The sequence below is a fragment of the Streptomyces odontomachicola genome (assembly GCF_039605595.1).
In the GTDB taxonomy this organism is placed as follows: Bacteria; Actinomycetota; Actinomycetes; order Streptomycetales; family Streptomycetaceae; genus Streptomyces.
In genome coordinates, this window is the sequence record NZ_JBCFOK010000013.1 from 114,099 (window position 1) to 170,600 (window position 56,502).

The window sequence follows — 56,502 nt, forward strand, 5'->3', positions numbered from 1 at the left end:
GAAGGCGGGCCAAAGCGCCGAGCAGGCCTTCTACGTCAGCAACGCCACCAAGATCAGCGGTGCCGGGAAGATCTGCGGCAACGGGGACACCCCCGAGGACTGCACCATAGAGCAGCTGGAGGCCGCCGCCAAGAAGGGCGTCACCGCCGAGGTCGAGCTCAAGGACGGCTCCGCCACCGCGGTCACCGAATCCCACCGCTGACCCCAGCGGCCACCCCGCGATAAACGAACGCCGCCCGCCCCGGGATTCAACTCCCGGGAACGGGCGGCGCGTTTATGCGGAGAGCGGGGCGGCGAATTCCGCGAATTCGGACAATGCCTGAGAGAAACCCTCAGAGCATCCCTCACACGTTGAAGCGGAACTCCACGACATCCCCGTCCCGCATCACGTAATCCTTGCCCTCCATGCGGGCCTTGCCCGCGGAGCGGGCGTCGGCCACCGAGCCCTGTTCCATGAGGTCGTCGTAGGAGATGACCTCGGCCTTGATGAAGCCCTTCTGGAAGTCGGTGTGGATGACGCCGGCCGCCTCGGGGGCCGTCGCGCCCTTCTTGATCGTCCAGGCGCGGGCCTCCTTGGGCCCGGCGGTCAGATACGTCTGGAGGCCGAGCGTGTGGAAGCCGGCGCGGGCCAGGGTGGCGAGGCCCGGCTCCTCCTGGCCGACGGTCTCCAGGAGCTCGAGCGCCTCCTGCTCGTCGAGCTCGACCAGGTCGGACTCCAGCTTGGCGTTGAGGAACACCGCGTCGGCCGGGGCGACCAGCGCGCGCTGCTCCGCCTTGAAGTCCTCGTCGGTGAGCTCGTCCTCGTCCACGTTGAAGACGTAGAGGAAGGGCTTGGTGGTGAGCAGGTGCAGCTCGTACAGCGGCGCTGCGGCCTCGGTACCCTGGGCGATGCCCGCGGAGAAGAGGGTGCGGCCGTCCTCCAGGATGGCCTGCGCCTCCTTGACCGCCTTCAGCTCCGGCTGCTTGTCCTTCTTGACCCGGGCCTCCTTCTCCAGGCGGGGCAGCACCCGCTCGATGGTCTGGAGGTCGGCGAGGATCAGCTCGGTGTCGATCGTCGCGATGTCGTCGCGGGGCGAGATCTTGCCGTCCACGTGGACGACGTTGTCGTCCTTGAAGGCGCGGATGACCTGGCAGATGGCGTCCGACTCGCGGATGTTGGCGAGGAACTTGTTGCCCAGGCCCTCGCCCTCGCTGGCGCCCCGCACGATGCCCGCGATGTCCACGAAGTCGACGGTGGCCGGGATGACCCGCTCCGACTTGAAGACCTCGGCCAGCCTGCCGAGCCGCTCGTCGGGGACGCCGACGACGCCGACGTTGGGCTCGATGGTGGCGAACGGATAGTTGGCCGCCAGCACGTCGTTCTTGGTCAGGGCGTTGAACAGGGTCGACTTGCCGACGTTCGGCAGGCCGACGATTCCGATCGTGAGCGACACGTGGCGACTTCCCGTTGCGAGTGGGCGTGAATCTGGGCGTGATTCCTGGACTGCTGTGGCGGGTGCCGGGCGGCGCGTACGCACGGGCTCCCGGGCCGATCCATCAGTCTACGGGCTCGCTCACCGAGCCCGTCGGACAGCCCGCGACGGGACGACGACGGGACGGAACGAGGGCAGGTACGGGGACAGAACGAGGGGCAGGTACGGGCCCGGAGCCGACCCCCGCGACCCACCGGCGAGCACCCCGTACACCCCCCGCCACCGCCGCGTAACCGACCGTCCGGAAAACTGAACTTCATCACAAGGTGTGGCGATGGTGGGGCCGGGCCCCTTGCGCGGCCTACTTTGGAGCGGTGGAGCAGCGGGATGCGCGAGTGAGCGGCAGCGCGGCGGGCCGTCGGGGACAGCAGGAGCGACGGGGGCAGGCGGGCCCGGCACCGCTGCCGCGCCCGGCGCGCGGCGCGGGCGGGGAGCGCCCGCCGCGCAGGGAGAGCGGCCCCGTGCACCGGGGCGAACGGGACGAGCGACGCATGGCCGACGGGCGTGACGAGGGCGCGGCCGGGGCCTTCTCCTCGCTCGCCGAGCTGCGGGCACGGGTGCCGCGCCCGCGGCTGACCGGCCTGGGCGCCGGACTGCTGACGACGCTGGCCGCCGTGGTGCTGGGCGTGCTGGACACGCTGCTGCTGAGCGGTTCGCCCGGGGTGTACGGCTTCTTCTTCCTGCTCGCGGGCGCGGCCTGCGCGGGCTGGGTGCGCCAGGCCGACCTGGTCGTGGGGCCCGTCGCGGTGCCGATCGCCTTCGCCGCGGGGATCTTCTGCATCAGCGACCACTCGCTGATGGGCTTCTTCTCGACGCTGTCGCTGGAGGCGCCCTGGCTCTACGCCGCGACGCTGCTCGCGGTCCTGATCGCCCTCGTACGCCGGATCGTGTACATGACACAGCGCCGCCGCTGAGCGGACCGCCCCGGACCGAAGCAGACCGACGCCGTACGGCGGCCGAGGCCCCCGCACACGACGGTGCCCCCGCCCCGCGAAGGGGAGGGGGCACCGGCGCGTTCGTACGGAGGATGCGGCGGGAGCCGGATCAGCTCCCGGAGCCGGAGTCCGCCGTCTCCTGGGCCGCCGTCTTCCCGGCCGCCTCGGAGCGCAGGTCACGGCGCAGCTCCTTGGGGAGGGAGAACTGCATGTGCTCCTCCACCGGCTGCACGATGTCGACGTGGCCGAAGCCGCGCTCGTCCAGCCAGTCCAGCACGCCCTCGACCAGCACGTCGGGGACCGAGGCGCCGGAGGAGAGTCCGACCGTGGTCACGCCCTCCAGCCAGGACTCGTCGATCTCCTCGGCGCCGTCGACCAGATGGCCGGCCTTCGCGCCGTGCTGGAGCGCGGTCTCCACCAGGCGCACGGAGTTGGAGGAGTTCTTGGAGCCGACGACCAGCACCAGGTCGGAGTTCTTGGCGACCTCCTTGATGGCGGTCTGCCGATTCTGCGTGGCGTAGCAGATGTCGTCGCTGGGCGGGGAGAGGAGGTTGGGGTACTTGCCCTGGATGGCGTCGACGGTCTCCATGGTCTCGTCGACGGACAGCGTGGTCTGGGAGAGCCAGACGACCTTCTCCGGGTCCCGGACCTCGATGTTCTGCACGTCATCCGGGCCGTCGACCAGGGTGATGTGCTCGGGGGCCTCGCCGGAGGTGCCGATGACCTCCTCGTGGCCCTCGTGACCGATCAGGAGGATGTCGTAGTCCTCCTTGGCGTACCGCTGGGCCTCCTTGTGGACCTTGGTGACCAGCGGGCAGGTGGCGTCGATGGTGGCGAGCTTGCCGCGCTCGGCCTCGTTGTGGACCTCCGGCGCGACTCCGTGTGCGGAGAAGATGACGATCTCGCCCTCGGGGACCTCCTCGGTCTCCTCGACGAAGATGGCGCCCTTCTTCTCCAGGGTCTTCACCACGTATTTGTTGTGCACGATCTCGTGGCGTACGTAGATCGGAGCGCCGTACTGCTCCAGGGCCTTCTCGACCGCGATGACCGCGCGGTCGACACCCGCGCAGTACCCGCGAGGAGCGGCGAGCAGGACGCGGCGGCCGTCGGAAGCGTCGGTCCCCTTGGCCGGGTCGGGCGTTGCAGACATGCGTCCATCGTACGGGCGCGAGTGGCGTACTCCGGCCGGTGATCCCGATGCGTCAAGCTGTTGTCATGTCTGCTGCCTGGTCCGGAACACCCGCGAAAACGGAACAACCGGAACGCTCCGGATACGACGGACTGCGTCGCTCCCTCGGGCTGCGCGATCTGGTCGTCTACGGGCTGCTGTTCATCGCCCCGATGGCGCCGGTGGGGGTGTTCGGGGCGCTGGACGCGCAGAGCGGCGGGGCCGTCCCTCTGGTGTACCTGATCGCGACGGTGGCCATGGGCTTCACTGCGTACTCCTACATCCGGATGGTGCGGGCCGTACCGCAGGCCGGTTCGGTGTACGCGTACGCGGGGGCCGGGCTCGGCAGGGGTGCGGGCTTCGTCGCGGGGTGGATGGCGATGCTCGACTACCTGCTCATCCCGGCCGTGGGCTACCTCTTCTCCGGCATCGCGATGAACCAGCTCGTGCCCTCGGTGGACCAGTGGATCTGGACGGCGGTCGCGGTCGTGGTGACCACCGCGCTGAACCTCTCCGGGGTGCGCAGGGCGGCCGTCGTGGGCTTCGCGGTGCTGGTGATGGAGATCGTGGTGCTGCTGGTCTTCGTGGCGGCCGCACTGGTGGTGCTCGCGCGGCACGGGGCCGAGCGCGACTGGCTGTCGCCGCTGACCGGGGACGGGAGCGGGTTCGGGCTCGCGGCGGTGATGGGCGCGGTGTCGGTCGCGGTGCTCTCCTTCCTCGGCTTCGACGCGATCGCGAACTTCGCCGAGGAGGCGGTGGGCGGCCGCGAGGGCGGATCCTCGCTGGTGGCGAAGGCGCTGCTGGGCTGCCTCGTACTGGCCGGCGTGCTGTTCATCGCGCAGACCTACCTCGCCGCCCTGCTCTCCCAGCTCTCCTCGGCCGACCTGGCGGCGGACCCGGGCTCGCAGGGTGACGCGTTCTACACGGCGGTGCAGGCGTCGGTCGGCGGCTGGCTGCAGACGGTGGTCGCGGTGAGCAAGGCGATCGGCGCCGCGTTCGCCGCGCTGGCAGGGCAGGCCGCTGCCGGCCGGCTGCTGTACGCGATGGCCAGGGACCGGCGCCTCCCCGGCGCGCTGGCGAAGGTGAACGGGCCCAGCGGCGTGCCCCGGCGCACCGTGCTGCTCTCCGCGGTGATCACGATGTGCGCGGCGGTGTGGGCGGCCCGCGCGGACTCGGGGCTCGACCGGCTGGTGTCCGTGGTGGACATCGGCGCCCTGACGGCCTTCGCGCTGCTGCACCTGTCGGTGATCGGCTATTACGGGGTGCGGAGGCGTACGGCGGTGGACGGCGGGTCCGGGGGCGCGGGCGGATCCGGTGGTTCCGGCGGGGTGTTCGGGAACTGGGCCGTGCCGCTCGTCGGGCTCGCCATCACCATCGCGGTGATCGTGACCGCGCACCGCGAGGCGCACATCGTGGGCGTCGTGTGGCTGGCGGCGGGCCTGCTGGCGCTGCTCGCGCTGCGGCTGCGCGGGCGGGACGACGGGGCGGCGGACTCCGGGCTCGGCTCCGGCCCCGAGCCCCGGTCCGGCTCCGGCTCCGGCTCCGGCTCCGATCGCACGAGCGGTACGGGGCCCGGCGGGGACTCCGGCGGGAGCCACCGCGGTGTCAGTGGCGGCGACTAGCCTCTCCGTATGGCATTGCAGACGACGGCCGAGGCACCGATCCCGGTCAGCGAGGTCTCCCGGCTGATCGGCGGCTGGATCGACCGGCTCGGCGCGGTGTGGGTCGAGGGGCAGATCATCCAGCTCTCGCCGCGGCCGGGCGCGGGCGTGGCGTTCCTCACGCTGCGCGACCCCTCGCGGGACGTGTCGGTCACGGTGACCTGCTTCCGGCAGGTCTTCGACCGGGTCAAGGACGTCATCGGCGAGGGCTCGCGGGTCGTGGTGCACGCCAAGCCGGTGTGGTTCGAGCGGAACGGCTCGCTGTCCCTGCGCGCCGCCGACATCCGCCCTGTCGGCATCGGCGAACTGCTCGCGCGCCTGGAGCAGTTGAAGAAGAAGCTGACGGCCGAGGGCCTCTTCGACGCCCATCGCAAGCGGCCGCTGCCCTTCCTGCCAGGACGCATCGGGCTGGTCACCGGCCGCGCCTCGGACGCCGAGCGGGACGTGCTGCACACCGCGCGCGAGCGCTGGCCCGCCGTCCGCTTCGAGGTGCGCAACACCGCGGTCCAGGGCGTCAACGCCGTACCCCAGGTGATCGAGGCCGTGCGGGAGCTGGACGCCGACCCGGGCGTCGACGTGATCATCGTGACCCGGGGCGGCGGCAGCATGGAGGACCTGCTGCCGTTCTCCGACGAGCAGTTGGTGCGCACGGTCGCGGCCTGCCGCACCCCGGTGGTCTCCGCGATCGGGCACGAGGCGGACGCGCCGCTGCTCGACCTGGTCGCCGACAAGCGCTCGCGCACGCCCACGCACGCGGCCAAGGACACCGTCCCGGACGTCGGCGAGGAGCACGAGCGCATCCGCGAGCTGCGCTATCGCTCCTGGCGCGTGATCAGCGGCTTCCTGGACCGCGAGGAGCGCGGCCTGGAGCAGATGCGCAGCCGCCCGGCCCTCGCCGATCCGTACGCGGTGGTGACCGACCGCGAGGAGGACGTGGACTTCCTGGTCCAGCGCGCCCGCCGCACCCTGGGCCACCGGCTCGACCGCGCCGAGGACGAGCTGCGGCACACCCACGCCCGCATAGTGGCCCTCTCCCCCGCGGCCACGCTGCGCCGCGGCTATGCGGTGCTGCGCCGCGAGGACGGCACGGTGATCAGGGACGCCGAGGAGGTAGCCGAGGGCGACAAGCTGCAGGCCAGGGTCGCCGAGGGCGAGTTCGGCGTGACTGTCACACCTCCCGCTTAGGCTGGTGCGCATGACGTCCGAGGCGAAGACGGAGAGCGCCGCGAGCGCGCGCGGCGGCAAGGGCACGGCGGGCAAGGGCGCCGCGGCGGAGGGCGTGACGTCCTCGCTCAGCTATGAGCAGGCCAGGGGCGAGCTGGTCCAGGTCGTGCAGCGCCTGGAGCAGGGCGGCTCGACCCTGGAGGAGTCGCTGGAGCTGTGGGAGCGCGGCGAGGAGCTCTCCCGGGTGTGCCGCGAGTGGCTGGAGGGCGCCAGGGCGCGGCTCGACGCGGTGCTGGAGTCCGAGGAGGACGACGAGGAAGAGGCGCCGGAGGAGGACGACTTCGAGGACCCCGACCCGGACGCGGACGAGGTCGACGACTCCGAGGACGACGAGGACTACGTCGATGACGACGAGGAGGACGCCGGCGCCGAGGACGCCGGGACCTCCGCGAATTCGGGGGCCACGCGCCGCGGCCGAACGTGATGAATGAGACATCGTCGACAGATCATCTTTGGTTGAACGCTTAAGTAAGGCGGGTTTACGATGGCCGTGTCCCTGTGAACCCGCGAACAAGGCAAGGCTTCCCCGTATGGCTCTCGCTCTCGACTCCGCCGCCCAGGATCTGCTGTTCCGCCAGGCCCAGACCGCCAACACCTTCACCGACGAGCCGGTGACGGACGAGCAGATGCAGGCCGTCTACGACCTGGTGAAGTTCGGCCCCACCGCCTTCAACCAGTCGCCGCTGCGGGTGACCCTGGTCCGCTCGGAGGACGCCAGGAAGCGGCTGGTCAAGCACGCCGCGGGCTCCAACGCCGACAAGACCCTCAGCGCCCCGCTGACCGCGGTGCTCTCCTTCGACGTGGACTTCCACGAGCGGCTGCCCGAGCTGTTCCCGGCCGCCCCCGGCATCAAGGACACCTTCTTCGCGGAGCTCCCCGCGCGTGAGGCCGCCGGCGCCCAGAACGCCACGCTCCAGGCCGGCTACTTCATCGTCGGCGTCCGCGCCGCCGGGCTCGCCGCGGGCCCGATGACCGGCTTCGACTTCGACGGCATCAACGCCGAGTTCTTCGAGGACGGCAAGCAGCGCGCCTTCATGGTGGTCAACATAGGCAAGCCCGGCGAGGACGCCTTCCGCCCCCGCGCCCCCCGGCTGTCCTTCGACGACGCCGTCACCACGGTCTGAGACGGAACCCGTCACGACCGAGTACGCGAAAGAGCCGCGCACCCCGGGGTGCGCGGCTCTCGTCGTACGTGCCGAGCGGTCGTACGTGGTACGTGCCGAGCGGTCGTACGTGCTGGTCGGCCGCCCTAGCCGGTGGAGGCGGGCCCGCCCGCGGGCGCCTGCTGCGTGCCGCGCTCCGCCTCGCTCCGCCCGCCGTCCCCGGTGAGCGCCCCGGCGAGCTGCGCGAGCCGGTCGTACGAGGCGGTGCCGGTGACCACGGTGGTGTACGGCCCCTTGTGCTTGCCGTCCTTGCCGCCGCCCTTGCCGCTGCTCTTGCCGCTCCCGGTCCCCTCGCCCTTGGGCTCCTCGCGGACCAGCGCGTTGTACTTGGAACCCTTCCAGAGGGTCCACTCCTTGTCCCCGATGACCTTCGTGCGCGAGGTCTTCGCGGCGTTCTGCGTGACGTCCTCGACGAACTTGTCCGGGCGCTTCACACTGCTCTGCTCCACCGCCGCGTACTGGTCGTCCGGCGCCATGAAGCCCAAGTGCCAGGCGGCCTGGTGCTCGCCGTCGGGCTCGTACTTCACCGAGGTGGCGCGCCAGTCCTTGCCCAGCCCCTCGGGGGCCGCGACCGGATACGGGGCCGCGCGGCGGGCCGAGTCCAGCTCCACGCGGTAGGAGACCTGCTTCACCACGGGCTTCTTGCTCTCCTCGTGCGGCACGAAGAGGTAGATCACCCAGGCGGCCAGGAGAATCACCACCAGCGAGAGCACCATGTCCCGCACCGTCTGCCTGCCGCGCTGCTTGTCTGCTGCCACCCGACCATCGTCCCTCATGACCTGGGCCACACCGCCCGCGGGTGCGCGCCGGGCACAACCCCCGTACGGCGGTGCGCAGTTGGCGCGAGGGGGCCGGACGGCGGCGCTCATCCGTGGGGCGGTCTGCTCAGTATTGCGAAGGCTGGGTAGAGTTCGAAGCACCCTGAGTAGCCCGGCCGCCACCGAGCACACAGCCGAGCCAGCAGAAAGGTTCCCCGATGCCCGAACAACACCACTCCCCGATCGAGGTCGCCCCCCAGGCACCGGACCGCAACCTGGCCCTCGAATTGGTCCGCGTCACCGAGGCCGGGGCGCTGGCCTCCGGGCGCTGGGTGGGGCGCGGCGACAAGAACGGCGCGGACGGCGCCGCCGTGAAGGCGATGCGCACGCTCGTCTCGACCGTCGACATGAACGGCGTGGTCGTCATCGGCGAAGGCGAGAAGGACGAGGCGCCGATGCTCTACAACGGCGAGCGGGTCGGCGACGGCGGCGGCGCGGAGTGCGACGTGGCCGTGGACCCGATCGACGGCACCACGCTGACCGCGAAGGGCATGTCCAACGCGGTCTCGGTGCTGGCGGTCGCCGAGCGCGGGGCGATGTTCGACCCGAGCGCCGTCTTCTACATGGAGAAGCTGGTCACCGGTCCCGAGGCCGCGGAGTTCGTGGACATCACCGCGCCGCCGGCCGTGAACGTGCGGCGCATCGCCAAGGCCAAGGGGTGCGCGCCCGAGGACGTGACCGTGGTGGTGCTGGACCGGCCGCGGCACGAGGGCATCGTGAAGGAGCTGCGCGAGGCGGGCGCCCGCATCAAGTTCATCGCGGACGGCGACGTCGCGGGCGCGATCATGGCGGTGCGCGAGGGCACCGGCGTGGACATGCTGCTCGGCATCGGCGGCACCCCCGAGGGCATCATCACCGCCTGCGCCATAAAGTGCCTCGGCGGCACGATCCAGGGGAAGCTGTGGCCGAAGGACGAGGAGGAGCGGCAGCAGGCCCTGGACGCCGGGCACGACCTGGACCGGGTGCTGCAGACCGACGACCTGGTGGGCGGCGAGAACGTCTTCTTCGTCGCGACCGGCATCACCGACGGCGACCTGCTGCGCGGCGTGCACTACCGCGGTGAGCGCGCCTACACCGAGTCCCTGGTGATGCGCTCCAGGTCGGGCACCATCCGCAAGATCGAGTCGACCCACAAGCTGTCCAAGCTGCGGGCCTACAGCGCGATCGACTTCGACAAGGCCAACTGACCCGAAGGCCGGCCGGCCTGAAGGCCGACCGGTCTGAAGGCCGACCGGTCTGAAGGTCGACCGGTCTGAAGGCCGTCTGACCTGCGGCCGATGCCGAGGACCCGGCAGGCACGGGCGGGCCGGGTCCCCGGCACCGGAGGCGTCCCGCACCGGGACGCCTCGGCGGTGCGTCTTCAGGCCGTACGACTCGGACGGCGCGTCTCAGTCCGTACGGCTCAGGCGATGCGGGATTCCGTACGGGGCGCGAGCTCGGTGGCCGCTGCCGCCTCCCTGCGCCTGCGCCGCGCGGAGACCACTCTGCGCTCGGCGGCGGTGAGCCCGCCCCACACCCCGTAGGGCTCGGGCATCACCAGTGCGTGCTCGCGGCACTCGGCCATCACGGGGCAGCGGGCGCACACCCGCTTCGCGGCCTGCTCGCGGGAGAGCCGGTCGGCCGTCGGCTCCTTGGAGGGCGCGAAGAAGAGCCCCGCCTCGTCCCGGCGGCACACCGCCTCGGAGTGCCAGGGACCGGGCTGTTCGCCGCGTGGTGGCCTGCGCTGCGCGGGGACGGCAGCGGCGGCCGGCAGGGTCTGATGCGGCGGTTGCAGCACGGTCCACTCCTACGAGACGACGGTGATTCACCTGTTCAACCGTCTCGCTGTGTACGGCAGTTCGCAGCGTGCCGCCTTACGGGAGACGATGACCGAGCCCTACCCGCTGTGCGCGCCGGTATGCATACCGTGGCGCGCGCGGCCGTTACTTCCCGGTCTCCCGCACTCCGCATTCCGGGATCCCGCGCTCCGCTTACCGGGCGCTCAGCCCTCCCTGCGGCCCCTTCAGAACTCCCCGCGGGGCCGTTCAGAACTCCCCGCCGCCCCTTCAGAGCTCCTTGCGGTCCCTGCGGTGGAGCGTGCGGTGCAGGTCGCGCAGTCGCTTGCCGCGCTTCGGCTTGGCCTCCACGCCGCCGAACACCGCGGCGCCCTGGACCAGCACGACCGGTGCCCCGGGCTCGTCCGCCTCCTGGACCCGCACGTCGAAGCCGCCGAACACGCCGGCGCCCTTGTGCTGGAGCGTGACGTTCTCCGGGACCTTGATCTCCACCCCGCCGAACACGGCGACCGCGGTGATCACCACCTGCTGGTGCTCGAACACCGCCTCGGTGAGGTCGATCTCGACGCCGCCGAACACCGCGACCGCGTTGATCCTCGGCGGCACGCGGTACCGCCCCTTGCGCACCGAACCGGCGAAGATCCCGATCAGGTTGTCCTGGCGGCTCCCGCCCACCGCGGCCGGGGGCGCCGCCTGCGGGGCCGGGCGCACGTCGGCCTCGTGGCCGGGCTGCGCGGGCAAGTCGCGGACCAGCGGGCGGAGTTCGCCGACGGTCTTGGCCGCGTACACCGCGTCGAGGCGCTGGGAGTGCTCCTCGGCGTCGAGCCTGCCCTCGGCCAGTGCCTCGCGGAGGATGTCCGCGACGCGGTCGCGGTCGGCGTCGGAGGCGCGGACCTCGGGAGCGTCGGCGGCGCGCTCGGCGACCTCGGCGCGGGGCGCGGCCGCCTCGGGCCGCCGCTTCTCCAGGTTCGCCGGCTGCTGCGGCTGCCCCGGTTGCTCAGGCTTCTCCGGCGGAGCGGCCGGGCGCTCCGCTCCCTGGTGTTCCCCCTGTGATTCCGTCACGACGGTCAGCGTACCCAGACGCGATAGATCGCGACCAGGGGTCGCGAAGGGCCGGTACGGGACGACTGAGCCTTACCTCACAGAAGCGGCGGGAGCGGCGCGTCATACAGTGAGGCATGCGCCAGTGCGCGAGCCGTACGCGAGAGGAAGAGACCCGTACATGTCTGCCGGCAGCCGCCCGTCCCACCCGGAGTTCGACTACACCGAACTGCTCCCGGTGGGCGAGGACCCCACCCCGTACCGCCTCGTCACGAGCGAGGGCGTGAGCACCTTCGAGGCGGACGGCCGCACCTTCCTCAAGGTCGAGCCCGAGGCGCTGCGGAAGCTGGCTGCCGAGGCCATGCACGACATCTCGCACTACCTGCGGCCCGAGCACCTGCAGCAGCTCCGGCGCATCCTGGACGACCCCGAGGCGAGCGCGAACGACCGCTTCGTGGCGCTCGACCTGCTCAAGAACGCCAACATCGCGGCGGCCGGCGTGCTGCCCATGTGCCAGGACACCGGTACCGCGATCGTCATGGGCAAGCGCGGGCAGAACGTGCTGACCGCCGGCGGTGACGAGGAGTCCCTGTCGCGCGGCATCTACGACGCGTACACGCAGCTCAATCTCCGCTACTCGCAGATGGCCCCGCTGACCATGTGGGACGAGAAGAACACCGGCACCAACCTTCCGGCGCAGGTGGAGCTGTACGCGACGGACGGCGACGCGTACAAGTTCCTCTTCATGGCGAAGGGCGGCGGCAGCGCGAACAAGTCCTTCCTCTTCCAGGAGACGAAGGCGGTCCTCAACGAGGGCTCGATGATGAAGTTCCTGGAGGAGAAGATCCGTTCGCTGGGTACGGCCGCCTGCCCGCCGTACCACCTGGCGATCGTCGTCGGCGGTACGAGTGCCGAGTACGCGCTCAAGACGGCGAAGTACGCGTCGGCTCACTACCTCGACGAGCTGCCCGAGGAGGGGTCCCCGTCCGGGCACGGCTTCCGGGACACCGAGCTGGAGCAGCAGGTCTTCGAGCTGACCCAGAAGATCGGGATCGGGGCGCAGTTCGGCGGCAAGTACTTCTGCCACGACGTACGCGTGGTGCGGCTGCCGCGGCACGGCGCGTCCTGCCCGGTGGCGATCGCGGTGTCCTGCTCGGCCGACCGGCAGGCCAAGGCGAAGATCACGGCCGAGGGCGTGTTCCTGGAGCAGCTGGAGAAGGACCCGGCGCGGTTCATGCCGGAGACCACGGACTCGCAGCTCACCGAGGGCGCGGGCGCGGACCTGGACGCCGTGAAGATCGACCTCACCCGCCCCATGCCGGAGATCCTCGCCGAGCTCTCGCAGCACCCGGTCAAGACCCGGCTCTCGCTCACGGGAACGCTGGTGGTCGCCCGCGACATCGCGCACGCGAAGATCAAGGAACGCCTCGACGCGGGCGAGGAGATGCCGCAGTACCTCAAGGACCACCCGGTCTACTACGCGGGCCCCGCGAAGACCCCCGAGGGCTACGCCTCGGGCTCCTTCGGTCCGACGACGGCCGGCCGGATGGACGCGTACGTGGAGCAGTTCCAGGCAGCGGGCGGCTCCATGGTGATGCTCGCGAAGGGCAACCGCAGCAAGCAGGTCGTGGACGCGTGCGCCGCGCACGGCGGCTTCTACCTCGGCTCCATCGGCGGTCCGGCCGCGCGCCTGGCCCAGGACTGCATCAAGAAGGTCGAGGTCCTGGAGTACCCGGAGCTCGGCATGGAGGCGGTCTGGAAGATCGAGGTCGAGGACTTCCCCGCGTTCATCGTGATGGACGACAAGGGCAACGACTTCTTCGCTGACCCGGCACCGGAGCAGACGTTCGTGACGTCGATTCCGGTGCGGCAGGGCAGCTGACGCTCCTGCCGGTCGCCGTACGCCTCCGCGCTGTCGGAGGCGTACGGCATGCTGGTATCCAGGCAGTCCAGCGGGGGCTGCGCACGCGAGGGGACCGGCTGATGACAGAGAACTCGATCTATCACCAGCTCCGCGAGTTTCGTGAGCACATGGAGCTGCCGCCGCACATGACGTGGCCGGAGATCAGTGGGGCTCACCTGGTGATGATGATGAGCCCGCGTCCGCGGCACCAGCTCACGGCGAAGGCCATCGCTCGGGAACTCGACGCTCAGCTCCCCGAGGGGCTGTGGACATTCGAGGCCACGGATATCGAGGACAGCGCCCTGGCGGAGCTGCGCGTGCCGGATCTGCTGATCGTCCCACCCGCTGCGATGGAAACCGACGACCCGCTCGACCCCCGCGAAATCGAGCTGGCCATCGAGATCGTCTCCCCCACCAACCCGGAGAACGACTACAAGAAGAAGGTCCGGGTCTACCCCGCCATGGGCATCCCGGTCTATCTGATCGTCGACCCCCGGGACGGCACATGGACCCTGTACGACGTCATCGGCACCGAGGACGGGCGGCCCGCGTACGAGAACCGGCTGCACCGGTCGTACGGCGTCCCCGTCCAGATCGGGGACTGGAAGATCGAGACCGCCGATCTGCCCCGGTACAGCGACAAGGACATGCGGTCCTGACGCTGCGGGGCAGACCGGCAGCAAGGTCGATCGGCGCTCAGCTGTTGCTCGGGAAGGACAGGTTCACGCTGCTCGGGGATGCCGAGCGGGGCCAGCGGGTCGTGACCGCCTTCGTCCTGGTGAAGAAGTGGATGCCCTCGGGGCCGTAGGCGTGGGTGTCGCCGAAGAGGGAGTCCTTCCAGCCGCCGAAGGAGTAGTACGAGACCGGGACCGGGATGGGCACGTTGACGCCCACCATGCCGACCTCGACCTCCTCGGTGTAGGTGCGGGCCGCGCCGCCGTCGCGGGTGAAGACGGCGGTGCCGTTGCCGTACGGGTTGGCGTTGACCAGGTCGATCGCGGACTGCGCGTCGGGGACCCGGAGGACCGAGAGGACCGGGCCGAAGATCTCGTCGGTGTAGATCGACATGTCGGTGGTGACCCGGTCGAAGAGGGTCGGGCCCAGCCAGAAGCCGTTCTCGCCGCCGTCGCCGACGGTCAGCTCGCGGCCGTCCACGGCGAGTTCGGCGCCGGAGGCCACGCCCGCGTCCACGTACGAGGCGACCTTGCCCCGGTGCGCGGCCGTCACCAGCGGACCCATCTCGCTGTCCGGGCGCGAGCCGTCACCCACCTTGAGCGAGGCCATCCGCTCGCGGATCTTGGCGACCAGCTCGTCCGCCACGGGCTCGACGGCGACCAGCGCGGAGACCGCCATGCAGCGCTCGCCCGCCGAGCCGAAGCCCGCGGAGACCGCGGCGTCGGCGGCCTGGTCGAGGTCGGCGTCGGGGAGGACGACCATGTGGTTCTTGGCGCCGCCCAGGGCCTGCACGCGCTTGCCGTTGCGGGTGCCGGTCTCGTACACGTACCGGGCGATCGGGGTCGAGCCGACGAAGGACACCGCCTTCACGTCGCGGTGCTCCAGGAGCGCGTCGACGGACTCCTTGTCGCCGTGGACGACGTTGAAGACGCCGTCGGGGAGGCCGGCCTCGGCCCACAGCTCGGCGAGGAAGTTCGCCGCCGACGGGTCCTTCTCGCTGGGCTTGAGCACGACCGTGTTGCCGCACGCGATCGCGTTCGGCACGAACCACAGCGGCACCATCGCCGGGAAGTTGAACGGGGAGATGACGCCGACCACGCCCACCGGCTGCTGGATGGAGTGCACGTCGACCGAGGTCGAGGCGTTGGCGGAGAAGCCGCCCTTGAGCAACTGCGGGACGCCGCAGGCGAACTCGACGTTCTCCAGGCCGCGCTGGACCTCCCCGGCCGCGTCCGAGAGCACCTTGCCGTGCTCGCGCGAGACGATCTCGGTCAGCTCGTCCTTGCGGGAGTTGAGCAGCTCGCGGAAGGCGAAGAGGACGTTGGTGCGCTTGGAGAGCGAGGCGCGCCGCCAGTCGCTCAGCGCCGAACGGGCGGCGGCGACCGCGGCGTCCACCTCGGACGCGCCGCCCAGGTCGACGCGGCCGGTCACCGCGCCGGTCGCGGGGTTGTAGACCTCGCCCGTACGGGCGGGTACGGGGCCGTCGTACGGCTTGCCGCCGATGTGATGGGTGATGCGGGCCGGGGTGCCGGGGGCGGTCATGCGCTGAACTCCTTGTCCACGTCGGCGAGTACGTCGGCCAGGATGCCGAGCGCCTCTTCGGTCTCGTCTGCGGTGAGGGTCATGGGCGGGGCGAGGCGCAGCACGTTCCCGTACAGGCCGCCCTTGCCGATCAGGAGGCCGCGCTTCTTGGCGCCCTCCAGCGCGGCGGTGGCCGCGGCGGGGCTGGGCTCGGTGGTGCCGGGGACGACCAGTTCGACGGCTGCCATCAGCCCCTTACCGCGCACGTCGCCGACGACGGCGTGCCGCTCCCCCGCCGCGCGCAGCCCGGCGAGCAGGCGGGCGCCGCGGGCCTGCGCGTTGGCCTGGAGGTCGTGGTCGAGGAGGTAGTCCAGGGCAGCGGTGGCGCCGGCCGTGGAGACCGGGTTGCCGCCGAAGGTGGAGATGGAGTTGGCGCCGACGCAGTCCATCAGGTCCCCGCGGGCCACCACGCCGCCGATCGCGAGCCCGTTGCCGAGGCCCTTCGCGAAGGTCATGGCGTCGGGGGTGACGCCGTGCGCGCCGATGCCCCAGAAGTGCTCGCCGGTGCGGCCCCAGCCGGTCTGCACCTCATCCGAGATCAGCAGGATCCCGTACTCGTCCAGCACCTCCTTGAAGGCGCCGAACAGGCCGTCCGGCGGCAGCGCGAAGCCGCCGACGCCCTGCACCGGCTCCACGATCATCGCGGCGACGTCCCCCGCGGTCGTGGTCTCGATGATCTCCCGCAGGTCGGCGACGCAGGCGTCGATGTACGCGGCGTCGCTGAGGCCCTTGAAGGGGCTGCGGTAGCGGTAACCGCCGTGCACGTAGCTGACGTTGACCGGGCTGAGGGCCGAGGCCGACCAGCCGCGGTTGCCTGTGATGCCCATCGTGGCGAAGGCGCGGCCGTGGTAGGAGTTCCGCAGCGCGAGGATCTGGTGGCTGCGGCGCTGCTGGGTGGCGAGGAGCAGCGCGGTCTCGTTGGCCTCGGTGCCGGAGTTGGTGAAGAACACCTTCGCGTCCGGGATGCCGGACAGCCGCGCGATCCGCTCGGCCAGCTCCACCTGCTTGCGGATCAGGTAGAGCGTGGAGGTGTGCAGGATGCCGGTGTCCACCTGGCGGCGCACCGCGTCGGAGATCTCCGCGATGTCGTAGCCGATGGCGTTGGTGAGGATCCCGGCGAAGAAGTCCAGGTAGGAGGTGCCGTCGGCGTCGGTGACCCGGCGCCCCGAGCCGCTGGTGAGCTCGATCGGCCGCTCGTAGTACGTGGCCAGCCAGGACGGCAGCACGGAGCGCTGCCGGGCGAGGAGCGAGTCGTCGGTCATGCTGCCGACTCTGGCAGGCCGGTGGCCCTGCTCACACCGGCAGAGTGTTGCCGCCGCGGGTGAATTCCGGACAGAGTGTCGGGCCCGCGCACGCCCCACCGCGCGCCGCCGCCTCGCGCACCACTCCCCCTCGCGAGCCGCGCCCCGACCCCGTACGGAGAACCATGTCCCCCGACGTCCTCGCGCTCCCCACCCTCGGCGACATCCTCGCGCTGCCAGGACTGCGCGCGGGCAAGCCGCGGGTGCTCACCGGGCACGGCTCGCTGGACCGGGCCGTGCGCTGGGTGCACGTCTCGGAGATCGCCGACATCGCCGGGCTGCTCTCCGGCGGCGAACTGGTCCTGACCACCGGCATCGCGCTCCCCGAGGGCCCGCGCGAGCTGGACGCCTACGTGCGCGCGCTGGCCGAGGTCGGCGCCGCCGGGATCGTCCTGGAGCTGGTACGCCGCTGGCCCGAGGGCCCTCCTCCGGCGCTCGTGCGCGCGGCCGAGGCGCACGGCCTGCCGCTCGTGGTGCTCGGCGAGGAGATCCGCTTCGCGGAGGCGACCGAGGCGGTCAGCGGGCTCATACGGGACGCGCAGCTCGCGGAGCTGCGCGCGGCCGAGCAGATACACGAGGTGTTCACCGAGCTGACCGTCGCGGGCGCCGGGCACGCCGAGGTGCTGCGCGAGGTGGTGCGCACCGCGGGCCTGCCCGTGGTGCTGGAGACCCTGGGACACGACGTGCTGGCGTACGACGCGGCGGGCGGCTCGCCGGGGCGGCTGCTGGAGGACTGGCGCAACCGCTCCCGCGCCGTTCGCATACCGGACGGCAGCCGTACGGGCTGGGACGCCGAGCACGGCGCGCTGGTCACCGTCGTCGGGGCGCGCGGCGACGACTGGGGCCGGCTCGTGCTGCTCTCCTCGGCGCCGCCCGCGCACAGGCACGTGGTGACGGCCGAGCGGGCCGCCTCCGCGCTGGCCGTGGGGCGGCTGGTGTCGCGCGACCGGGACACCCTGGAGCGGCAGGCGCACAGGACGCTGCTCACCGAGCTGGGCGCGCGGGGCGAGTTCGGCAGGCCGGGCGGCGACGCCGCGACCGGTGGGGCGGGATCCGTGGCCCCGGACCCCGAGGACAGGGCGCGGCATCCCGAACTGACGGCGCGCGCCGCCGCGTTGGGCGTCGACCTGGAACGCGGCGCGCTGGTCGGCCTCGCGGTGCGGCCCTGCACCGGGGTGTCGGGGGCGCCCGCGCTGGCCACCCAGCAGTTGCTGCGGGACCTGGCCGAGGCCACGACGGAGGCCACCCGCCGTGCGGGGCACCCCGCGCTGGTGGCGGCGCTGGACGACACGACGGTGCAGGCGCTGGTGACGCTGGACCCCGGTACCGAGCCTGGCCCGGTGTGCGATGCGCTCGCCGACGGCGTACGGCATGCGGCGGCGGCCGGGCTGGGCGGCGGGCAGGGTGACGGGCCGCCCGTGGTGGTGGCCTGCGGGAGCGCCGCGAGTTCGCCCGCCGCGGCGCGCCGCACGCTCGCCGAGGCCGTGCAGGTCGCGGAGGCCACCGCGTCCTCGCCCGCCGCCGCCTCCGCAGCGGCCGGCGGGCCGCCGCTCAAGGGCTGCGCGCGGCTCGCCGACACCCGGCTCACCGGGCTGCTGCTCCTGCTCCGCGACGACCCGCGGCTGTCCGCCTTCGTCCAGCGCGAGCTCGCGCCGCTGCTGGAGCACCCGGACGGGCCGCGGCTGCTGGAGCTGCTGCGGGTGCACTGCGCGAGCGGCGGCAACAAGTCGGCGGGCGCGGCGGCCGCGCACCTCTCCCGTACGGCGTACTACGACCGGCTGGCGCGGCTGGAGCGCCTGCTCGGCGTGGCGCTGGACGACCCCCGCTCGCTGCTGTCGCTGCACGTGGCGCTCACCGCGCACGAGCTGGCCTTCGGCGGGGTGGGCGGTCCGGAGGCCGAATCGAGGCACCCGTAGACCCGTGCGCCCGATCGGACCCGCCCGTCCGCCGGGACCCGCGCGTCCGGTGCGGAATGCGCGCCGCGTGCAGGACGCTGACGTGTGAGGACGGCGGGGACGACGCGGATCACGAGCAGCACGAGCGACAGGAGGCGCGACGACCATGACCGACAGCGCACGGGACGCCCACGGCGGCAACCCCTCGGGGGACCCCGGGTACCGCGTCGAGCACGACTCGATGGGCGAGGTGCGGGTACCGGCCGACGCCAAGTGGCGCGCGCAGACACAGCGCGCGGTCGAGAACTTCCCCGTCAGCGGGCAGCGCCTGGAGCGCGCCCACATCGAGGCGCTGGCCCGCATCAAGGCGGCGGCCGCCGTGGTCAACGCCGAACTGGGCGTGCTGGAGGCGGACTTGGCGCACGCCGTCCAGGAGGCCGCCGAGGAGGTGGCGGACGGGCGCTGGGACGCGGAGTTCCCCGTGGACGTCTTCCAGACGGGCTCCGGCACGTCCTCCAACATGAACATGAACGAGGTCGTCGCCACCCTCGCCACGGAGCGGCTCGGCAGCCCCGTACACCCCAACGACCACGTCAACGCCAGCCAGTCGTCCAACGACGTCTTCCCCTCCTCCATCCACATCGCGGCGACGGCCGCCGTGAACGCCGACCTGATCCCGGCGCTGGAGCACCTGGAGCAGGCCCTCGCGCGCAAGTCCGAGGAGTTCGCCGAGGTCGTGAAGTCGGGCCGGACGCACCTGATGGACGCCACGCCGGTGACCCTGGGCCAGGAGTTCGGCGGCTACGCGGCGCAGGTGCGGTACGGGGTCGAGCGGCTGCGCTCGGCGCTGCCCCGGCTGGCCGAACTCCCGCTCGGCGGCACCGCGGTGGGCACCGGCATCAACACGCCGCCCGGCTTCTCGCCGAAGGTGATCGCCGAGGTGGCGCGGCGCACCGGGCTGCCGCTGACCGAGGCGCGCGACCACTTCGAGGCGCAGGGCGCCAGGGACGGCCTGGTGGAGACCTCGGGGCAGCTCCGCACCATCGCGGCCGGGCTCACCAAGATCTGCAACGACCTGCGCTGGATGGCCTCCGGCCCGATGACCGGGCTCGCGGAGATCAGCCTGCCGGACCTCCAGCCGGGGTCCTCGATCATGCCGGGGAAGGTCAACCCGGTGATCCCGGAGGCGGTGCTGATGGTGTCCGCGCAGGTCACGGGCAATGACGCGACGGTCGCCGCGGCCGGGGCGGCGGGCAACTTCGAGCTCAACGTGATGCTCCCCGTCATGGCCAAGAACCTGCTGGAGTCGGTGCGGCTGCTCTCCAACGCGGCCCGCCTGCTGGCCGACCGCACGGTGGACGGCATCACCGCGAACGCCGAGCGCGCGCGTACGTTCGCCGAGTCCTCGCCCTCGGTGGTCACCCCGCTCAACAAGTACATCGGGTACGAGGCGGCGGCGGCCGTCGCCAAGCGCGCCCTGGCCGAGCGCCTCACCATCCGCGAGGCGGTGATCGCCGCGGGCCACGTGGAGCGCGGCGACCTCACCGAGGCACAGCTCGACGAGGCGCTGGACGTGCTGCGCATGACCCACCCGTGAGCGGCGCGGCGTGAGCCTCGTGCCGTGATCCGCGAGAGGTGATCCGCGGGGGCGTGCGCGGTGCGCCCCGAGCCGCCGTCCGTCACGCTGAGCAGCGCCTTCCGCACCGGCCCTCCGCCGCGTAGCGGAAGGCGCTGCGCCATGTGTGTACGGTCACGGCGCACGCCCGCGGCCGCGCCTAGTATCTGCGCATGACGGCGGAGACGGCACCGGCCGCGGGAGCGGCGCAAGCGCAGGGGCACTGGCCCACCGGCACGCAGATCCTCTGGCGCTACCGCGCCAACGGCGCGGCCCACCCGCACATCTGCCGCCCCGTCACCGTCGTCACCGACACCTCCGAGCTGCTCGCCGTGTGGATGGCGCCCGGCACCGTGTGCGTCAAGCCCGAGCTGGCCGACGGCACGCCGGTGCACCAGGAGCCGCTGGAGACCCGCTACACCAAGCCCCGTACGACCGCGCTCTCGCGCTGGTTCGGCACCGGCGTGCTGAAGCTGGCGCGGCCGGGCGACCCGTGGTCGGTGTGGCTGTTCTGGGAGCGGGACTGGGAGTTCAAGAACTTCTACGTGAACCTGGAGGAGCCGCGCCGCCGCTGGGCCGGCGGCGTCGACTCCGAGGACCACTTCCTCGACATCTCGGTCTACCCGGACGGCAGTTGGCTGTGGCGGGACGAGGACGAGTTCGCCGAGGCGCAGCGCGTGGGCCTGATGGGCGCCGGGCAGGCCGCCGCGGTGCGCGCCGCGGGCGAGCGGGCGCTGCGCGAAGTGCGCGCCTGGGCCTCGCCGTTCGCCGACGGCTGGGAGGACTGGCGGCCCGACCCGCACTGGCCCGTGCCGCGCCTCCCCGAGGACTGGGACCGGGCGCCGGTGCCGGTGGAGCGCGCCTGACCGCTCCGGGGGCCGCGCGGGGACCTCGTACCGACTGCTGCCGGAACGCCGGATTCCGAACACCGGCGCGCCCTCGGCACAGGCGCACAACGGCGCACTCGGCGACCGGCGCGACTCGGCCACACAGGGGCCGAAAACGCACGGGAGAAGCACAGCGGAGCCGCACTTTCAACACACTCGCACGCCGTACCGCCGGAACCTCTTGCTGTGCCCCCGTACGGTAAACGTAGGATCAACATCCGTAACCACGCAGTCAGTCAGCGCGGCAGACCCGCACAGCCAGCACAGTCAGCCAGCATCAGCAGGACCCAGCCAGCACTGTCGAGAGCACCGTCGTCCAACTCCCCCGTCTGTTAAGGGGACTTGCCGCGCGGCCGGAGAGGAGCCCTGGCGTGAGCAGCACAGACGGCCGTGGCGCTGACGAGGGGTTCGACCGGTCCGGCATCGACCGCGACGGGCAGGCCGAGTCCTTCGACGCCATCGGCGAGCGCTACGACGACGCCTTCCCGCACAAGGACGGCCAGCGGGCCTCCGGCGCGTGGCTGGCGGACCAGATGCCGCCCGGCTCCCGCGTCCTGGACCTCGGCTGCGGCACGGGGGTGCCCACGGCCCGCCAGCTGGCCGACGCGGGGCACCTGGTGACCGGCGTCGACCTGTCCCCCGGGATGCTGAAGCTGTGCCGCGACAACGTGCCGTCGGGCGAGTTCCACAAGCTGGACATCGCCGAGGTGGAGGCGAGCGGGCTCGGCCCGTTCGACGGCGCCGCCGCGTTCTTCTCGCTGCTGATGCTGCCGCGCGGGGAGATCCCTGCCGCGCTGCGCATGCTGCACGGCCGGCTGCGGAGCGGCGCCCCGCTCGCGCTGGGGATGGTGGAGGCGGATGTCGATGACTTCCCGATCCCGTTCTTGGGCCACACGATCCGGGTATCCGGCTATCTGCGGGACGACTTGCGCCGTGTCGTGCGCGAGGCGGGTTTCGAGGTCGTCGGGGAGGACGCCTATGCCTACGCTCCGGCGAGCACCGATGTACCACCCGAGATCCAGCTCTTTCTGCACTGCCGACGACGCCCGTAGGACTCCTGGGCACCCCGCGCTGGGCGCGCACCGACGCGCGGCCCCGGATGGATGGAAACCGAACGCGTGACGGAGCATGAATCGCCGGCGGCGAGCGGCGCCCCCAGGGCGCGCCGCGTCTCCGCCGCGGACCAACCCCCCACCCCCGCACCGGCCGAACGGAGAGGGCCGCGCGGTGGCACACCCCTGCCCCGCGAGCCGCGGGCCACGGCCGACGAGCACGGCGGCGGCGCCGAGCACTCGGCGGTGCCCGAGGACCAGCCGCCTCCGGAGGCGCCGGGATCGCCGGGTTCCGCCGTGAGCCCGGACGAGCGGGAGATCCCGCAGCAGCCCGCGCCCGCGTCGGCCCAGCCGGAGCCCGTACGCCCCGAGCCGGCGAACGGCGGCACGGGCGGCGGCAACGGCACCGGCACCGGCTCCGGCGGGAACGGGGGCAACGGCGGGGGCACGGTCCCCGGCGTCGAGGCCGAGGGTGCCGAGCGCGAGCGGCGCGGCGGTGACCGGCTGCGCTTCGTGGGCGCCGCCACCCGCAGGATCGCCCGCGGCATGGACCTGGACGAGACGGTGCTCGGCCTGTGCAGGGCCAGCGTCCCGGCGTACGCGGACGCCATCCTGGTCTACCTCCGCGACCCGCTGCCGGTCGGCGACGAGCGGCCCACCGGGCCCTTCGTGCTCCGGCTGCGGCGCAGCGACCGCATCCCCGACGGGCCGCCGCAGGCCGTGCACTCGGGCCAGCCGCCGCAGGCCGGTACGGCGCTGAACGCGCTGCCCGACGACGCCTCGGCCGCCACCGAGTACGCCGAGGTGGAGGGCGGAGGACCGCTGGCGGAGGTGCTGCGCGGGGTGCGGCCCGTGTTCGCCGAGTCGCCCGTGGCGCGCGCCGCGCTGCCCGAACTGCTCGGCCCGGGGCGGGAGTTGCCCACGGGGCACCGCGCGATCCTGGCCCCGCTGCGCGGGCGGCGAAGAGTCATCGGCGCCGCGGTCTTCCTGCGCCGCCCCGAGCGGCCCGCGTTCGACCCCGAGGACCTGCTGGTGGCGGCCCAGCTCGCCACCCACACGGCACTCGGCGTGGACAAGGCCGTGCTGTACGGGCGCGAGGCGTACATCGCCGACGAGCTGCAACGCACCATGCTCCCCGACGAGTTGCCGCAGCCCACAGGCTGCCAGCTCGCCAGCCGCTACCTGCCGGCCGCCGAGACCGCGCGGGTCGGCGGCGACTGGTACGACGCGATCCCGCTGCCCGGCAGCCGGGTGGCGCTCGTCGTGGGCGACGTGATGGGCCACTCCATGACGTCGGCCGCGATCATGGGCCAGCTCCGTACGACGGCGCAGACGCTGGCCGGGCTCGACCTGCCGCCGCAGGAGGTGCTCCACCATCTGGACGAGCAGGCCCAGCGGCTCGGCAGCGACCGCATGGCCACCTGTCTGTACGCGGTCTACGACCCGGTCGCGCACCGGATAGTGGTCGCGAACGCGGGCCATCCGCCGCCGGTGATGCTGCACCGAGGGGGCCGCGCCGAGGTCTTGCGGATACCGGCCGGCGCGCCGATCGGCGTCGGCGGCGTCGACTTCGAGGCGGTCGAACTCGACGCGCCGGCGGGGGCGACGCTGCTCCTCTACACCGACGGACTGGTCGAGTCCCGGGCCCGCGACGTGTGGACCGGCATCGAGCACCTGCGGGAGAAGCTGACCGAGACGGCGCGGCTCACCCGGCCCGACGCCTCGGCGCCGCTGGAGCCGCTGTGCGACGAGGTGCTGGACATCCTCGGGCCCGGTGACCGGGACGACGACATCGCGCTGCTCGCCGCGCGCTTCGACGGGATCGCGCCGAGCGATGTGGCGTACTGGTTCCTCGATCCGCGCGCGCAGACGGCGGGCCAGGCACGGAGGCTGGCCCGCCGCGCCCTCGCGCGGTGGGGTCTGGACGAGCTCACGGACCAGGTGGAGTTGCTGGTCAGCGAGGTGGTCACGAACGCCGTGCGGTATGCGGAACGGCCGATCACGCTGCGGCTGCTGCGGACCGACGTGCTGCGGTGCGAGGTGGGCGACGACGTCCCCCAGCTCCCGCGCCTCCGCCAGGCCCGGGCCACCGACGAGGGCGGCCGCGGCCTGTACTTGGTCAACCGCATGGCCCGCCGCTGGGGCGCGACCCGCTTGTCCACGGGGAAGGTGGTCTGGTTCGAACTGAGCCTGTAAGGCCGGTCGGCCCACACCCAGGTGGGGCGAGCGCGCGAAGGGCCCGGGACGTTAGTCCCGGGCCCCTTTTCGCTTTTAGCGGCAACTAACGCCGTCAGGCGAGCTGCGCCTCCGCGTCCAGCGTCGCCGCGACCGCCTGGACGACCGAGGCGATCTTGAACGCCTCCTGGATCGTCTCGCGGTCCACGCCCGCCTTCCGCAGCACCTGCTCGTGCGAGTCCAGGCACATGCCGCAGCCGTTGATCGCCGAGACGGCGAGCGACCACAGCTCGAAGTCGACCTTCTCCACACCGGGGTTGCCGATGACGTTCATCCGCAGACCGGCGCGCATCGTGCCGTACTCCGGGTCCGACAGCAGGTGCCGGGTCCGGTAGTAGACGTTGTTCATCGCCATGATGGCGGCGGCGGACTTCGCGGCGGTGTACGCCTCGTCGCTCAGCTCGGCCTTGGCCTCGGGCTCCAGCGCCTTCAGCACGATGCCGGAGCGGGACGCGATGGCGGTGGCCAGCACGGTGCCCCAGAGCTGCTGCTTGGGCAGGTCCGAGTTGCCTATGACGGAGCCCAGGTTGAGCTTCAGGTCCTTCGCGTAGTCGGGCAGCGCCGACTTCAGGTCATCGAGAGCCATGCTGATCACTCACCGGCCAGCAGCTTGACCGGGTCGAGCGTCTCGTCGCCCGAGGTCCAGTTGCAGGGGCACAGCTCGTCGGTCTGCAGCGCGTCGAGGACCCGCAGGACCTCCTTGGGGTTACGGCCGACGGAGCCGGCGGTCACCATCGTGAACTGGATCTCGTTGTTCTGGTCCACGATGAAGACGGCACGCTGCGCGAAGCCGTCCTCGCCCTCGATGCCCAGGTCGCGCATCAGCTCGTGCTTCGAGTCGGCCATCATCGGGAAGGGCAGGTCACGCAGGTCGTCGTGGTCCTTGCGCCAGGCGTGGTGGACGAACTCGGAGTCGCCGGAGAAGCCCAGGACCTGCGCGTCGCGGTCGGCGAACTCCTCGTTCAGCTTGCCGAAGGCCGCGATCTCGGTCGGGCAGACGAAGGTGAAGTCCTTCGGCCAGGCGAAGATGACCTTCCACTTGCCCTCGTAGGTCTTGTGGTTGATCTGCTCGAACTCCTGCCCCTTCTCCAGCGAGACGCAGGCGGTCAGATCGAACTCGGGGAACTTGTCACCGACAGTGAGCAACACGCACTCCTTGCAGGGCGGATTCGCCCCTGTTTGGGGCTCTTCCTGGTGGTTGGACAGGCTCCACACTGCCACAGGGCACATTGATCGCGGAAATAGCTAGGCTTGCAACAGTTGATCGAAAGGGGTTATCAGTGCCTGCGAGTCCCGGCGCCCGCCGCGAGCGCCAGCCCAGCCTCGCCCAGCTCCGCGCCTTCGCGGCCGTGGCGGAACATCTGCACTTCAGGGAGGCGGCGGGCGCGATCGGCATGAGCCAGCCGGCTCTGTCGGGCGCGGTCTCCGCGCTGGAGGACATACTCGGCGTGCAGCTCCTGGAGCGTACGACGCGCAAGGTGCTGCTCTCGCCGGCGGGGGAACGCATGGCGGTGCGCGCACGCCGCGTACTCGACGCCGTCGGCGAGCTGTTGGAGGAGGCGGAGGCCGCTCGCGCGCCGTTCACCGGGGTGCTCAGGCTCGGCGTGATCCCCACGGTCGCGCCGTACCTGCTGCCGACCGTGCTCCGCCTCGTACGCGAGGACTACCCCGACCTGGACCTCCAGGTGCACGAGGAGCAGACGGCCTCGCTTCTGGACGGTCTGGCTCAGGGACGGCTCGACCTGCTGCTGCTCGCGGTGCCGCTGGAGACCCCGTGGATCACCGAACTCCCGCTGTTCGACGAGGACTTCGTGCTGGTCACACCGCGCGAGCACGAGTACGCGGGGCGCGGCGACGTACCCCGCGAGGCCCTGCGCGGGATGGACCTGCTGCTGCTCGACGAGGGGCACTGCCTGCGCGACCAGGCGCTGGACGTGTGCCGCGAGGTGGGCCGCGACGAGAACGCGGTGACCACCAGCGCGGCCGGACTGTCCACGCTGGTGCAGCTCGTGGCGGGCGGCATGGGCGTCACGCTGCTGCCCCGTACCGCGCTGCGGGTGGAGACGGCGCGCAACGAGTCGCTGTCCACCGGCTACTTCGGCGCTCCCGCGCCCTCCCGGCGCATCGCCTTCGCGATGCGAGCCGGGGCGGCGCGGGAGGCGGAGTTCACCGCGTTCGCCGAGTCGCTGCGGAGCGCGGTGCGTTCACTGCCCGTCCGGGTCCTGGGCTGAGCCCGGGCCGCCGTCCGGCTCGCCGCCCTGCTCACCGTCCCCCTCCTCGCGCTCCGGTGGACGTCCGCGGCGCGGGTGCGGCCTGGCGCCGCGGGGCAGCCTGCCCGCCTCGGACAGCGCCCTGCGCAGCAGGAAGTCGATCTGCGCGTTGGTGGAACGGAGTTCGTCCGAGGCCCAGCGGGCCAGCGCGTCGTGCATCGCCGGATCGAGCCGCAGCAGCACCTGCTTGCGCTGCTGCCGCGCGCGGCGCGCGGGACGCCCGGCGGCCGGTTCCCCCTCCGGCTCCTGCGCCCCGCGCGGCTCGTCAGTCACTGGTCCCGCTCACTGTCGCTCACCGGTCCCGTCGCCGGTCGTCGCTCCCGCCGGTCCCGCTCACTGGTAGAGCGTGCCGGTGTTCATCACGGGCTGCGGCGAGCGGTCGCCGCACAGCACCACCAGCAGATTGCTGACCATGGCCGCCTTGCGCTCCTCGTCCAGCGCCACGAAGTCCTGCTCGGTGATGCGGGCCATGGCGTCCTCGACCATCCCGCAGGCGCCGTCGACGATGGTCTTGCGGGCCGCGACCACGGCGCCGGCCTGCTGGCGCTGGAGCATCGCGGAGGCGATCTCCGGCGCGTACGCGAGGTGCGTGAAGCGGGACTCGACGATGGTGACGCCCGCCGCCCGCACCCGTACGGTCAGCTCGGCCGCCAGCTTCTCGGTGATCTCCTCGGCGTTGCCGCGCAGCGAGAGGCCGTCCTCGTCGTGCGCGTCATACGGGTACTCGATGGCGATGTGCCGTACGGCCGCCTCGGTCTGGGTCGAGACGAACTCGATGAAGTCGTCCACGGCGAAGGTCGCCTGCGCGGTGTCCTCGACCTGCCAGACGACCACGGCGGCCAGCTCGATCGGGTTGCCGTAGGCGTCGTTGACCTTGAGGACGGCTGTCTCGTGGTTCCGCACACGGGTGGAGATCTTGGTGCGGCTGGTCAGCGGGTTGACCCAGCGCAGGCCGTCCTTGCGGATGGTGCCGGTGTAGCGGCCGAAGAGCTGCACCACGCGGGCCTCACCGGGCGCGACCATGTTGAGCCCGGCCATCGCGAACAGCGAGCCGACCAGCACCAGGATGCCGAGCACCACCAGCGTGCCGCCCAGCGCGCCGCCCGAGGCGAGGGCTCCGCCGCTCGCGATCCCGCCGACGCCGACGAGGCAGCCGATCAGCCCGAGCAGCAGCGCGAGCCCTCCCGGGATGCTGTTCGCCACGGACTCGCGGACCTCGGCGCGCGGGATCTTCGGCACCGCGCCGTCCTGCGTACCGCCCTGCTGATCGCCCTGTTCGCTCATGGATGCTCCCCGTTCCGTCCCGTGGCCGGTGGTCGACGACCACTGCTTAGCAAAGTGATAGCACTTTAGCCCGAGGGGTCAGCCCTTGCCAACCACCGCGCCTGCCGAGCAAGACGCGTCCGCCGAGCAAGAGGGGCCCGACCCCTGCGGGTCGAGCCCCTCTCCACGTACGCGAACCTCACTCCGCACGCGGCAACCTCATGCCGTACGCCGCGGCCTACTCCGTACGCAGTCCGTCCGGCCGGGTCACGCGCCACAGCGCGGGCAGCGTCAGCAGGGTGACCAGGACGGTCATGCCCGCGCCGACGCCCACGACGGGGACGAACTCGAACCAGTTCACGACGCGGGCGCCGAGGCCCCACAGCAGCATCCAGCCGAGTCCGACGCCGAAGCCCACCGCCAGCGCGAGCCCGAGCGCCATGGGCACCATCGCCTGCCACAGCAGGGAGAGCGCGAGCGTCGTGCGGCGCGCGCCGCAGGCCGAGACGACCGCCAACTGCCGCTTGCGCTCCCGCAGCTGGTCCACCGTGCTGAGCACCAGGCTCGCGCCGAGCAGCGCCAGCAGCACGCACGCGCCGGTGAACAGCGCCGACTCCACCGACAGGTGCTCGCGGGCGACGGCCGAGGGCCGCTGCTGCGTCACGCCGTACGCGGGGTCGGCCTTGAAGAAGGCGGTGCGCACCTGCTCCACCGTCTTCGGGTCGTCCACCGGCATGCGGATCCAGGCGGCCATGTCCGCGCCCTTGACCTTCGTGTCGCCGAACGCGCCCGGCGTGGCCAGCACGCCGTTGACCGGCTCGTGCGTCGGGCTGGGCCGCGCGTCGACCGTGCGGGCCGACTCCGGCACCGTCCAGTGGGCGCCGCCGGCCAGGGTGAGGCGGGTGCCCGGGGGCTCGGCCCCCACCTCGTCGTTGCCCACGCGGAAGACCTGGCCGTCGCGGCAGTCGTCGACCCTGGCGAGCTTCTTGAGCGTCCCGCAGTCGGCGATGTTGAGCATGGCCACGTCGTCGACGCCGTCGCCCTTGCCCTTACGGGCGGCCACGTGCCGGTACACGGCGGAGTCCTTCACGCCGTCCATGTCCCCGAGCTGCTTCCGCAGTGAGCCGACCTGGCCTTCGGTGGCCCTGCCGCTGATGTCGAAGACGCTGAGCGCGGTGCGGTCCCGGCTCTGGGCCTGCTGCTCCTCGCGTGCGCTCGTGCCGGTGAAGAAGAGCTGGAGCGCGATGGCCCCGGCCACGGCGACCGCGATGCCCGCGACCGCGCGGCTCGCCGTGCCGCTGTTCAACTGGAGCCGCCGCACGGCCAGTTGCCAGGACAGCGGTCCCGCGCCGCGCAGCCTGCCGAGCGCCAGCTCCACCACCCAGGGCAGCAGCAGCACGACGCCGACGAGCACGAGGACGATGCCGGCGACGACGGGGAGCATGTTCACATTCGTGCTCATGCCGCCGTTCATCGCGCCCTGGGCGACCAGCACCAGGACGCCGAGCACCGGAAAGGCCAGCCGCCACAGGAAGCGGCGCCGCGGCCGGCCCGTCTCCCGCACCACTCCGGACGGCGTGACCGCGACGGCGCGCATCGCGACGAGCGTCGCCACGACCGCGATCACCGGGACGGCCACGACCACGAGCAGCGCCAGCAGCGGTACGGGGGTGATGTCTGAGGTGAACCAGCTCAGCCCGCCCACCCTGACGCGCTCCCCGACCACCCGCAGCACCGCGAACAGGGCGCCGCCGACGGCGAGTCCGCCCAGCGCGCCGGCCATCGACTCGCCCGCCGCGACCCTGCGCACCGTCGCCGCGTCGGCGCCGACCAGCCGCAGCGCGGCCAGCCTGGCGTCCCGCGCCTCGCCGCCGAACCGTGCGGCGGCGCCGATGAACACCGCGACGGGCAGGGTCAGGACCACGCAGGCCAGCGCCGTCATCAGCACGAGCATCGCGCCCGCTGAGCCGGTGCCGAAGTCGATCCCGCCGCCCGCGCCCTCGGGCTCGTGGAAGGCGGTGACGCGCTCGACGTCGTCCCGGCCGGCGTCCAGGCTCGCGACGCCCTTGTAGTACGCCATCGAGGCCGGGCCCTCCAGGCCGTCCTGCCCGATGGTGCCGACGACGCGCGCGTCCAGGCGCTTCCCGAGCTCCTTGCCGTCGTCGGAGTCCAGCAGCTTCTTCAGCTCGGGCGAGACCAGCATCTCGCCGGGGCCCGGCACCCTGTCGGCACCGGGCGGAGTGGGCACGCCCTTCCCCGCGCCCTTCCCCTCGGGCCGCATCACCGCGCCGCTGATCTCCTTCTCGCCGGAGAAGTCGCGGAACTCGGTGTCCGCCCTGCCCATCAGCAGAGCCGGTCCGCCCTTGCCGTGCTCGGCGCCGAGCAGCGCCTCGCCGCGCGCCTGGCGGCCCTCCGCCATGTTCGGCAGGGCGGCGGCGAGCAGCAGCACCACGACGCCGACGCCCACGCCGAGCGCGGTCAGCACCGTGCGGAGCACGTTCCGCCGTCCCCCCGTGACGGCGAAGCGTGTCCCCATGCCCAGGTCACGGGCCCATATCGATGCGCTGCTCATGCCGCCGCCGTTGTCCCCCTCCGGGCCGGCGCCCTGGTCGGAGCGCCCTCCCCCTCGCATGCCGGCGCGCTGGTCCGCGCCCTCGTCCCCGGCGCCCTGGCCGGCGCCCTTGTCCCCGCTCATGCCGTCCTTCTCCCGCTCGTCGTTCCCCCGGCGGTCGTCGCCCCGGCTGTCATTCCCCCGGCTGTCATTGCTCGGAATGCCGCTCCCCCGGCAGTCCTCGCTCCGGCAGTCCCTGCTCCGGACGCCGTTCCCCCGGCCGTCCGTCCTCCGCGCCGCGCCGCGCCCGCACCGCGACCCGTACGGCTGGTCAGGCCGCCGGTCGCGCCGCGGCTGGTCACGCCGCTGCTCGCTTCACGGCTGGTCAGGCCGCTGCTCGCACCGTCGGCCGCGCCACCGGCCACACCGCTGATCACGCCACGGCCGGTCATGCCACAGATCGCGCCGCTGCTCGCCCCGCTGGTCATACGGCGGCTCACAGCCACGTTCCTCCCGGCGCTCATACCGCGACCGCGAGTCCGCGGTCCCTGCCGTCGCGCACCACGACCTCGCGATCGGCGTACGCGGCGACCCGTGCCTCGTGCGTGACCAGCACGACCGCGGCGCCGTTGTCCCGCGCCGCGCCGGTCAGCAGGTCCATGACCCGCTCCCCGTTGAGGGAGTCGAGCGCGCCCGTCGGCTCGTCGGCGAAGACCACCCGGGGCTCGCCCACCAACGCCCGCGCCATGGCGACCCGCTGGCACTGGCCGCCCGAGACCGCGCCGGGGCGCTGCTTGGCCACGTCGGCCACCTCCAGGCGCTCCAGCCACTCACCGGCCCTGCGCTCGGCCTCCTTGCGCCGCACGCCGGTCAGCCGGAGCGGCAGCGCGGCGTTCTCCAGGCAGCTCAGCTCGGGCACCAACTGGCCGAACTGGAACACGAACCCGAACTCCGTACGCCGCAGCGCGCTGCGCTCCGCGTCGGACATCGCGGTCATGGCCCGGCCCCGGTAGCCGATCGCTCCGGAGTCCGGCTTCACGATTCCGGCGAGGCAGTGCAGCAGCGTGGACTTGCCCGAGCCCGAGGGGCCCATCACCGCGACGACCTCGCCGGCGGATATGGCGAAGCCCGCGCCGTCGAGCGCCTTGGTCTGTCCGTACTCCTTGTGCAGCTCTCTGGCGTCCAGGAGCGCCTCGCCCGCGCCCGCTCCGCCCGTGCCCACTCCGCCGGCGCTCATCCGCGCACCTCGTCCGCGAGCTTGTCCAGCCGCGCCGTGGCCAGCTCCAGCCAGCGCAGGTCGGCCTCCAGGTGGAACAGCGCGTGGTCGCAGATGAGCTGGTCCGCCAGGTCGCCCGACTGCTTGCGACGGGTGAGGTCGCGCATCAGCCGCAGGTGCTCGGAGCGCTGCACGTCCAGCATGGATTCGGCGTCCCTGCCGGTGAGCAGCGCGAGCACGACCTTGGTGTAGAGCGTGCTCTGCAGATACGGCTCGGGCTTCTCCGGGCTGGTCAGCCAGTCCTGCACGTCGGTGACCCCGGCGTCGGTGATGGCATACCGCTTGCGCTCGGGGCCGCCGCCCGCCTCGGTCCCGGCGGCCTCCACGAGACCGTTCTTCAGCAGCCGCGACATGGTCGAGTAGACCTGCCCGTAGTGGAGCGGCCTGTCATACCCGAAGTGCTCGTCGAAGGCGCGCTTGAGGTCGTAGCCGTGGCGTGGCCCGGACTCCTCCAGGAGCCCCAGCAGTGTGTGGCTTATGGACATGCCGAGCACTCTACATCATGCGTATACATCACGTGTATAGACGCGGAGAAGAGTGCCCCGAAGGGGTGACCTCCGGGGCACTGTGACCGGGAATCTACGCTGGTCAGCCGCCGCTCACCTTGGCGGCGACCCGGTCGCCGAGCTGCTTGTCCACGTTCCGCCAGTACTGCAGCGCGCGCTCCAGCACCGGCTTGCTGACGCCGCCCAGCAGATGGCCGGAGATGTTGTTCACCAGCCGCTCACGCGCCGCGTCGTCCAGGACGTTCCGCACCATCGTGCCCGCCTGGCCCCAGTCGTCGTCCTCGCTGCGCAGCGTGTAGGCGTGCCGCACCATCTCACTCTGCTCCACGTCCCATCCGGTGGGCGTGAACCGCTCGCTGGCCGCCGCGGGGCCGCCGTAGGAGTTGGGCGCGTAGGGCCGCGACACGTTCGGCGACTCGTACCGCATCGGCCCGTCCTTGGCATAGGAGTTGACCGGCGAGTGCGGCTTGTTGGGCGGGAGCTGCGTGTAGTTCGGCCCGATCCGGTAGCGGTGGGTGTCGGGGTACGAGAAGAGCCGGCCGAGCAGCATCTTGTCCGGCGAGGGCGCGATGCCGGGCACCAGGTTCGAGGGCTCGAAGGCGGCCTGCTCGATGTGGACGAAGAAGTCCTCGGGGTTCTTGTTGAGCGTCATCCGCCCGACCTCGATGAGCGGGTAGTCGCCGTGCGGCCACACCTTGGTGAGGTCGAAGGGGTTGAAGCGGTAGTCCGGCGCGTCCTCGAACGGCATGACCTGCACCATGAGCGTCCAGGACGGGTGGTCGCCGCGCGCGATGGCCTCCGACAGGTCGCGCCGGTGCAGGTCGGCGTCCTCGCCGGCCAGCCGGTCCGCGTCCTCCTGCGTGAGGAAGTCGATGCCCTGGTCGGTCTTGAAGTGGTACTTCACCCAGAACTTCTCGCCGCCCCCGTTGACCCACATGTACGTGTGCGAGCCGTAGCCGTTCATGTGCCGGTACGTCTTGGGGATGCCGCGGTCCCCCATCAGCCAGGTGACCTGGTGCGCGGACTCCGGCGAGAGCGACCAGAAGTCCCACTGCATGTCGTTGTCCCGCAGCCCGGTGTCGATGCGCCGCTTCTGGCTGCGGATGAAGTCCTGGAACTTGATGGTGTCCCGGACGAAGAAGACCGGGGTGTTGTTGCCGACCAGGTCGTAGTTGCCCTGCTCGGTGTAGAACTTCAGCGCGAAGCCCCGCGGGTCGCGCCAGGTGTCGGGGCTGCCCTGCTCCCCCGCCACCGTCGAGAAGCGCGCCAGCATCGGCGTCCGCTTGCCCGGCTGGAAGAGGTCGGCCTTGGTGTACTGGCTGACGTCGTTGGTGACCTCGAAGACCCCGTACGCGCCGGAGCCCTTGGCGTGCACGACCCGCTCGGGCACCCGCTCGCGGTTGAACTGGGCCATCTTCTCGATGGTGTAGTGGTCCTGGAGAAGGATCGGACCGTCGGCACCGACGGTGAGCGAATGCTCGTCGCTCTCCACCGGAATACCGGCATTGGTGGTGGTGTATGGAGACTGATCGGTCATTACCATGCCTTCCCGATACGGGTGTGCTGAGGGGATTCGCGATCGCCACCCCCAGGAAAACCCGCCGACAGTGCGTCGGCAACCGGGTGGACAAAGTCCATCCCTGAACTCCGTCGAGGCTGAGCCACCCGCGCCGCCACCGGAGCAACCCGCAGGACACGCCCCGCGTCAGCAGTAGCGTGAACGGGGCCCGCCGGAGTCGGCCGCGGGCACGCTGACGCGGGAACCGGCGGAACGGACGGGGCAGAGCACATGGTGGCGACGGGGGACGTGGCCGGGGAGAAGGAGCGGGCGCGCGCCCTCGCGCGGCGGCTCGGGCAGCGGCTGCGCCCCGCCGTGACCGCCTTCGCCCGGCGGCCGTACAGGGACCGGAGCGATCCGTCCCGGCTGGTCCGCAGATGGCCTGATCTGATCGCCATCTGTGCGGCCACCCTCTTCTTCTGGCTCTCCCTCACCCCCTCGCTGGTGCCCCGGCCCTGGTACCTCCAGGGCGTCATCGGCGGCATCACCGCGGCGATGGGGTACGCCGTCGGGGCCCTGCTCCTGTGGGGACTGCGGCCCGCGGCGAAGCGGCTGTTCTCCTGGCGGCCCGGCGAGCGGTGGCGGGCCCGCGCCTGGCTGGCGTACTACGTCCTGGCCTTCGGCCTCACCGCGTACTGGCTGTCCCAGAGCGCGCACCTGCAACGGAAGCTGCGCGCGCTCCAGCACCTGCCGCCCACCCTGACCTGGCACTCGCTGATGATCGCGCTGATCGCGGTGCTGCTGTTCACCGCGCTGCTGCTGCTCGCCAGGTCGGTGCGGCTGGGCACCCGCGCCCTGGTGCGGGGGCTGTGCAGGATCGTGCCGCGCCCGGTCGCCGTGGTGCTGGGGATCGCGGTCAGCGCGACGGTGGTGGTCTTCGGCACCCGCGACGTGGTCTTCGAACGCGGCGTGATCGACGTGGTCTCGCGCATCGCCGCGAGCACCGACCAGGACACCAAGGACGGCATCCACCGGCCGCGTTCACCGCTCGTCGCGGGCGGCCCCGGCTCGCTCCTGAAGTGGGGGCAACTGGGCTACGAGGGCCGCAACTTCACCGGTTCTGCGCTGCCCGCACGGCAGATCCGCGCGGTGACGGGCCGGCCGGCGAAGGAGCCCGTACGCGTCTACGTGGGCCGCCGCAGCGCCTCCGGGTACGCGGCCGGGGCGCGGCTCGCGGTGCGGGAGCTGGAGCGCACCGGCGCCTTCGACCGCAAGGTGCTGGCGATCGCGGGCACCACCGGCATGGGCTGGGTCAACTCCACGGACGCCGAGCCCCTGGAGTACCTGTACGGCGGCGACACCGCGATCGTCGCCATGCAGTACTCCTACCTCCCGAGCTGGGCCTCGTTCCTCGTCGACAAGGAGCAGGCGGGCCGCGCCAACCGCGCGCTGGTGAAGGCCGTCAGGGAGCGCTGGCTCCAAGAGCCGCCGAAGGAGCGCCCCAAGCTGGTGGTCTTCGGCGAGAGCCTCGGCGCGTACGGCATCGAGGCGTCCTTCCACGGGGTGGACGACCTGCTGTCGAAGGTGGACGGCGCGGTGCTGGTGGGCTCCCCGGAGTTCTCGCCGGTGCGCAGCGAGATCACCGCGCGCAGGGACGAGGGAAGCCCGGTGTGGCGCCCGGAGTTCGAGAGCGGGCAGAACATCCGCTTCGCCCAGTACCCGGAACGCGACCTGCGGCGCCCCTCCGGTGTGTGGGGGAAGCCGCGCGTGGTCTACCTCCAGAACGCCTCGGACGCCATCGCCTGGTGGACCCCCGACCTGGCCTTCAGCCGCCCCGAGTGGACCAAGGAGCCGCTGGGTCCCGATGTGACGACCGAGGTCGACTGGTTCCCGCTGGTGACCTTCTGGCAGACCACCGTGGACATGGCCGTCGCGTACGGGGTGGACGCGCCGCACGGCCACCGGTACGGCACGGGCTCGGTGCGGGCCTGGGCCTCGGTGCTCCCGCCGAAGGGCTGGACGGGCACCGACACCGCGCGGCTCCAGCACTACATGGACCGGCGCGAGGCACCGTACTGAGTACGGCACCCCGCGCCGGGTAGGTCTGACTCCCCCTCAGGGGCTCGCTTCACTGGCCGTCGTACGTCCCGGGCTCCTGGTGGCGGCGCTCGGTCTTCGTACCGCCCTCGGGGGAGCCCTCCGGGGACTGCTCACCGGCTTCGGCGGGCGGCGACCCGCCGTCCTCCGGGCCCGGCGGCGCGGACGAGGCGGACGTCGATCCGCCGTGCCCCGCGGCCGAGGCGCGCCGCAGCGCCTGCTCCTCGGCGTACCCGCGGAGGTAGCCGACGACCGTGTTCAGCACCGCGACCAGCGGTACGGAGACGACGGCGCCCGGAATCCCCGCGATCAGGCTGCCGCCGGTGACGGCCAGCACCACGGCGAGCGGGTGCACCCGCACCAGCCTGCCGAGGATGAAGGGCTGGAGGATGTGGCTCTCGATCTGCTGCACCGCGAGCACCACGGCGAGCACCAGCAGCGCGGTGAAGACGCCGTTGGTGACGAGCGCGACCAGCACGGCGAGCGCGCCGGAGAGCACCGCGCCGACGATCGGGATGAAGGCGAAGAGGAAGATGAAGACGGCCAGCGGCACCGCCATCGGCACGTCCAGGAAGTAGATGCCGATGCCGATGAAGATCGCGTCGATCATGGCCACTATGACGGTGCCCCGCACATAGCCGGTGAGCGTGATCCACGCGCGCGGGCCCGCACCCTTGACGCCCTCGCGGGCCGCGGCCGGCACGAAGTGCAGCGTCCAGTTCCAGATGCGCCGCCCGTCGTACAGCAGGAACAGCGTGACGAACATCGACAGCAGCGCGCCCGACAGGAACTCGAACAGGACGGTCACGCCCTCCAGTCCGGCGGAGGTGACCTCATTGCTGTTGTTGCCGATCCAGTCGCTGACCGTGGTCGCGATGTTGTTGATCTGGCCTTCGGAGACGTGGAAGGGGCCGCTGACGGCCCAGTGCTTGAGCTCCTTGATGCCGTCCTGCACCTGGTCGGTCAGCGCAGGAAGGTTCTCGGTGACCTGCCAGACGACGAACCAGCCGACCAGCCCCATGATGACGAAGCCGGTGATGAAGGTGATCGCGGTGGCCAGTCCGCGGCTCACCCCGAGCCGCTTGAGCCGGGCCACGGTCGGCTGGAGCAGCGCCGTGATCAGGAGCCCGGCGGAGAACGAGACGACCAGCAGGCTGATGGTGCTGACCACTTGGATCAGCACCCAGATCACTCCGGCCAGCACCAGCAGCCGCCACCCCACCTCGGCGGCCACGCGCATGCCCCAGGGCACCACGGCCGGGGGCGGCGGGCGGTCGGCGCCGACGGCCGGCGCGTAGTCGGGGGGCGCGGGAACGGTGTGCTGCGCGGCCTGTGGGGTGGGCGGTTCCCTGACCGGGTCGGCTGGGGGCATGTCACTGCCGACGGCGTCCTCGGCACGCCGTTCCGCTATGCCCGAGGCCCAGTGCCGTACGCCCGACCACGCCTTGTCGAACCTGCTCGTCATCCCACGTCCTCCGCCCCTCTCCGCGTTCCGGAAAGCCTTGCTGCCTGTGGTCCGGAACCCGAGGCTACCGGCGGGGAAGATCTCGTGGCCCCCGGACGCGCGATGTCCCCGGCCCGGGCGTCGGCCCGGACCGGGGACATCGGTCACGCTCTATGCGCTGTGTGCGACCCGGTGGTCAGTACCAGCCGTTGGCCTGACGGAAGCTCAGCGCCTCGCAGGGGCTTCCGTACCGGTCGTTCATGTAGTTCAGGCCCCACTTGATCTGGGTGGCCGGATTGGTCTTCCAGTCCGAGCCCGCCGAGGACATCTTGGAGCCGGGCAGCGCCTGCATCAGTCCGTACGCACCGCTGGACGGGTTGGTGGCCTGGTAGTCCCAGCCCGACTCGTCGTCGACGATGCTGGAGAAGCACTGGAAGTCGCCGCCGCCCACGATCTGCTGGGCCATCGACTTGACTTCGCCGATCGAGTACGAGCCCTTCTTGCCGAGGTCGCCCAGGTCCCCGATGGGGCCCCGGTCCTCGGAGCGGCTCGCCTCGAGCTTCTCTTGGCGCTCCTTCTCCGCCTTTTCGGCTGCCGCCTTCTTGGCGGCCTCCTTCTTGGCTGCTGCGTCCTCTGCCGCCTGCTTGCGCGCGGCCTCCTCTGCGGACTTCTGTGCTTCCGCATCGGCTACGGAGGACGCGGTGTCCGCCTGCTGCGACAGGGAGGCTGTCTGCGCCTGGGTCTGCTGACCCGCCGGTATGTCCGCGAGGAGCGTGGAGTCGGCGGCAGTGGCCTCGACGTCGTTGGACGTCTGCTGGCCCTGCTGGGCCCCCGAGGCAACACCGACGACGGCGCCGACGGTGGTGACCGCGGTGGCGGACGCCACGGCGAATCCCCGGACCGAGATCCGAGTCACACGGTTTCCTTCCAACGTGCCCGCATGGGTGACCGCGCGGGCGCATGTGTGCCCCTGGCACTGACCTCCCCTGGTACGTGGCCACCGGAGGTGCTGGCCCGGAGGGGACCTCCCGACGTGACGGGAGGACCCGCGTGGTGCTTCGGGCGGCATGCGACTGACGGCTGTTCAGTTCTGTGTTGCTCTGTGTCCCGGTGCCCCTGGAGGTACCGGTGTGTCGCATGCGGGGCCTGACGAGCCCACACACTGCCGGAAGCGGACGGCGCGAATCAATTCCGTGCCGAGTGGGATAGCTCACAGGGGGTTTGGGGCTTCTCGTTGCCGGAAAAACGAGCGGGCCGGACAGCACAGGGGTAGGTTGCCCGCCTCAACTGCGGCCTCAGCGCAGGGCTGCTGACGCTCCGTCACCCACCTGCGCGTCACTCCAGGTCACCGGCGCAGATCGGACACACGCACACACTCGCGGCACAGATGAGGCCGCCGACTGCCACATGTGCGTGGCACCCGGCGGCCGTTGGTTCTCCCCTCGGACCCCGTACGACTCTCCGCGAAGTTTTACGGAAAGCCCGTCAGAGAAAACGGGCAGCCGACCCGAAAAGGGACTGGCCGCCCAACTGCCTCACACCCGGCCCTCCTCCAGCATTTCGGTCACCAGCGCGGCGATCGGCGAGCGCTCCGAGCGGTTCAGCGTGATGTGCGAGAAGAGGGGGTGGCCCTTCAGCTTCTCCACCACGGCGACCACGCCGTCGTACCGGCCGACGCGCAGGTTGTCCCGCTGTGCCACGTCATGGGTGAGAACGACCCGCGAGTTGGCGCCGATCCGGGAGAGCACCGTCAGCAGCACGTTGCGCTCCAGCGACTGCGCCTCGTCCACGATCACGAAGGCGTCGTGCAGCGAGCGGCCGCGGATGTGCGTGAGCGGCAGGACCTCCAGCATGTTGCGGCCCACCACCTCCTCGATGACCTCGCGGGAGGTGACCGAGGACAGGGTGTCGAACACCGCCTGCGCCCACGGGTTCATCTTCTCGGCCTCGGTGCCCGGCAGATAGCCGAGGTCCTGACCGCCCACCGCGTACAGCGGCCTGAAGACCATGACCCGCTCGTGCTGCCGCTTCTCCAGTACGGATTCCAGGCCGGCGCACAGCGCGAGCGCGCTCTTGCCCGTACCGGCCCTGCCGCCCATCGAGATGATCCCGACCTCGGGGTCGAGCAGCAGGTCCAGCGCGATGCGCTGCTCCGCGCTGCGGCCCTTGATCCCGAACGCCTCGCGGTCGCCCCGTACGAGCTTGATGCGGCCGTCCGGGGTGACCCGGCCCAGCGCCTTGCCCTTCTCGGACTGGAGCACCAGGCCGGTGTGCACCGGGAGTTCGGACGCCTCGTGCACGAAGGCGCTGCCCGCCGCGAACAGCTCGTCGATGTCCTCGCCCGGCAGGGTGAGTTCGGCCATCCCGGTCCAGCCGGACTCGGTGATGGCGAGCTCGGCGCGGTACTCCTCGGCGACCAGCCCGACCGAGGACGCCTTGATGCGCAGCGGCAGGTCCTTGGAGACGACGGTGACGTCGTCGCCCTCTGCCTGGAGGTTTCTGGCCACGGCCAGGATCCGCGAATCGTTGTCCCCGAGCCGGAAGCCGGCGGGGAGGACCGTGGTGTCGGAGTGGTTCAGCTCCACCCTGAGCGTGCCGCCCAGCTCGCCGATGGGGATGGGCGCATCCAGCCTGCCGTACCGCACCCGGTACTCATCCAGCCTGCGCAGCGCCTGGCGCGCGAAGTAGCCCAGCTCTGGGTGATGCCGCTTGGCCTCCAACTCGGTGACGACGACGACCGGAAGGACGAGTTCGTGCTCGTCGAAACGGTCGATGGCGGTCGGGTCGGCGAGCAGCACACTGGTGTCGATGACATAGGTGCGGCGGCCGAACTCATTGCGCTTCTTGCTGGTCACCACGGGTGGACGAACCCCCTCGGAAGAGGTCGGGGAGCGGGGTTCCGCCGGCCGGGCCGACGGGGCCGCAGTTGTGGAAGAGACCGGTCCCTGCCCGCGCAGCGCGGGCCGGCGGCCGGCCCTCCCCGTCCTCCGCGCGCCTGGCGCGGGCGTCCGTGGTCTGCAAATCGGGCCTCCCGGCGCCGGTACCCATCGTTCGGGCCCGGCTATGGGAGGGATATTCCCCGTCTGCGCCCGCCCATGCAATGACGTAACCCACGCCCCAGAGGCGAATGGGGGACAGCGGTGCGCTGCTGCGCCGCTTCCGGCCCGCTGGGGAACACGGCGCGTTCCGCTCGTTCGGCCGCGTGTCGCCGGATGTTCATCGGGGCGACCGCGTACGCGCGCCGCCCGGCGGCCTCAGCCGCGGTGGTACGTGTCCCCGAACCCTGTCCCGCTCGGCCTCAGTTGCCGTACCTGCGGTGGCGGACCGCGAAATCGCGGAGCGCGCGGAGGAAGTCGACCTTGCGGAACGCGGGCCAGAAGACCTCGCAGAAGTAGTACTCCGAGTGCGCGCTCTGCCAGAGCATGAAGCCCGAGAGGCGCTGCTCGCCGCTGGTGCGGATGACGAGGTCCGGGTCCGGCTGGCCGCGCGTGTAGAGGTGCTCGGAGATGTCCTCGACGGTGAGCTTCTCGGCGAGCTCGTCGAGGGTCACGCCCTGCTCGGCGCGGTCGGACATCAGCGAGCGGACCGCGTCGGTGATCTCCTGGCGGCCGCCGTAGCCGACCGCGACGTTGACCAGTATCCCGTCGTTGTCCCCCGCCTGGTGCTCGGCCTCCTTGAGCACGCGCTGCGTGCCGGCCGGCAGAAGGTCGAGCTGGCCCACGTGGTGCACGCGCCAGCGGCCGTCGGCCGCCAGGTCGCGCACGGTGTCCTCGATGATGCCGAGCAGCGGGAGCAGTTCCTCCTCGGGGCGGTTCAGGTTGTCCGTGGAGAGCAGCCACAGGGTGACGACCTCGACGTCCGTCTCGGTGCACCAGCCCAGCATCTCCTGGATCTTGGTGGCGCCGGCCTTGTGCCCCTGCTCCGTCGTACCGCCGGAAGCCTTCGCCCAGCGGCGGTTGCCGTCCAGGATGACGCCGATGTGCTTGGGGCCACGGTCGAAGTCGAGACGGTCCTCCACCCGGCGCGCATAGAGCTTGTACACCAGGTCGCGAAGCTTCATGGGATCTGCCAGCCCCTCCATGCCGAGTCCGGAATCCCAGAACCCTAGCGTCAGTCACCCGCAGGGACGAAGTCGGGCGCCGCGCAATCGAACTGCGGTCCCTGCCCCTCGCGTGCGGCTGGGGTTGATAGGACATAGCCCATGACAACGCACGATGCCCCGCTCCCCTCCTCCACCGACGCCGTCCCCTTCCCCTACCGGGCAGCGGACGACCGTTACCAATCCATGACATACCGGCGCACCGGCCGCTCCGGGCTCAAGCTGCCCGCCGTCTCCCTCGGCCTGTGGCACAACTTCGGCGACGACCGCGCCCTGACGACCCAGCGCGCGATCCTGCGGCGCGCCTTCGACCTCGGCATCACGCACTTCGACCTGGCCAACAACTACGGCCCGCCCGCCGGTTCCGCCGAGCTCAACTTCGGCAAGCTGTACGCGCAGGACTTCCGCCCGTACCGGGAGCAACTGGTCATCTCGACCAAGGCGGGCTATTTCATGCACGCCGGCCCCTACGGGGAGTGGGGGTCGCGCAAGTACCTGCTGTCCTCGCTCGACAACTCGCTGCGCCGGATGGGCCTCGACTACGTCGACATCTTCTACTCGCACCGCTTCGACCCGGACACGCCCCTGGAGGAGACCATGGGCGCGCTGGCCTCGGCGGTGAAGTCGGGCAAGGCCATGTACGCGGGCGTCTCCTCGTACAACGCGCGGCGCACGCGCGAAGCGGCCGCGCTGCTGCGGGAGATGGGGGTGCCGGCGCTGATCCACCAGCCCTCGTACTCGATGCTGAACCGGTGGACCGAGGAGGACGGCCTGCTCGACACGCTGGAGAGCGAGGGCATGGGCTGCATCTCCTTCGCGCCGCTGGCGCAGGGGCTGCTGACGGACAAGTACCTGGGCGGCTCGGTGCCCGAGGGCTCGCGCGCCTCGCAGGGCAAGTCGCTCGATCCGGACCTGCTGAGCGACGAGGTGGTGCGGCGGCTGCGCGGCCTCAACTCCATCGCGGAGCGCCGCGGCCAGTCGCTCGCGCAGCTCGCCCTCTCCTGGGTGCTGCGGGACCAGCGGATGACCTCGGCGCTGATCGGCGCCAGCAGCACCCGGCAGCTGGAGTCCAACGTGGCGGCGCTGAAGGCGCCCGAGCTGACGGACGAGGACCTGCGCGAGATCGACGAGTACGCGGTCTCCGAGCCCGGCACGAACATCTGGGCCCGCAGCAGCGAAGAACGCTGAGGCCCGTACGGGGTGACCCGTAGGGGGCCGGAAACGAAAAGCGGGCCGGTCCGTGGGGGGAGACGGACCGGCCCGAGGGGGGACTTCCACCCTAGACCCTGTGCGGGAGTGCTTCGTTCCTCAACTATCGGGAGGAAGGCTCCATAGAGCCGGATTAATCAAAGATTCATCTACCTCACGTGACGCGTCTCACACCGGCGCCCCAGTGGTCTCAGAATCCGTCTCAGGCTCTTCAGGCCGCGAGCCCGCCGAGCAGCACCCCGCCGAGGCCGCCCAGGAGCATGAAGGGCCCGAACGGCACCTCGCTCTTCCGCCCCGCGCGGCGGGCCGCGATCAGCGCGAGGCCGTAGACCGCGGCCAGCAGGAAGCCGAGGAACACCCCGGCGAAGAGCACCTGCCAGCCGTACCACCCAAGGGCTACCCCTACGGGGGCCGCGAGCTTGACGTCGCCGAAGCCGATGCCGCGCGGGTTGATCAGGAACAGCACGACGTAGCAGGCGGCCAGCGCGAGGCCGCCGAGCAGCGCGCGTACCCAGTCGCCGCCCGCTCCGGGCAGCAGCGCCGCCGCGCCCAGCAGGAGCGCGAGGCCGGCCGCGTACGGCAGGGTCAGCGCGTCGGGGAGGCGCCGGACCCGCCAGTCGACGGCGGCCAGCAGTACGGCGGGGGGCGCGGCGAGCAGCCAGGCCACGAGTTCTGGGCGGGGTCCTGTGGTCAGCGCGAGGGCGGCGCAGGTGGTTGCGGTGAGGGCGGGGAGGAGGGCGGCGCCGGGTGGGGGTGGGGTGCTGGGGGTGCAGTGCTTGCACCGTGCGCTGCCGAGCCAGCCGTTCGCCGGGCCCCCTAGGGGGTGGCCCTCCGGGCAGTGGGTGCGGCGGTCCTCGCCCGCGGGCACCGCGAAGCGGTAGGCGGCGCGGGGCAGCAGCGCGCCCGCGGCGGCGCCGTATCCGGCGGCGATGACGACCAGGGCCAAGGTCCACAACACGGGCGCGAGCTTACGGGGGCGGGGCGGGCCCCGTCCCGCTCGTGGTTGCGCGGGTGCCCGGGGCGCGGGCCCACAGACCAGGCACGACGGCTCGTACGCAATCCGCGGACACCGCAGACCGGGCGGAGGCCCGACCGGAGGCGCGGAGCGTCGTAGGGCGGGCCGTAACTCACAAGTCGGGCGCAACCACCCACCCGAATCCCGCCGCAGCGGGAAGCAACCAGCAGCGCAAAGGGCCGGCGGTCACAGCGGGGACGGGACACACCCGGTCAGCCGCGACCGCGCAGACGCAGGAACAGCGCGTTCGTCGCCAGAACCAGCACCGCGGCGGACGCCAGAAGCGTCCACGGCGCCGTCACCCCCGACAGGAGGGTGATCACGAACGGGGCGAACATCCCCACGTACGCGGCCGTCCAGAAGAGCGAGCTCACCAGCGCCAGGTGCGCCGGCGGCGCGGAGGCCGCCGTCTCGGTCAGGCAGTGGGTGAGGACCAGCCCGTACCCGGTGCCGAGCACGGCCGCCGCGACGAGCGCGAGGTCCGGCCGCCCCGAGGCCGCTGCGGGCGCGGCGAGCGCGAAGCCCGCGGCCATGACCAGCAGCCCTACGGTGCCGGTCGCCGCGAGCCGCCGCGCAAGCGGCTGCACCAGCAGGCCGCACCCCGGCACGACGAGCGTCGCGACCCCCGCGTACACCGTCTCCCACCCGGCGAGCCGCCCCTCGGTGAGACCCGGAAGGGTCGCGAAGCCGACCGTGGGCGCCGCGAACACCCAGGGCGCGAGCGGCAGCACCGCGCGCCGGAAGCGGCGCCAGTCGACAGGGGCCTCGGCAGGGTTCTCCCCTACGGGGCGCGGGGCGTGCTCCCGTACGCCGGTCTCCGGGGCACGGAACGCGGCGGCCCAGGCCGCACCGCCCAGCAGCAGGTGCGGAACGTACGCGAGCACCATCGGCTCCGGCGCCCACTGCGCGATCAGCGCCGCGACCAGCCCGCCGCTGGCGAAGCCGGCCGAGACGAACAGCCCCGACCTGCGGGCCGCCGTGCCGGGCCCGGCCTCCTCCGCGTACGGCGGCGCGGACAGCTCCTTGACCCACGCGCTGCCGGCGGCGAGCAGCGCGCCGGCCCCGGCGCCGGTCAGGAAGCGGCCCGGCAGCAGCAGCCAGGGCGCGCCGGCTCCCACCATCAGCACCGCGCTGGCCAGCACGTTCACCGCGAGCGCCGTCAGCGCGACCGGGCGGCGGCCGTGCCGGTCGGCCAGCGGCCCGCCGGCGAGCAGCCCGGGGATCAGCCCGACGACGTACACCGCGAACAGGCCCGTGACGGCCGAGGCCGACAGCCCGGTCTCGGAGCGGTACGCGCCGAGCAGCGCGGAGAACTGGTTGGCGCTCCACCCGGAGGCCAGCATCATCCAGCCCGCGCGCACCCCGTAGGGGGCGGGTCGTCTCCGGGGCCGTCTCGGGGTTTCTCCTGCGGGTATCGGGGGTGTCGTCGTCGTGGTCATGGAACCCGTTGTACGGGCGGGCGCGGGCCGCGCGCCGCCGCCGTTCACAAGTCGTGAACGGCCTTGGGATGCCGGCTCGGAACCCGCTTACCCTGGCGGTATGGACCTTCGCCTGCTGTCGTCCTTCCTGGCGGTGGTGGAGGAGGGGCACTTCGGACGGGCCGCCGCGCGGCTCTTCCTCTCCCCGCCCGCCGTGACGCAGCACGTACGGCGCCTGGAGAACGAGCTCGGCACCCGCCTGCTGCACCGCAACCCCGTCGCGCCCACGGACGCGGGCCGGCGGCTGGCCGGGCACGCCCGCACCCTGCTCGCCGCTGCCGACGCGGCGGTGGCCGACCTGGCCGAGCTCACCGAGTCCGCCGATGCCACCGGGCAGGGCGGGCCCGGCGTCTCCGGGTCGTCTGCGGGGCGCGGAGGGATCCGCGGCGCGCGCTCCGGGTTCGGCTCGGGGGCGGGTCCGGGGCCCGGCGCGCCCCGGAGGCGTCCCCTGAGGGTCGGGATCATGGGGCACGGCTCGGCCGAGCTGACGCCCGCCGCGGTGAACGCGTACCGGCGCGCACGTCCCGGGGTCCGCGTCGAGATGCGCCAGCTCGACTTCACCGAGCACGCGTCCGCGCTGGTCGAGGACCGGGTGGACGTGGCCTTCGTACGGCCGGTGCCGGACGACGAGCGGGTGGTCTCGGACGTGCTGACCACCGAGCAGCGGATCGTGGTCGTCCCGGAGTCCTCCTCTCTCGCGGACGCCCGGCACAGCGGGGCCGACGTCGCGGACGTCGCGGGGCTGCCGTTCTTCCGGGTGCCGGAACGCACGCCGCGGCCCTTCACCCAGTACCTGTACTTCGGCTGCGAGGCGCGGCGCCGCAGCACCGCGTACGCGCTGACCCCGCAGGAGGTGCTGACCGGCGTGGTGACCGGGCACGCCGCGGGCTCGGGGCTGTACTCGTTCGCGCGCTACTACGCCTGGCCCGGCGCGGTCTTCGTACCCGTAAGGGACGCCCCCTGGGAGAGCAGCTATCTGGCGGTGCGGCGTAACGAGCCCGACCCCGAGGTCGCGATCTTCCGGGCCCTGACACTGGCCCTGGCACGCGAGTCCGGGCCGTGGAACCGGGGACCCGGATACGCCCCCTCCCCCGAGAGCGGCGGCTCGGCGACCATGGACTGACGCTCCGGCGGCGGCCGCCGGGCGGCAGTCGGCGGACGGCGGGGGGCGGTTCGGTCGTGCGGTGGTGGCGGGGCAGGAAGCAGGATCTCCTGAAGACCTGGGAGGAGTACCCGGAGGAGCCCGAGGAGGGCCCGGAGGACCTGGCGCGGCGCGGGCGCCGGCGGCTGCTGATCGCGGCGGCGCTGTTCGCGACCCTGATCCTTCCCAGGGTGGTGAGCTCGGCCGATCCCTCGGCGGGCCTGCCCTCGCCGGTGTCTCAGGGGACCTCGGGGTCCGCGCGTCCGGGGTCGCCGGGGCCAGGACCTGGTACGGACGCCTCCGTGGGCGGCGGCTCCGGCGCGCCGGAGCCGCGTTCGGGCCGGGGCGCCTCCGCTCTTCCCGGGGCCCCTAGGGGAGAGGACCCGCAGCCGGCGCCGAGCCCTGCGGCCCCTTCCGGGTCCCCTAGGGGTGGGCCCGCCGCCTCTCCCCCGCCGCCCGGCGATCCGGTGACGCGTGCCTTCCGCTCGGTGCGGGCCGGCGCGTGCCTGGCCGCGCACCGGGACACCCGCGACGGGCGCGGGTGGAGCGCCGCTTCTCCGTCCGGCGAGATCCGGATGAGCTGCCGGGCTCGTACGGCGTACCTCCTGGTCACCGCCGTGCGGGCCGACCCCGAGGCGTGTCCGCGCGGCTCCGGGCGGGATCTGTGGGCGCACCGTACGGCACGGGGTGCGACGGTGCTGTGTGTGTCGCGCCAAGTGCGCGCCGGCGACTGCCTGTTGGCCTCCGTACGAGGTCACCGCGCCGAGGCCGACCTGATGTCGGCCCCACCGTGCGACGCACGCAAGCTGCCGCGCCCCTACGACCACGTGCTGAGGGTGACTGCCGTACACCGCGATGCCCCTTCTCCTGCGCCTGCCGGCCTGTGCGGCGGTGAGGCGGACGCCCCTCGGCAGCAGTGGAGTTGGCGGGTCGAGGGCGGGCGGACGGTGATGTGCGCGGCGAAGGTGGGGTGGGCCACTAGGGGGCGGACCCCTAGGAGTTGAGCCCTAAGGACCGTGGCCCTAAGGGGGCGGGCCCTAAGGGTCGGGCCCCTCGTGGGCGGCCCCTAGGGGCTTGCCCTCTCCGGGGTGTCCCGTAAGGGGGTGCCTCTGCGGGTGGCTGCCGCCGTGACCACGGCACCGAAGGTGAGCACGAACGGGAGCGCGTACCAGCCCGCCAGGGCCAGATAAGGCAGACCAGCGAGGGCGGCCGGTATGCAGTAGAGGGCGGACAGTACGGAGAGCACGCACTGCACCAGCGGAGGGCCCTCGCGGTTGAGGCGTACGACCAGCGCGGCGCAGACCGCGGCCCACAGGACGGCGCGCGGTTCGCCGAAGGTCATCGCCTCCCACAGCCGGGTGGCCAGGCGGTACCAGGGCTGACCCCCTAAGGTGTCCGCTATGCGGCCGAACTCCGCCGCGTACAGCGGCACTTCACCGTCCGGCCTGCGCAACCCGTAGGGGCCGACGTCCCAGCGCACCAGCTCGGTGACGGCGAGCAGCGCGACCCCGAGACTGTGCGCCGCGCCGGTCGGCCAGCCGACGGTCCACGCGCGCAGCCCCGACGGCTGCCGCAGCCCCCGACCCCGCATCGCGGTCAGTCCTGGCGCGGGAAGGAGACCTCGACGCGGCGGTTCTTCTTGCGGCCCTCTTCGGTCTTGTTGTCGGCGATCGGGTAGTCCTCGCTGTAACCGCGGACGTTGAAGGAGACGTTGGCGCCGAGTTCCTTGGCGAGCTCGGTCTGCACGGTGTCGGCGCGCTTCTTGGAGAGCTTCTTGCCGTGCTCGTACGAGCCGAGGTCGTCGGTGAAGCCGAAGACGTTGACCTGCGAGGACTTCTGCTTCTTGGCCTCGGCGGCGATGTCCTTGATGCGGGTGGTGCCGGTGCTGTTGAGCTTCGGGCTGTCCTTGGGGAACAGCACCTCGGCCTGGAGCGTGAACTTGGTCTTCACCGTGCTGTCCTCGCGGCGCTCGTCGCCGCCGAGGTCCTCGGTGACGAACTTGATGTCCAGCACCTTGGGCGGCGCGAGCCGCGCCCCGTCGGCGAGCCGCAGGCCCGCGGCCTGCGAGTCGACCTTCACCGGGGGCTTGGAGTCCCCGATGTTGTCCGGCGGTTCGCTGTACTTGGGCGCGGCACCCCCGGCCTCACCGGTCTGCCCCGGCAGCGAGGGGGCGCCCCCTTCGGTGGGGATGGAGGTGGGGTTGTCCGCGCCGGGGAGCGAGGGCGCGGGTGTGGGGGTGGGGTCGGCGTGCGCGGTCACCGTGCCCAGACCGGTGATCAGCAGCACCGAGGCGGAGGTGCAGGCGAGGAGCCGGGCGACCTCCGTACGGGGGCGCGGCATGCGGTCACTCACCTCCCGAGAGGGTGAGGCTGGCCGGCGGCATGTCGGCGATCTGGAAGTCGACCTTGTTGTTGCCCTGGGGAGGGGCGGGGAACTGGGCGTACCAGGAGTTGGTCTCGCCGGCCTGGATTCCCTGCGGGAAGCTTGTGCACAGGCACCGGGAATCCGTGTCGCGGAGCACGTAATAACGCTTCCTGCCCTCGTTGTCGACCAACCGTGCGCCGGCCACGGAGCCCACGTTCTTGTCCATGAGTTCCGTCTCGTCGCCCTGCCAGCCGGGGGCGCTCCAGATGCTCCCGCCGCCGTTGTGGACGGTCCCGGACACGGTGACGAACCCGCCCGCCTCGCGCTTCGCGGAGTTGATCGTGAGCGTGATCTCCTTGCCGCCCTTGACCTCTGCCAACGGCTGCTGCTCGGAGCCGCGGTCGGCCGAGGCTCGGTCGCCCTGGCCCTGCTTCGCCGGTTTCTTGGCGTCTCCGCCGCCCTCGTCACCGCCGCATCCGGCAGCCCCGAGGGCCAGCGCGGCAGTGATCGCGGCTGCGGTCAGTCCCCTGCGGACCCGCCTGGAGTGCCGATTGCTCATGGCTCGTTCGTCCCCTGTCCGTTCTTCGCTCATCAGTCGACCAGCACTACCGAGAAGAGGTCGGAAGGCCCGATGCCGAGGTCTCCCTTGCCATCCGGGTCGATGGTGAAGTCCTCGCCGTCACAGGTGATTTCGATGGCCTTGGCGCCGTCCCCGAAGTCGCACCGCGGCTTCACGACCGCGGTCGCCGTGGCGGTTGCCTTCTTGTGGTCCGCGCCCGGGACGACGGTGTCGCCCGTGTCGAACCGCGTACGCACCTCGACCGTGTAGCCGTCGTGGCCGTCGCGCGTGACCGGGTCGCAGCTCAGGACGTCGGAACGGTTCTTCCCGGCCAGCTCCTCGGCACGGCCGCAGCCGTCGGCGGAGAAGCCACCGATGCCGTCCAGCCAGTCCTGCCAGGAATCGCCGTCGCCGACGGCACCGAGGAAGCCGTCGAAGAGCTGGTCCCGGTCGTCCTGCGCCGCGGCCAGCGCGGCGGAATCGGCCGCCGTCTGCCCGCCGTTGCGCACGGTGCTCGCCTGGGCCACCGCGAAGAAGGCGAACGCCATGAAGAGCAGGCCCGCGATGGCTGCCGTGTACAAGATGGCGGTCGCTCCCTCGTCACGGCTCCGGCGGAGCCGGATCACCCGCCGCCGATCACCTTCTGGACGGCGCCGGAGACGGCCCCGGCGATCATGGGCCCGAGGTTCAACTGCTTGATGGCGAGGATGATCGCCGCAACGATGATCACCATCCCCACGTACTCCAGCGCACTCACCCCCCGCTCCCCCGCACTCCCCCGCATCGCCGCCGCGCGTTCCCGCAGGAAGCGGGGCCAGTTGCGGTTGGTGTTCGGCATCGTGTTCCCCTCCGTTGTCCGACGACGTGGCCGCGTGGCCGTCCCCCGGTGGCGCGCCGCCCGCTTCGGGACCGTATGTCGCCCCGTCCCTCGCGCGCATGGGCCCCAGGGCCCAACTTCCGTCCAGTCTGCGGGCCCTCATCCCGGCCGCCCGGAGTGTGCCGTGCCCAGCCACAGGGCGATGGCCTCGCTGCGGCTGCGGGCGTCGAGCTTGGTGAAGATGCGGTTGATGTGGTTCTTCACCGTCTTCTCGCTGATGCAACAGGCGGCGGCGATGCGGGAGTTGGTCATTCCCGAGGCGATCAGCCCCATGACCTCCTCCTCCCTGCCGCTCAGCCCGTAGTGGGGGCGGGGCACAGGTGTCCCCGTGGCCCACCGTCGTCGCATGGACGCAGACTGTGCCACATCACCGGGCCGCCCCGAAGGCGTGTGCGAAACCTCGGCGGGATTCCGACCCGGGACGCCCCCTAAGGGCGCACCCGCCCCTTCCCTTACGGGTATCCGCCCGCGCGGCACCGGCGCGGGCGAAGCACCCACCGCGCACACCGCGGCCGATGCCACGGCCCGCCCCTCCCGCAGCGCGCACACCCGCGCCACCAGCTCGTCGATCGTGAACTCGCCGTGTACCAGGCAGCCCTCGGCCACCCCGCGCTCATGGGCCAGCGCCTGGACCGGGGCCAGCCGCTCCAGTGCGCGTGCCAGGGCGGCATCCCGTACGGCGTCGCGTGCCCGCACATCGAGGACCACCGCATCCGGCCGCCACAGCCGCGCGGCCTCCCACGCCGCCCCGCCGCCCGGCGCCTCGCCCAGCACCCGTACGTCCTCGCGGCGCTCCAGCAGGACCGTGAGGCCGGCCCGCACCACCGGGTTGTCGCCGGCGATCAGCAGGCGCGGCGGCGCGGCGCCCGGGCCCCCGTCGGCGCGCCCCGGCTGCGTACTGCTGCTCACCCCAGTGCTGCTCACCCCCACCGTCCTCATCCGTTCAGCACCGAGCCGAAGTCGGTGTCGGAGCCGAGCCAGAAGGTGGCGACGATCAGGATCAGGGCGCCGGGGAGCAGGAAGCCGATGGTGGTCATGGTGGCCTTGGGGACGTTGCGCGCGGCGGCGCGGCGGGCGTTCTGCGCGTCCGTGCGGCGCATGTCCGTGGCGATCTGGACCAGGGTCTCGGCGATCGGGGCGCCGAGCTCCTCGCCCTGCTGGAGCGCGATGACGAACTGGTCCACCTGATCGCTGGAGTTGCGTTTGCGCAGCTCGTCGAAGGCCTGGCGGCGGCCGACGCCCATGTCCATCTGGCGCAGGGTGATGCTGATCTCGTCGGCCCAGGGCCCCTTGTACCGCTCGGCGACGCGCTCCAGTGCCTGGCGGAAGCCGAGGCCCGAGGAGACGACGACGGCGAGGACGTCGAGGAAGTCGGGGAGGGTGCGCTCGATGACGCGCTTCCTGTGGCGTATCGCCTCCCAGATGGCGAGGTCGGCGGCGAACCAGCCGAACGCCAGGGTCAGCGCCGTGAACCACAGGCTGCCCGCCGCGATGCCGAGGAGCGCCATGGCGGCGCCGAAGATTCCGTACACAGCGCGGCGCGCGGCGTACCGCTGCAGGGTGAGGCCGCCGGGGTTGCCCGCCTGGTCGATCCTGCGGCGCTTGGCGGCGACCCGGCGCGGGCCCAGCAGCCGCAGCACGACGGGCGCGAAGCGGATGCCGAGCCGGTCGACGGCGGCCTCGCGGGTCTTGGTGCGGGTGGCGCCGACCTCCAGGGCGGCGGCGAGGTCGGCGGGGAGGCGGGTCTCGGCGCGGTAGAGCGCGATGCCCGCGCACACTCCGTACACCGCGAGGCCGATCACGGCCGCCAGGCCCACGGCGAGCAGCGGCGAGTGGGCGAGCCCGCCGGGCGCGGCGGCGAGGTCGCGCGGGTCACCGGGCAACGAGGCGGCGTACGACGGGAGTCCGCGCACCGGCAGGGGCATCTCAGACCTCGATCCTGCCGAGCCGGCGTATGACGAAGAAGCCGGTGACGAAGAGGCCGACGGCGATCAGCATGGCGATCTGCCCGAAGGGCGATCCGGTGACCTTCTCCAGGGCGCCGGGCATCATCGAATTCATCATGAGCATCGCGCCGAGGCCGAGGACGGGGACGGTGAACGCGGTGGCGTTGACCTCGGCGAGCATGGTGCGCACCTCGCGGCGGGTCTCCTTGCGCTCCTCCAGCGTGGTGGTGAGGTTGCGCAGCGAGCCGACGATGGTGCCGCCCGCGCGGTTGGACAGCACCAACGTGGTGACCAGCACGACGAGTTCGCGCGAGGGCAGGCGCTCGGCCAGCTCGTTGAGCGCGTCGTCGATGGAGCGGCCGACGGCGAGCTGATTGGTGACCAGGGCGAGCTCGTCGCCCGCCGGGGCCTCCAGCTCCTCGGCCGCGATGCCGAGCGCCGTACGCAGGGCGAGGCCGGCCGAGGTGGCGTTTGCGAGGATGCGGGCCAGCTCGGGGAGCTGGTTGATGAACTGCTCGGTTCTTCGGCGGCGTTGGTGGTTGAGATACGCGTGCGCCGCGACGCCCCCCAGCAGCGCGGCCAGCGGGCCGAAGAAGGGGGCCAGCACGGAGGAGGCGAGCAGCCACAGGCCCGCGGCGCCGGCGACCACGCACATCAGGAACTCGCCCGGCGTCACGTCGAGTCCGGTCGTCGCCAGCCGCTGCTGGAGGGCGCGGCCCAGCCTCGTACCCCGCAGGCGGCGGTCGACCGGGGCGAAGTGCCGCCGGCGGCCCGGGAGCGCGTCGGGGCCCGGCTCCGCCGTGGCCAGCCGGTCGATGAGCGCCCGGCGTCTGGCGCGTCCCGAGGCGAACAACGCGACCCCGGCGACGGCGAGCACCAGCGACAGCAGGCTCGCGCCGAGGGCGAGTTGGGCGGTGGCGGTCATGGCGGTCGGTGTCCTCTTCCCTGCCGCGGGTCCCTGCTCCGAGTGGCCGCTCCGAGGAGTTACTCCCAGGAGTCGCTCCGAGCGCCCTGCCCCGAACGGAGGCCCGCATGCCCCAAGTTGTCGATCTTGTCAGGGATCTGACGACTTCACAGCCTATAGCCGGGTCGCCGCCGGGAGAACAGCTCCAGCCCCCCACAAAACCCGGACTACCCCCCTAGGGGACCGGTTTATGCACGGTCCGCAGGAGTGCTCAGATCGCGTCCTCCACCCCGAACACCGGCGGCACCGGCTCGCCCGCGAGGGAGAGGCGGTCGGCGGTGCGGCGCGGCAGCGGGTGGTGGCCGAAGGTGCCGTGGACCCTGTTGTCCGGGGAGGCCGCGGCGGGCGTGAACCGGGACAGCGGGGTGAGCGCGAAGGGCTCCCTGCCGTGCGAGGCGAGGAGCGAGATCTCCACGACCTTGCGGGAGCCGTCGGACAGCCTGGCGAGCTGGATCAGCACGTCGACGGCCGAGTTGATCTGGTCCTGGAGCGCGGGGAACGGGATCTCCACCTCCGACATGGACGCCAGCGTCTGGAGCCGCATCAGCGCGTCCTCGGCCGAGTTGGCGTGCACGGTCGCGAGCGAACCGTCGTGTCCGGTGGACATCGCCTGGAGCATGTCCAGGGTCTCGCCGCCGCGCACCTCGCCGACGATGATGCGGTCGGGGCGCATGCGCAGCGAGTTGCGTACGAGGTCGCGCACGGTGACCTGGCCGCGGCCCTCCACGTTCGCGGGGCGGGTCTCCAGGCGGATCACGTGCTGCTGCTGGAGCTGGAGTTCGGCCGCGTCCTCGACGGTGATGATGCGCTCGCCGTCGGGCACGAGGCCGGAGAGGGCGTTCAGCAGGGTGGTCTTGCCGCTGCCCGTACCGCCGCTGACGATCAGGTTGAAGCGGGCCCTGATGAAGGACGAGAGCAGCGAGACGATGTGCTCGTCCAGGGTGCCGAGCGCGATCAGCTCGTGCAGCGCGTAGGCGCGCGGGAAGCGGCGGATGGTGAGGGTGGGCCCGGTGAGCGCGAGCGGCGGGATGATCACGTTCACGCGTTCGCCGGTGGGAAGGCGGGCGTCGACCATCGGGTTCGACTCGTCCACGCGCCGGTTGACCGTGGACACGATCCGCTCGATGGTCTGCATGAGCTGCTCGTCCGAGGCGAACCGCACCGGAACCTGTTCCACCCGCCCCGCGCGCTCGATGAATACCTGGTCGGGGCCGTTCACCATGATCTCGGTGATGGTCGGGTCCTCCAGCAGGGGTTCCAGCACGCCGAGCCCGAGCGCCTCGTCCACCACGCGCCGGATCAGCAGCGAGCGGTCCTGGGTCGCCAGGACGGGACCCTCCCTGCTGATGATGTGCCCGAGCACACGCTCCAGGCGTTCACGCCGCTCGTCCGGGGCCAGCGCCGACATCTCGGCGAGGTCGATCTCCTCCAGCAGCTTGGTGCGGTACGCCGGTACGAGATGGCTCGTGGCGTCCGTGTGGGCGGCCTCGGCGCCGTGCGGGGCGGCGCCTCCGCGGTCGGCGGGCGGCGTGATGCGGGCGCGCAGACTCATGGTGGGTCAGCCCCTTTCCGTTCTCTCGCAAGGCGTTCCGTGGCCGGGTGTCCGGTGGCTGGGCGTTCCGTGGCCGGGCATCGTTCAGTCGCAGGGCATGGTCGCGGAGCGGGACGCACTGCCGAGTCCGCCGATCCCGGGGATGAGGGAGGGGATGTCGACGGTGACGGTGGCCTTGGTCTCCTCGCCGCACGGGTCCACGGCGATGTCGCTGCGCCCCGCCGTCCAGCCGGACATGGCCGCCCTGCCCGTCGCCTGCGCGCCGTCCGCCAGGTCCTCCTGGCTCGCGGCGCGGGCCGCCGCGCGCGCTCCGGTGCCGGCCTGCTGTACGGCGTAGCCCACGATCCCGAGCTGGAGCGCGGCGCACCCGACCAGCAGCAACAGCGGGAGCAGTCCGACGAATTCGAGGGAGCTGACCCCGCGGTCGTCGGAGCGGCAGGCGCGCCACCGCGCGCACAACCCCGTACGACGCCCCGTAGGGGATCCCGTACGCCGCCTCATCCGCCGCCCTCCCTCGCCGCGCCCGCCTTCCCCGTGACCGTGAAGGGGAGGGCCGCGGCGCCCGGGAACAGCACCGGGGTCTTCAACCCCACATGGGCCGTCCACAGGTCGCCGCTCTGCGCACAGGAGATCGCGGCGCCGGAGGACCACGAAGCGGGCAGGTGGCGCTCGGCCGCTGCCTGGCAGGCGCCCGCGGGGTCCCCGTACGCGGCGGCCGAGGTCGCGGCGCGCGCGCCCTCGTCGGCCGCGTTCCCGGCGAGCGTGAAGGTGTAGCCGATCAGCACGCACTGCCACATCAGGGCCAGCACGGTCAGGATGACCGGGACCATGCCGGTGAACTCCACGAGCACGGCGCCCCGTTCACCCTCCGCGCACCGTTCACCCTCCGCGCACCGTTCACGCTCCGCGCCCCTGAGACGGGACGCGACGCCCCTAGGGGGCACGGCTCTCCTCGCGCGTGCGGTCACCTCATGACCGCCCGTCCTGCACGCTCCCCGGCGGGAGCGCGTGGCGGCCGGTGCCGGGAGCGGGGCCACCCGGCGCGAGCGCCCTCTGCTGCGCCGTCCCCTGCGACGCGGACCCGGCCCCCGTACCCGCGTCCCCGGAACCGGACCGGCGCCGTCCGCCCCTCCCGCGCTTCCGCAGCAGCCCGGCGCCGACGCCGGAAGCGGGACCGGAACCGGAACCCGCGGAACCGGCGACGTCCGCCGACTCCCCCGCCACAAGCCCCAGCTCACCGGCGAGCCCCCACAGCGACTGCCGCACCGCCCCCCTGCTGTCCAGGTCCTGCATCCGGCCCGCGTCCAGGGCCGTCTGGAGCTCCTTGAAGTTGGAGGGGACGGTGGTGCGGGCCACCGGGGTGCCGACGATGCGGGCGACCAGCGGGGGCTGGATCTCCGCCGTGCGCGCCGCGCGGTTGACCACCGTGAGCGTCTCCTCGGCCTTGCGGATGCGCAGCCTGCCCCACATCCGCACCATGCGCTTGGCGGCGCGCACCGCGACCACGTCGGGGGTGGTCAACAGCAGCGCCGCGTCGGCGAGTTCGACGGCCGCGGCGTTGCCGGACGTCATCTGCGCGCCGCAGTCGACGATCACGACCTCGTAGCGGTCCCGCACCGCGCCGAGTATCTGGCGCGCCGCGGCGTCGTCCACCTCCTCGCCGCGCTCGCCCTCGCCCGGCGCGAGCAGCAGGCCGACCCCCGACTCGTGCGCGAAGACCGCGTCCTGGAGCACCCGCGGCGAGATGTCCCTGATCCCCGCGAGATCGGCGACGGAGCGGCGGAACTGCACGTCGAGGTACGAGGCGACGTCCCCCGACTGGAGGTCCATGTCCACCAGGGCCGTGCTGCGCCCCGACGCGACGGCGGCGAGGGCCAGTTGGACGGCGGTGAGCGTCGTGCCGACCCCGCCCTTCGCGCCGGTCACCGCGACCAGCGTGCCGCCCGCGCCGTGCTCCCCACCGGGCTCGGGCACGCCGGGGCCCGCGCCGGT

Annotated in this window: 49 protein-coding genes and 1 pseudogene (2 of these 50 running past the window's edge); 18 read left to right on the plus strand and 32 right to left on the minus strand. The window is 72.2% G+C overall.

Translation table 11 applies throughout. From position 1 onward, the window contains the following. On the plus strand, positions 1 to 202 hold the end of the coding sequence (locus ABEE00_RS23460; RefSeq protein WP_345747602.1) for a hypothetical protein. It extends 608 nt beyond the left edge of the window; only the last 202 of its 810 coding nucleotides appear in the window; its start codon lies off the left edge, out of view; it ends in the stop codon at positions 200 to 202. A 142-nt stretch (positions 203 to 344) separates the two neighbouring features. On the opposite strand, the gene ychF is transcribed toward ABEE00_RS23460, so the two are convergent. Continuing rightward, positions 345 to 1,433: a redox-regulated ATPase YchF gene (gene ychF, locus ABEE00_RS23465; protein WP_345747603.1), complete on the minus strand. Its 1,089-nt coding sequence runs from the start codon at positions 1,431 to 1,433 to the stop codon at positions 345 to 347. A gap of 353 nt (positions 1,434 to 1,786) precedes the next feature. Here ychF and ABEE00_RS23470 point away from each other — a divergent pair, with 353 nt between their 5' ends. Next, positions 1,787 to 2,386 carry a DUF6542 domain-containing protein gene (locus tag ABEE00_RS23470; RefSeq protein WP_345747604.1) on the plus strand — a complete coding sequence of 200 codons (600 nt, stop codon included), beginning with the start codon at positions 1,787 to 1,789 and terminating at the stop codon, positions 2,384 to 2,386. 130 nt (positions 2,387 to 2,516) lie between these two features. Here ABEE00_RS23470 and ABEE00_RS23475 read toward each other — a convergent pair whose 3' ends face one another. Continuing rightward, positions 2,517 to 3,557: a 4-hydroxy-3-methylbut-2-enyl diphosphate reductase gene (locus ABEE00_RS23475; RefSeq protein WP_345747605.1), complete on the minus strand. Its 1,041-nt coding sequence runs from the start codon at positions 3,555 to 3,557 to the stop codon at positions 2,517 to 2,519. A gap of 65 nt (positions 3,558 to 3,622) precedes the next feature. On the opposite strand from ABEE00_RS23475, the gene ABEE00_RS23480 reads away from it, so the two are divergent. From ABEE00_RS23480 to ABEE00_RS23495, 4 genes are all read left to right on the plus strand, one after another. Next, positions 3,623 to 5,197 carry an APC family permease gene (locus ABEE00_RS23480; protein WP_345747606.1) on the plus strand — a complete coding sequence of 525 codons (1,575 nt, stop codon included), beginning with the start codon at positions 3,623 to 3,625 and terminating at the stop codon, positions 5,195 to 5,197. A gap of 9 nt (positions 5,198 to 5,206) precedes the next feature. Next, positions 5,207 to 6,421 carry an exodeoxyribonuclease VII large subunit gene (gene xseA / locus ABEE00_RS23485; protein WP_345747607.1) on the plus strand — a complete coding sequence of 405 codons (1,215 nt, stop codon included), beginning with the start codon at positions 5,207 to 5,209 and terminating at the stop codon, positions 6,419 to 6,421. Between the two features lie 10 nt (positions 6,422 to 6,431). Next, entirely contained in the window at positions 6,432 to 6,884 is a 453-nt protein-coding gene (locus ABEE00_RS35865) for an exodeoxyribonuclease VII small subunit (RefSeq protein WP_451918653.1), read from the plus strand. A 106-nt stretch (positions 6,885 to 6,990) separates the two neighbouring features. Beyond that, positions 6,991 to 7,584, plus strand: coding sequence for a malonic semialdehyde reductase (locus tag ABEE00_RS23495; RefSeq protein ID WP_345747608.1), 594 nt, complete (start codon positions 6,991 to 6,993; stop codon positions 7,582 to 7,584). Positions 7,585 to 7,709: 125 nt separating this feature from the next. Here the strand turns inward: ABEE00_RS23495 and ABEE00_RS23500 are convergent, their stop codons facing one another. Beyond that, positions 7,710 to 8,399: a DUF4245 domain-containing protein gene (locus tag ABEE00_RS23500; protein WP_345747609.1), complete on the minus strand. Its 690-nt coding sequence runs from the start codon at positions 8,397 to 8,399 to the stop codon at positions 7,710 to 7,712. A gap of 200 nt (positions 8,400 to 8,599) precedes the next feature. Between ABEE00_RS23500 and glpX the strand changes: the two genes are divergently transcribed. Next, on the plus strand, positions 8,600 to 9,628 hold the full coding sequence (glpX, locus tag ABEE00_RS23505; RefSeq protein WP_345747610.1) for a class II fructose-bisphosphatase: 1,029 nt from the start codon (positions 8,600 to 8,602) through the stop codon (positions 9,626 to 9,628). Between the two features lie 215 nt (positions 9,629 to 9,843). On the opposite strand, the gene ABEE00_RS23510 is transcribed toward glpX, so the two are convergent. Continuing rightward, positions 9,844 to 10,218, minus strand: coding sequence for a WhiB family transcriptional regulator (locus ABEE00_RS23510; protein ID WP_345747611.1), 375 nt, complete (start codon positions 10,216 to 10,218; stop codon positions 9,844 to 9,846). Positions 10,219 to 10,486: 268 nt separating this feature from the next. Then, positions 10,487 to 11,182: a DUF1707 SHOCT-like domain-containing protein gene (locus ABEE00_RS23515; protein ID WP_345747723.1), complete on the minus strand. Its 696-nt coding sequence runs from the start codon at positions 11,180 to 11,182 to the stop codon at positions 10,487 to 10,489. 256 nt (positions 11,183 to 11,438) lie between these two features. Here ABEE00_RS23515 and ABEE00_RS23520 point away from each other — a divergent pair, with 256 nt between their 5' ends. Next, positions 11,439 to 13,139, plus strand: a complete 1,701-nt coding sequence (locus tag ABEE00_RS23520; protein ID WP_345747612.1) for a fumarate hydratase — start codon at positions 11,439 to 11,441, stop codon at positions 13,137 to 13,139. 101 nt (positions 13,140 to 13,240) lie between these two features. Beyond that, positions 13,241 to 13,819, plus strand: coding sequence for a Uma2 family endonuclease (locus ABEE00_RS23525; protein WP_345747613.1), 579 nt, complete (start codon positions 13,241 to 13,243; stop codon positions 13,817 to 13,819). 37 nt (positions 13,820 to 13,856) lie between these two features. On the opposite strand, the gene ABEE00_RS23530 is transcribed toward ABEE00_RS23525, so the two are convergent. Beyond that, positions 13,857 to 15,377 (minus strand): CoA-acylating methylmalonate-semialdehyde dehydrogenase, encoded by a 1,521-nt coding sequence (locus ABEE00_RS23530; RefSeq protein WP_345747614.1) that lies wholly within the window; start codon positions 15,375 to 15,377, stop codon positions 13,857 to 13,859. After that, entirely contained in the window at positions 15,374 to 16,678 is a 1,305-nt protein-coding gene (locus ABEE00_RS23535) for an aspartate aminotransferase family protein (protein WP_345747615.1), read from the minus strand. The genes ABEE00_RS23530 and ABEE00_RS23535 overlap by 4 nt, the downstream gene beginning before the upstream one ends. A gap of 164 nt (positions 16,679 to 16,842) precedes the next feature. Here ABEE00_RS23535 and ABEE00_RS23540 point away from each other — a divergent pair, with 164 nt between their 5' ends. The 5 genes from ABEE00_RS23540 to ABEE00_RS23560 all read left to right on the plus strand — a co-directional run bounded on the left by ABEE00_RS23540 (position 16,843) and on the right by ABEE00_RS23560 (position 24,362). Continuing rightward, entirely contained in the window at positions 16,843 to 18,633 is a 1,791-nt protein-coding gene (locus tag ABEE00_RS23540) for a PucR family transcriptional regulator (RefSeq protein WP_345747616.1), read from the plus strand. Positions 18,634 to 18,778: 145 nt separating this feature from the next. Next, positions 18,779 to 20,209 carry a class II fumarate hydratase gene (locus ABEE00_RS23545; RefSeq protein WP_345747617.1) on the plus strand — a complete coding sequence of 477 codons (1,431 nt, stop codon included), beginning with the start codon at positions 18,779 to 18,781 and terminating at the stop codon, positions 20,207 to 20,209. Between the two features lie 191 nt (positions 20,210 to 20,400). Next, positions 20,401 to 21,093 carry a cytidylyl-2-hydroxypropylphosphonate hydrolase gene (gene fomD, locus ABEE00_RS23550; protein ID WP_345747618.1) on the plus strand — a complete coding sequence of 231 codons (693 nt, stop codon included), beginning with the start codon at positions 20,401 to 20,403 and terminating at the stop codon, positions 21,091 to 21,093. 392 nt (positions 21,094 to 21,485) lie between these two features. Then, positions 21,486 to 22,166, plus strand: a complete 681-nt coding sequence (locus ABEE00_RS23555) for a class I SAM-dependent DNA methyltransferase (RefSeq protein WP_345747619.1) — start codon at positions 21,486 to 21,488, stop codon at positions 22,164 to 22,166. A gap of 51 nt (positions 22,167 to 22,217) precedes the next feature. After that, the gene (locus ABEE00_RS23560; protein WP_345747620.1) at positions 22,218 to 24,362 is read left to right on the plus strand and encodes a SpoIIE family protein phosphatase; all 2,145 of its coding nucleotides are present in this window, start codon (positions 22,218 to 22,220) and stop codon (positions 24,360 to 24,362) included. A 94-nt stretch (positions 24,363 to 24,456) separates the two neighbouring features. Here the strand turns inward: ABEE00_RS23560 and ABEE00_RS23565 are convergent, their stop codons facing one another. Together ABEE00_RS23565 and ABEE00_RS23570 are read right to left on the minus strand one after the other, a co-directional pair. Beyond that, a complete protein-coding gene (locus ABEE00_RS23565) occupies positions 24,457 to 24,987 on the minus strand; it encodes an alkyl hydroperoxide reductase (RefSeq protein ID WP_345747621.1) in 531 nt (176 codons plus the stop codon). A 5-nt stretch (positions 24,988 to 24,992) separates the two neighbouring features. Further along, positions 24,993 to 25,547 carry a peroxiredoxin gene (locus ABEE00_RS23570; RefSeq protein WP_345747622.1) on the minus strand — a complete coding sequence of 185 codons (555 nt, stop codon included), beginning with the start codon at positions 25,545 to 25,547 and terminating at the stop codon, positions 24,993 to 24,995. Between the two features lie 134 nt (positions 25,548 to 25,681). Between ABEE00_RS23570 and ABEE00_RS23575 the strand changes: the two genes are divergently transcribed. Further along, positions 25,682 to 26,632, plus strand: coding sequence for a hydrogen peroxide-inducible genes activator (locus ABEE00_RS23575; RefSeq protein WP_345747623.1), 951 nt, complete (start codon positions 25,682 to 25,684; stop codon positions 26,630 to 26,632). On the opposite strand, the gene ABEE00_RS23580 is transcribed toward ABEE00_RS23575, so the two are convergent. The 6 genes from ABEE00_RS23580 to ABEE00_RS23605 form a co-directional block, all read right to left on the minus strand. Then, positions 26,606 to 26,944 carry a type II toxin-antitoxin system antitoxin gene (locus tag ABEE00_RS23580; RefSeq protein WP_451918654.1) on the minus strand — a complete coding sequence of 113 codons (339 nt, stop codon included), beginning with the start codon at positions 26,942 to 26,944 and terminating at the stop codon, positions 26,606 to 26,608. The genes ABEE00_RS23575 and ABEE00_RS23580 overlap by 27 nt on opposite strands. Before the next feature lie 60 nt (positions 26,945 to 27,004). Next, positions 27,005 to 27,955 carry an SPFH domain-containing protein gene (locus tag ABEE00_RS23585; protein ID WP_345747624.1) on the minus strand — a complete coding sequence of 317 codons (951 nt, stop codon included), beginning with the start codon at positions 27,953 to 27,955 and terminating at the stop codon, positions 27,005 to 27,007. A gap of 217 nt (positions 27,956 to 28,172) precedes the next feature. Continuing rightward, positions 28,173 to 30,629, minus strand: coding sequence for an FtsX-like permease family protein (locus ABEE00_RS23590; RefSeq protein ID WP_345747625.1), 2,457 nt, complete (start codon positions 30,627 to 30,629; stop codon positions 28,173 to 28,175). Between the two features lie 376 nt (positions 30,630 to 31,005). Continuing rightward, the gene (locus tag ABEE00_RS23595; protein ID WP_345747626.1) at positions 31,006 to 31,722 is read right to left on the minus strand and encodes an ABC transporter ATP-binding protein; all 717 of its coding nucleotides are present in this window, start codon (positions 31,720 to 31,722) and stop codon (positions 31,006 to 31,008) included. Then, a complete protein-coding gene (locus tag ABEE00_RS23600) occupies positions 31,719 to 32,246 on the minus strand; it encodes a PadR family transcriptional regulator (RefSeq protein ID WP_345747627.1) in 528 nt (175 codons plus the stop codon). The genes ABEE00_RS23595 and ABEE00_RS23600 overlap by 4 nt, the downstream gene beginning before the upstream one ends. Positions 32,247 to 32,349: 103 nt before the next feature. Continuing rightward, positions 32,350 to 33,804, minus strand: a complete 1,455-nt coding sequence (locus tag ABEE00_RS23605) for a catalase (RefSeq protein WP_345747628.1) — start codon at positions 33,802 to 33,804, stop codon at positions 32,350 to 32,352. A gap of 252 nt (positions 33,805 to 34,056) precedes the next feature. Here ABEE00_RS23605 and ABEE00_RS23610 point away from each other — a divergent pair, with 252 nt between their 5' ends. Next, positions 34,057 to 35,844 carry an alpha/beta hydrolase gene (locus tag ABEE00_RS23610; RefSeq protein ID WP_345747629.1) on the plus strand — a complete coding sequence of 596 codons (1,788 nt, stop codon included), beginning with the start codon at positions 34,057 to 34,059 and terminating at the stop codon, positions 35,842 to 35,844. Between the two features lie 49 nt (positions 35,845 to 35,893). On the opposite strand, the gene ABEE00_RS23615 is transcribed toward ABEE00_RS23610, so the two are convergent. From ABEE00_RS23615 to ABEE00_RS23630, 4 genes are all read right to left on the minus strand, one after another. Next, positions 35,894 to 37,327, minus strand: a complete 1,434-nt coding sequence (locus tag ABEE00_RS23615; RefSeq protein ID WP_345747630.1) for an AI-2E family transporter — start codon at positions 37,325 to 37,327, stop codon at positions 35,894 to 35,896. Between the two features lie 175 nt (positions 37,328 to 37,502). Next, positions 37,503 to 38,222 (minus strand): aggregation-promoting factor C-terminal-like domain-containing protein, encoded by a 720-nt coding sequence (locus ABEE00_RS23620; RefSeq protein ID WP_345747631.1) that lies wholly within the window; start codon positions 38,220 to 38,222, stop codon positions 37,503 to 37,505. A 619-nt stretch (positions 38,223 to 38,841) separates the two neighbouring features. Beyond that, positions 38,842 to 40,164, minus strand: coding sequence for a PhoH family protein (locus ABEE00_RS23625; protein ID WP_345747632.1), 1,323 nt, complete (start codon positions 40,162 to 40,164; stop codon positions 38,842 to 38,844). 440 nt (positions 40,165 to 40,604) lie between these two features. Continuing rightward, the gene (locus ABEE00_RS23630; protein WP_345747633.1) at positions 40,605 to 41,366 is read right to left on the minus strand and encodes an isoprenyl transferase; all 762 of its coding nucleotides are present in this window, start codon (positions 41,364 to 41,366) and stop codon (positions 40,605 to 40,607) included. 141 nt (positions 41,367 to 41,507) lie between these two features. On the opposite strand from ABEE00_RS23630, the gene mgrA reads away from it, so the two are divergent. Further along, positions 41,508 to 42,593, plus strand: coding sequence for an L-glyceraldehyde 3-phosphate reductase (gene mgrA / locus ABEE00_RS23635; protein WP_345747634.1), 1,086 nt, complete (start codon positions 41,508 to 41,510; stop codon positions 42,591 to 42,593). Positions 42,594 to 42,825: 232 nt separating this feature from the next. On the opposite strand, the gene ABEE00_RS23640 is transcribed toward mgrA, so the two are convergent. Beyond that, positions 42,826 to 43,572, minus strand: coding sequence for an A24 family peptidase (locus tag ABEE00_RS23640; protein WP_345747635.1), 747 nt, complete (start codon positions 43,570 to 43,572; stop codon positions 42,826 to 42,828). 269 nt (positions 43,573 to 43,841) lie between these two features. Continuing rightward, positions 43,842 to 45,068, minus strand: a complete 1,227-nt coding sequence (locus ABEE00_RS23645) for an MFS transporter (RefSeq protein WP_345747636.1) — start codon at positions 45,066 to 45,068, stop codon at positions 43,842 to 43,844. 100 nt (positions 45,069 to 45,168) lie between these two features. Between ABEE00_RS23645 and ABEE00_RS23650 the strand changes: the two genes are divergently transcribed. After that, entirely contained in the window at positions 45,169 to 46,230 is a 1,062-nt protein-coding gene (locus ABEE00_RS23650; RefSeq protein WP_345747637.1) for a LysR family transcriptional regulator, read from the plus strand. A 1,084-nt stretch (positions 46,231 to 47,314) separates the two neighbouring features. On the opposite strand, the gene ABEE00_RS23655 is transcribed toward ABEE00_RS23650, so the two are convergent. The 11 genes and pseudogenes from ABEE00_RS23655 to ABEE00_RS23710 all read right to left on the minus strand — a co-directional run. After that, complete coding sequence (locus tag ABEE00_RS23655) at positions 47,315 to 47,839, minus strand: hypothetical protein (protein WP_345747638.1); 525 nt, start codon at positions 47,837 to 47,839, stop codon at positions 47,315 to 47,317. Between the two features lie 5 nt (positions 47,840 to 47,844). After that, the gene (locus ABEE00_RS23660; RefSeq protein ID WP_345747725.1) at positions 47,845 to 48,588 is read right to left on the minus strand and encodes an OmpA family protein; all 744 of its coding nucleotides are present in this window, start codon (positions 48,586 to 48,588) and stop codon (positions 47,845 to 47,847) included. A gap of 4 nt (positions 48,589 to 48,592) precedes the next feature. Further along, entirely contained in the window at positions 48,593 to 49,171 is a 579-nt protein-coding gene (locus ABEE00_RS23665) for a hypothetical protein (protein WP_345747639.1), read from the minus strand. Positions 49,172 to 49,203: 32 nt separating this feature from the next. Beyond that, positions 49,204 to 49,752, minus strand: coding sequence for a pilus assembly protein TadG-related protein (locus ABEE00_RS23670; RefSeq protein ID WP_345747640.1), 549 nt, complete (start codon positions 49,750 to 49,752; stop codon positions 49,204 to 49,206). Positions 49,753 to 49,793: 41 nt separating this feature from the next. Next, positions 49,794 to 50,009: a hypothetical protein gene (locus ABEE00_RS23675; protein WP_345747641.1), complete on the minus strand. Its 216-nt coding sequence runs from the start codon at positions 50,007 to 50,009 to the stop codon at positions 49,794 to 49,796. A gap of 138 nt (positions 50,010 to 50,147) precedes the next feature. Then, the gene (locus tag ABEE00_RS23680) at positions 50,148 to 50,957 is read right to left on the minus strand and encodes a response regulator transcription factor (RefSeq protein ID WP_345747642.1); all 810 of its coding nucleotides are present in this window, start codon (positions 50,955 to 50,957) and stop codon (positions 50,148 to 50,150) included. 26 nt (positions 50,958 to 50,983) lie between these two features. Then, positions 50,984 to 51,874, minus strand: a complete 891-nt coding sequence (locus ABEE00_RS23685; protein WP_345747726.1) for a DUF5936 domain-containing protein — start codon at positions 51,872 to 51,874, stop codon at positions 50,984 to 50,986. Between the two features lie 100 nt (positions 51,875 to 51,974). Continuing rightward, the gene (locus ABEE00_RS23690; protein ID WP_345747643.1) at positions 51,975 to 52,919 is read right to left on the minus strand and encodes a type II secretion system F family protein; all 945 of its coding nucleotides are present in this window, start codon (positions 52,917 to 52,919) and stop codon (positions 51,975 to 51,977) included. 250 nt (positions 52,920 to 53,169) lie between these two features. Then, positions 53,170 to 54,510, minus strand: coding sequence for a TadA family conjugal transfer-associated ATPase (locus ABEE00_RS23695; protein WP_345747644.1), 1,341 nt, complete (start codon positions 54,508 to 54,510; stop codon positions 53,170 to 53,172). An 84-nt stretch (positions 54,511 to 54,594) separates the two neighbouring features. Continuing rightward, complete coding sequence (locus tag ABEE00_RS23700) at positions 54,595 to 55,011, minus strand: TadE/TadG family type IV pilus assembly protein (RefSeq protein ID WP_345747645.1); 417 nt, start codon at positions 55,009 to 55,011, stop codon at positions 54,595 to 54,597. Continuing rightward, positions 55,008 to 56,502 (minus strand): annotated as a pseudogene (locus ABEE00_RS23710) (CpaE/TadZ family protein) (it continues 411 nt past the right edge of the window). Before ABEE00_RS23710 ends, ABEE00_RS23700 begins: the two are co-directional and overlap by 4 nt.

What these genes read in the sequence shown, in the direction of transcription:
- ABEE00_RS23475 (WP_345747605.1), bottom strand. Translation starts at nt 3,557, where the DNA reads ATGTCTGCAACGCCCGACCCGGCCAAGGGGACCGACGCTTCCGACGGC.
- ABEE00_RS23480 (WP_345747606.1), top strand. Translation starts at nt 3,623, where the DNA reads ATGTCTGCTGCCTGGTCCGGAACACCCGCGAAAACGGAACAACCGGAA.
- xseA (WP_345747607.1), top strand. Translation starts at nt 5,207, where the DNA reads ATGGCATTGCAGACGACGGCCGAGGCACCGATCCCGGTCAGCGAGGTC.
- ABEE00_RS35865 (WP_451918653.1), top strand. Translation starts at nt 6,432, where the DNA reads ATGACGTCCGAGGCGAAGACGGAGAGCGCCGCGAGCGCGCGCGGCGGC.
- ABEE00_RS23495 (WP_345747608.1), top strand. Translation starts at nt 6,991, where the DNA reads ATGGCTCTCGCTCTCGACTCCGCCGCCCAGGATCTGCTGTTCCGCCAG.
- ABEE00_RS23500 (WP_345747609.1), bottom strand. Translation starts at nt 8,399, where the DNA reads ATGAGGGACGATGGTCGGGTGGCAGCAGACAAGCAGCGCGGCAGGCAG.
- glpX (WP_345747610.1), top strand. Translation starts at nt 8,600, where the DNA reads ATGCCCGAACAACACCACTCCCCGATCGAGGTCGCCCCCCAGGCACCG.
- ABEE00_RS23520 (WP_345747612.1), top strand. Translation starts at nt 11,439, where the DNA reads ATGTCTGCCGGCAGCCGCCCGTCCCACCCGGAGTTCGACTACACCGAA.
- ABEE00_RS23525 (WP_345747613.1), top strand. Translation starts at nt 13,241, where the DNA reads ATGACAGAGAACTCGATCTATCACCAGCTCCGCGAGTTTCGTGAGCAC.
- ABEE00_RS23530 (WP_345747614.1), bottom strand. Translation starts at nt 15,377, where the DNA reads ATGACCGCCCCCGGCACCCCGGCCCGCATCACCCATCACATCGGCGGC.
- ABEE00_RS23535 (WP_345747615.1), bottom strand. Translation starts at nt 16,678, where the DNA reads ATGACCGACGACTCGCTCCTCGCCCGGCAGCGCTCCGTGCTGCCGTCC.
- ABEE00_RS23540 (WP_345747616.1), top strand. Translation starts at nt 16,843, where the DNA reads ATGTCCCCCGACGTCCTCGCGCTCCCCACCCTCGGCGACATCCTCGCG.
- ABEE00_RS23545 (WP_345747617.1), top strand. Translation starts at nt 18,779, where the DNA reads ATGACCGACAGCGCACGGGACGCCCACGGCGGCAACCCCTCGGGGGAC.
- fomD (WP_345747618.1), top strand. Translation starts at nt 20,401, where the DNA reads ATGACGGCGGAGACGGCACCGGCCGCGGGAGCGGCGCAAGCGCAGGGG.
- ABEE00_RS23560 (WP_345747620.1), top strand. Translation starts at nt 22,218, where the DNA reads ATGGAAACCGAACGCGTGACGGAGCATGAATCGCCGGCGGCGAGCGGC.
- ABEE00_RS23565 (WP_345747621.1), bottom strand. Translation starts at nt 24,987, where the DNA reads ATGGCTCTCGATGACCTGAAGTCGGCGCTGCCCGACTACGCGAAGGAC.
- ABEE00_RS23585 (WP_345747624.1), bottom strand. Translation starts at nt 27,955, where the DNA reads ATGAGCGAACAGGGCGATCAGCAGGGCGGTACGCAGGACGGCGCGGTG.
- ABEE00_RS23590 (WP_345747625.1), bottom strand. Translation starts at nt 30,629, where the DNA reads ATGAGCGGGGACAAGGGCGCCGGCCAGGGCGCCGGGGACGAGGGCGCG.
- ABEE00_RS23595 (WP_345747626.1), bottom strand. Translation starts at nt 31,722, where the DNA reads ATGAGCGCCGGCGGAGTGGGCACGGGCGGAGCGGGCGCGGGCGAGGCG.
- ABEE00_RS23600 (WP_345747627.1), bottom strand. Translation starts at nt 32,246, where the DNA reads ATGTCCATAAGCCACACACTGCTGGGGCTCCTGGAGGAGTCCGGGCCA.
- ABEE00_RS23605 (WP_345747628.1), bottom strand. Translation starts at nt 33,804, where the DNA reads ATGACCGATCAGTCTCCATACACCACCACCAATGCCGGTATTCCGGTG.
- ABEE00_RS23610 (WP_345747629.1), top strand. Translation starts at nt 34,057, where the DNA reads ATGGTGGCGACGGGGGACGTGGCCGGGGAGAAGGAGCGGGCGCGCGCC.
- ABEE00_RS23615 (WP_345747630.1), bottom strand. Translation starts at nt 37,327, where the DNA reads ATGACGAGCAGGTTCGACAAGGCGTGGTCGGGCGTACGGCACTGGGCC.
- ABEE00_RS23630 (WP_345747633.1), bottom strand. Translation starts at nt 41,366, where the DNA reads ATGAAGCTTCGCGACCTGGTGTACAAGCTCTATGCGCGCCGGGTGGAG.
- mgrA (WP_345747634.1), top strand. Translation starts at nt 41,508, where the DNA reads ATGACAACGCACGATGCCCCGCTCCCCTCCTCCACCGACGCCGTCCCC.
- ABEE00_RS23645 (WP_345747636.1), bottom strand. Translation starts at nt 45,068, where the DNA reads ATGACCACGACGACGACACCCCCGATACCCGCAGGAGAAACCCCGAGA.
- ABEE00_RS23650 (WP_345747637.1), top strand. Translation starts at nt 45,169, where the DNA reads ATGGACCTTCGCCTGCTGTCGTCCTTCCTGGCGGTGGTGGAGGAGGGG.
- ABEE00_RS23655 (WP_345747638.1), bottom strand. Translation starts at nt 47,839, where the DNA reads ATGCGGGGTCGGGGGCTGCGGCAGCCGTCGGGGCTGCGCGCGTGGACC.
- ABEE00_RS23660 (WP_345747725.1), bottom strand. Translation starts at nt 48,588, where the DNA reads ATGCCGCGCCCCCGTACGGAGGTCGCCCGGCTCCTCGCCTGCACCTCC.
- ABEE00_RS23665 (WP_345747639.1), bottom strand. Translation starts at nt 49,171, where the DNA reads ATGAGCAATCGGCACTCCAGGCGGGTCCGCAGGGGACTGACCGCAGCC.
- ABEE00_RS23675 (WP_345747641.1), bottom strand. Translation starts at nt 50,009, where the DNA reads ATGCCGAACACCAACCGCAACTGGCCCCGCTTCCTGCGGGAACGCGCG.
- ABEE00_RS23690 (WP_345747643.1), bottom strand. Translation starts at nt 52,919, where the DNA reads ATGACCGCCACCGCCCAACTCGCCCTCGGCGCGAGCCTGCTGTCGCTG.
- ABEE00_RS23695 (WP_345747644.1), bottom strand. Translation starts at nt 54,510, where the DNA reads ATGAGTCTGCGCGCCCGCATCACGCCGCCCGCCGACCGCGGAGGCGCC.
- ABEE00_RS23700 (WP_345747645.1), bottom strand. Translation starts at nt 55,011, where the DNA reads ATGAGGCGGCGTACGGGATCCCCTACGGGGCGTCGTACGGGGTTGTGC.